This window comes from Sphingomonas phyllosphaerae, assembly GCF_036946485.1.
Lineage (GTDB): Bacteria > Pseudomonadota > Alphaproteobacteria > Sphingomonadales > Sphingomonadaceae > Sphingomonas > Sphingomonas phyllosphaerae_E.
In genome coordinates, this window is the sequence record NZ_JAQIJA010000007.1 from 1 (window position 1) to 57,671 (window position 57,671).

The following is a 57,671-nucleotide window of genomic DNA, read 5'->3' on the forward strand; positions in this document are numbered from 1 at the left end:
CATACCGAACTGGCGCGGCTCGATGCGATCGCCGCGGCGGCACGGCCGCGCGCGGTGCGGGTGTTCATGGTCGAGGACGGCACGCGCGCCGCGGCGATGTGGCGGCGCGTGCCCGAGGCCTATCGCTGGACCCCGCCGGCGGGCGAGGTGCACCGCTACCGCACCGATGCGCTGGCGCGCGCCGCCGGGTTGCCCTTCGCGATCGCGACCGATGCGCACGGCCGGATATGCGCGACCAGCGGCGGGGGGCTGGACGCCGCACGGGCGATGGCGCTGGTGAAGGCGTGCTGACCCTCACGTGCCACGTTGCGAGACGGAAGATGCATTGTTCTCTTTTTGTTCTTTCCTACATCCGTCTAACCTGCTGAGGTAGTGGCAGGAAAGGAGGTCGAGTCATGATGATCGACACGCCCGTGCTGCTGGCGGTGGCCACGATCCTCACCGCGGTGGCGAACGTCATCTGGTCGCTGCGGCGCAAGCCCTGACCGCGTCGTCGTTGCGCACCGGTAACGAGGGCCGGCGGGCAGCGGCGACGGTTGGGGAGCCGCCACCCCTGCGCTTTACCGTTCGCCGAAAATCTCGCGCTGGCGCCGATCGAGTTCCTCGAAATAGCGGCGGCGCGCATAGACTTCGGTGACGATCCCGATCACGCGCCGGTCGTCGTCGACCACCGCGATCTCGTCGGCGATTTCGCTGTCGAACATCTTCAGCAGCACGTCGAGCGGCGTCGCGCGCGCTACCGCAATGTCCTGTAGCGTCAGCAGCGCGGCGAGCGGGGTCTCGGCGGCGATATCACTGGCATGCCCCGCCGCGGTGGCAAGAACGCCTGCATACCGCCCATCGCCGTCCACCGCGACGACCTTGGTGGCGGTGCCGAGCGGCACCGCGGCACGGAACGCCCCGACGGTGAGGTCGGCCGGCACGGCGACGAAATCGCGGCGCATGATCCGCCCGGCGGGCAGATCGCTGGTCCAGCCGATGTCGCGCGGGCTGCGCACCCGCGAGCCGCGCAGATGAAGCCGCCAGGTCGAGAAGGAATAGCCGAACAGCTCGCGCGTGACCGCGCTGGACAGCAATGTCGCGAGCAGCACCACCCCCATCAGCGCGAAATCGTGCGTGATCTCCAGCATCAGGATCGACAGCGTCATCGGCCCGCCGACGATCGACACGCTGAGCGCCGCCATCCCGACCAAGGCGGCGTCCTGCGGGTCGATCGCCAGCCCGGGCACCACGTGATCGAGCGCCGCCGCGAAGATCTGCCCGACGATCGACCCCAGGAACAGCGACGCGAAGAACAGCCCGCCGCGGAACCCGAACGCCAGCGAGACGACCGACGCCGCGATCTTGAGCGCCAGCACGGTGGCGAGGAACGCGATCGTCGGGCGCAGCACGAGGTCGAGGGTGGAGCGCGCCATGCCCCGCCGAGAGCGTCTGCGGCGAGACGAGCGCCAGCGGGATCAGCAGCATGCCGCCGATCACCGGCCGCCATACCGTCCAGCGCCCGAGCCGCGCGGTCGCCTGCTCGACCGCCGCGACCAGCCGCATGATGACGATGCCGAGCAATGCGCAGGCGAGCCCCAGCACCGCAAAGGCGAGGTAATGCGACAGCGGGAAAGCGGGTGTCGCGGTGGTCGCGATCAGATAGGGCGCGATGCCGAGCGCGTGCGACAGCGACACCGCGGCGAGCGACGCCGCCAGCACCGGCGCGATCGTCGCCGGGCTGTAGGTGCCGATCACGATCTCGAACGCATAGAAGGCGCCGGTCAGCGGCGCGCCGAACGCGGCGGCGATCGCGCCGCCCGCCCCCGCCCCGACCAGCGTGCGCAGGTCGTTGCGCCGCAGCCCGAGCCACCTGCCGAGCAGCGACGCCGCGCCGCCGCCCATTTGCGCATAGGCAGCCTCGAGCCCGACCGACGCCCCCGCGCCGTTGGAGAGGATCGTCTGCGCCGACACCGCCAGGCTGTCGGCGGGCGGGATGCGCCCGCCGTGCAGCGCATTGGCCTCGACGACATCGACCGGCGCAGGTACGCGGCGGCGCAGCGCCGCGGTCAGCGCGACGAGCAGCAAGCCGCCGAGCGGCAGTGCGAGCAACCGCCACGGATGGTGGATCGCGCCGAGCGCGCTCAGCCGGTTGACGCTGACGCCGTAGAACAGGCTCTGCAGCCCGTGCGCGAGCAGCTGCTGGACGATCGCGAGCAGCCCGGCGAGCGCGCCCGCGACCGCCGCCAGCGCGATGAACGCCGCCTCGCTCTTGCGCAACCGCCGGCGCTGGCGCGCGAGCAGCACACGGAGCGACGAGGAAGCGAAGGGTGACATGGAATTGCTCAATGCCTCCGGCGGCGCAGCGTCAACGGCCAATCTGTCGGCGGCTTCCCCACGACCCGCAGCTGGTTTCACAAAAGTTATAGATTGGTGTCACTGAACCGTCGCAGATCGGCCCTAACGCGACGGCGCAGCGGCGCTTGCCGCCCATAAAGACATCCTTGGGGGTTCCATGTTCTCGCATCTTCCGCTGCCGGCTGTCCGGCGGCGTCGGCTTCGTTCGTCCTGCGTCCGTCAGCTGCTGACCTGTTCGGCGCTCGCGCTCAGCCTGCCCGCCGTCGCGCAGGAGCGCGCGCCCGACGCAACCGACGCCGCCGACACCGCGGGACAGACGACCAGCGCGGTGCTGACCGGCGACATCGTCGTCAACGGCCGCCGCGACCGCAGCGCGCTGGCCGAGGAGCGGCAGGCACCCGGCGTGGTCGACATCATCACCACCGGCGATGTCGCGATCAACTCGCAGACCAACGTCACCGATCTCGCGCGGCGCCTGCCCGGCGTGTCGGTGGCGCGCGACCAGGGCCGCAACCAGAGCGCGACCGGCGAGGCGCAGTTCGCGACGATCCGCGGCTTCGACACCGGCTTCAACGCGTACACGCTCGACGGCGTGCGGCTGCCGCAGACGTCGGGGACCGGGCGCGCGATCTCGCTCAACCTGTTCTCGCCGTTCGCGATCGGCGGGCTGGTGGTCGACAAGACGCCGGGCGCGGCGCGCGACGCCGATGCGATCGCCGGCATCATCGACCTGCGCACCCCGACCGCGTTCGACTTCAGCACCAATTTCACGCGCGGCCGTGTGCTGGCGCAGGGCGCAGGGCTCGCACTCGACCGCCAGCAGGAAGCGTGGGGCGGCGCGATGGGGATCGACGCGGCGCGGCGCTTCGGGGCCGAGCAGCAGTTCGGCCTCTATCTCGCCGGCTATTACGAGGAACGCGCCAATGCCGCGGAATCGACCGCGGTGCAGAACGACTACAAGACCACGAAGGTCAACGTCGGCACCGCGCGCGCCAACGGCGATGCGCTGTCGGCGGACGGCGTGCAGTGGAACTTCTACAACAACAAGATCAAGCGCTATGGCGCGAGCGGCGCGCTCGACATGCGCACCGACGCGCTCGACCTGTATGCGCGCGTCAATTACGCGACCTATCTCAACACCAACACGATGAACCAGACCGGGCTGCGCAACGAGCTTAACAACGGTCAGACCAGCCCGAACCCGAAGCAGGCGCACAACGGCGGCACCACCACCGCTTACGATGCCGCGGGCGTCTACACGCCCGTCGGCGTCAATCCGGCGAGCTATTTCCGCACCGAGGACGTCGAGCAGGAATTGTTCTCGGGGCAGCTCGGCGCGAAGGCGCATTGGAACGGCTTCACCGCCGCGCTGGAGGGTGCCTATGCCGACGGCCGCTTCGACCAGCCGAGCCGCATCGAGGCGGCGTTCCGCGGCATCGCCTACGGCAATGCCATGGAGAGCGGCACCGCGACCGAGGCGTGGCGCGTCGACCTGTCGAACCCGGTTTCGCCGCGCCCGGTGCTGTCGACGGGCGCGCAGGCCTATGTCGCGTCGCTCGACCGCCCGACGCAGCTCTACGTCCAGCAGGGCTATGACTATCTGAGCGAGCAAAAGAAGACGCTGCGCGCCAGCATCGGGCATGACGGCGATGGCGTGCTGCGCCGCGTCGAAGTGGGCGGGCTGTACGAGGATTCGGATCGCACCGGCCGCTCGCTGGCGCCCGACAACACCCGCTACAAGTTCAAGACCCCGCTGCAGAACGGCAGCGTGACCGGGCCGACGATCAACCAGTATCTCGGCTATGTCCTCAAGGACTTCCTCGATTATTACCCGGTGCGCCCGATCAAGGTGCTGTCGCGCGCGCAGCTCGACAGCCAGGCGCGGCTGCTGGTGCCGACGATCGCGGTGTCGCCGACGACGATCAACCAGGGGCTGCTGAACGGCGACGAGACGCGCAAGGCGCTCTACGCCACCGCGACGCTGGCGGCGGGCAATTTCGAGCTGGTGCCGGGGGTCCGCTACGAGGACAACAGCTACCGCGCGCGCTTCTGGCAGGGGCAAGGCGCGGAGGCGCGCTTCGTCAACGCCGGGCGCAATTACGATCACGTCGATCCCAGCGTGCTGGCGGCATGGCGCCCGAACGAGCGCTTCGTGGTGCGCGGCGCGGTGCGCTCCAGCTATGCGCGCCCGGCGTTCGACCAGCTCGCCGGGCCGACCGTGATCTCGCGCGATGCCGCCAGCAACGCGATCCTGTCGATCACCGAGCCCAACCCGAACCTCAAGCCGGTCGAGGCGTGGAGCTACGACCTCGGCGTCGAATATTACGGCGGCACCGGGCGCTATGCGCAGGTCGCGGTCTATCACAAGGACCTGTCGAACATCCTCGTGCCCACCGGCACGCGTTCGGTCGGCGAGACGGTCGACGGCATCGTCCGCATTCGCCCCGCCAACGGCGGCAGCGGCAAGGCGACCGGCATCGAGGCCTCGGGCCGCTTCACGATCGGCGACCTCGTCACCTCGCCGCTGCTCAGCGGGGTCGGCGTCGGCGGCAACGTGACGTGGCAGAAGACCGAGGCGACCTATCAGATCGCCGCCAACGACCGCCGCAGCTCGCGGCTGCCGCAGGCGCCGAACCTGATCTACAATGCCGAATTGTTCTATGCCGCCGGGCCGATGCGCGCCAACCTGTGGTACAATTACACCGGCAAGGTGCTGGCGACGGTGCAGGACACGCAGCCCGACATCTGGGTCCAGCCGCTCAAGGAGCTGAACTTCGGCCTCGCCGTCGCGGCGACCGATCATCTCGAGATCGGCGTGTCGGCGCGCAACCTGCTCGACAGCGCCAGCTACTGGACGACGGTCGGGCCATCGCAAAAGTACATCTCGAACGACCGCAACGGCGGCTATCTGAAGACCGGCCGCGTCTTCCAGATCAGCCTGACGATGACGCGGTAAGCTAACCGTCATTGCGAGCGTAGCGAAGCAATCCAGGGCGTCCTGGTCCGGCACTGGATTGCTTCGCTGCGCTCGCAATGACGAGCATCGGGGAAACGTATGAAACGCCGCCACACCCTGCTCGCCTTCACCCTCGCGCTCGCCCCCGCGCTCGCGCACGCCGCCCCCCGGGTCGAGCGTGTGGTGATGGTGATGCGCCACGGCGTGCGTGCGCCGATCGACGGCGAGGTTCCCGCCGGTACGCTGACCGCCGCGCCGTGGCCGCGCTGGCCGGTCGCGGCGGAGCAGATCACCCCGCACGGCGCGCAGGCGATGGCGATCCGCGGTCGCGCCGACCGCGCGTGGCTCGCGGCGCAGGGCGTGCTCCCCGCGACCGGCTGCCCGACCCCCGACAGCGTAAAGGTATGGACCAACGTCAGCCAGCGGACGATCGACAGCGGGGCGGGCTTCGTCGCCGGCTTCGCCCCCGGCTGCGGCATCGCGATCGGCCACCGCGCGGCGGGCGCGGTCGATCCGCTGTTCGAGGCGTTGCGTGCGCACACCACGGACTTCCGCGCCGCCGACGCGATCGCGTCGATCGACACCTTCACCGGCGGCATGGACCGGCTGGTGGCGCGGCACGCCGCCGACCTGCGGCTGCTCGACCGCGTGCTGGCGTGCGCGCAGCCGACGTGCAGCCCCGGCGCGCCGCCCGCGCTGCGCGCGACCGCCGACGGCCGCGCGATCGAGCTCGACGGCCCGATCCGCCGCACCTCGGGGATCGCGCAGGTGCTGCTGCTCGAAGCCGCCGAGGGGATGCCGCACCCCGGCTGGGGCCGCGCGACGCCCGGGGTGCTGGAACGGCTCGGCCGCCTGCACGCCGCGCTGTTCGACGTCTTCACCCGCTCCCCCTATATGGCCGCGCATCAGGCCGGGCCGCTCGGCCGCCGCGTGATCGCGTCGCTGACCGCGGCGGACGGCCCCGCGCTCGACCTGCTGGTCGGGCACGACACCAACGTCACCGCGCTGGCGGCGGCGCTCGGCGTCGACCTCGTCGCGCCGGGCTATGCGAAGAACGACACCGCGCCGGCGGGCGCGCTGGTGATGGAGGTGCTGCGCGACGCAGCCGGCGCACGGTTCGTGCGCCTGTCCTACCGGACGCAGACCCCCGCGGAACTGGGACGGCTGGGCAGCCGTGTGACGACGACGCCGATAACGCTCCCGGGATGCGCGCGGCTGTGCCCGGTGGCGCGGTTCACCGCACAGCTGGCGGCGCGGCTCGCCCCGGCAGTGGCGCGCTGACCGCCACCCCCGTCCGTCCTGCCCAGACAAATACCGTATAATATATTTGTAATCTTTCAAACGATGTGGTTGAATGCTCCCAGAAAAAATCTGGGGGTATGACGTGGGGGAATTTCGTTGCGCGCGGCACCTGGTCGGGGCTTCGTTGATCGCATTGGCGTGGCCGGGCGTTGCCGCCGCGCAGGTCGCCGTCGATAGCGTTACCTCCGCGCCGCAGGACGAGACGCCCCCCGTCACCGGCGTCGCCGCCTCGACCGACCGGATCGACGCGAAGCAGAACAAGGCCGATCCCGGCGACGTGATCGTCACCGGCACGCGGATCATCCGCCCCAACATGACGAGCAACGCGCCGATCGCGACGATCGACTCGACCTATCTGAAGGAGCGCGGGCTCGCGCGCGTCGAGGATGCGCTCGCGCAATTGCCGCAGGTCACCCCGATGCTGGGGCTGCAGGGGCAGAGCTGGACGTCGGGGGCGGCGCCGGTCGGGCTGCGCAACCTCGGTGCGGGCCGCACGCTGACATTGCTCAACGGGCAGCGGATGGACAATGACGTCAACATCATCCCCGGCGCGCTGATCGACCGGATCGACATCATGACCGGCGGCGCTTCGGCGGTCTATGGCTCGGACGCGATCGCGGGCGTCGTCAACTTCATCCTCAAGCGCAAGTTCGACGGCATCGCCTTCGACGGCGAGGTCAGCGGGTTCAGCCACAACAACGACAGCGCACTGCTGCGCGACACCGCGCAAAAGGCCGGCTACAGCTATCCGCGCGGGCCGTGGCTGGGCGGCGGCAATTATTTCGCGTCGCTGGCGGCGGGCAAGAACCTGCTCGGCGGCGCGCTCAACATCAGCGCGTTCGCGACCTACAAATTGGCGCTGCCGATCGCGTTCCGCGACATCGACACGGTGAATTGTCCGCTGCTGATGTTCGACCCGAACAACCGCGACGCCGGCAACACCAGCTATGCGTGCGACGGTACGACCTACAACCCGTACAATTACTTCAGCATCAACGGGCAGGACCGCACCAATGCCCGCGACGGGTCGCGCGCCTTCCGCCCGTACGACACCGCCGACGAGGTGCGCATCCAGCGCGTCGATTCGATCCAGCGCCGCAGCGAGACCTATAATGCCGGCGGCTTCGTGACCGCGGAGCTGCCGCTCGGGCTGCGGCTCAACGGCAGCTTCCTCTACAGCCGCATCAACGAGCGCGGCGCCAACTCGGTCGACGGCGGGCTGTGGACGCCGAACGCGCCGGTCAACTGCGACAATCCGTTCCTCAGCGCGGCACAGGCGCAGGAGATCTGCGGCGCCAAGGCCGGCACCACCGCGCTCAGCGATCCGATCGCGCTGTCGCTGTTCCGCCCGGGGATGATCCAGAATTTCCGCAACAGCACCACCGACTGGCGCGGCGCGCTCAACCTGTCGGGGCGGATCGTCGACAACATTCGCTTCGAGCTGAGCTACCAGCAGACCCGCAACATCATGCAGGGGTCGTCCGACCATCTGTGGTTCGCGGATCAGGCCGACCGGCTGGCGAAGGGGCTTCAGGTCCGCAACGTGAACGGCGTGCCGACCTGCCTGTCGACGATCGACGGCAGTGATCCCGCGTGCCAGCCGATCGACGCCTTCTCCTCGAACGCGACGATCAGCGACGCGGTCTATAATTATGTGTCGGGCGACGGCAGCCGCCGCCAGCAGAACGACCTGCAGGTCGTCAACGGCGTCATCTCCGGCACGCTCGAGAAATACGGGCTCAAGAGCCCGTTCGCGACCAGCGGGATCGGCTTCGCGGTCACCGGCGAATATCGCAAATACCGCAACCAGTCGCAGGGCTTCGGCGCGTGGTCGACCTTCACGACCTTCGACGGGCGCACCAGCGTCAAGGAGCTGGGCGGCGAGATCGACATCCCGCTGATCGAGGACAAGCCGTTCTTCAAGGAACTCAGCGTCAACGGCGGCTATCGAATCTCCGATTACGACGTCTATCAGAAGCTGATCCGCAGCTGGAAGGCGGAGGCGAGCTGGGCGCCGGTCGACGGGCTGCGCTTCCGCGGCAGCTACAACCGCGCGGTGCGCGTCGGGGTGCAGCAGCGGCTCGAGGGCGAGAACCGCTATCCCAACAATCTGAAGCTCGATCTGTGCGCCCCGCCGCGCGCCGCGAGCGACGGCAAGGGCGCGACGCGCTACACGTTCGACCAATGTTCGATCGGCATGACGCGCGCGCAATATGACGCGCTGAGCAGCTATACCGGGTGCGATTCACAGGGCTTCTGCCCGACCACGCTGATCAACGGCGGCAATCCGGACCTGCAACCCGAACGCTCGCGCAGCAAGACGCTCGGCGTGGTGCTGCAACCGCGCGGCCTTCCCGGTTTCACCGCCTCGGCCGACTGGTACGACATCAATATCCAGGGCGCGTTCGAATGGACGCGCATCGATATGGCGTTCAACCAGTGCTATGACAACAAGGTCGAATATTTCTGCCAGTTCTACAAGCGTGATCCGCAGACCGGGCAGGTGGTGATCGCCGACGCGCGCTACAACAATTCGGGCTACACCGCGACGCGCGGGATCGATTTCAGCACCAGCTACGCGCTTGACCCCAAGCGGCTCGGCATCGCCGACAATATCGGCACCTTCGGGCTGAACTTCAACGGCACGCTGACCACCAAGTTCGAGAAGCAGTTTGCGCCCGGCAATCCGTCCTGGTCGTGCCTCGGCTATTTCGGCTTCGCCTGTCAGGACCCGATGCCACGCTGGCGGCATGTCGCGGGCGTCAACTGGCAGCTGCCGTGGATCAAGGGCGGAATCGGCTTCACCTGGCGCTATATCGGCGGCACCGAGAATTCGAAGCTGTCGAGCAGCACGGTGCTGAAGGCGGCCGCGGGCCAGACCTATCCGCTCGCCAACCGCATCCCGGCGTACAGCTATTTCGATGTCAACACCAACGTGACGCTGGTGAAGGGGATCGACGTGCGCTTCAACGTCCAGAACCTGTTCGACAAGGACCCGCCGCTGATCGGCAACGATCTGACCTACGGGATCGGCTACGGCTTCAACACCTTCCCGACCTATTACCAGGTCCGCGGCCGGACGGTGCGGGTCGGTATCTCGGCGCGCTTCTAGGCGGGAGCGGCGTCCCTCCCCTTCGTTCGTCGCCCCGGACTTGATCCGGGGCCCCGCTTCGTCCGCGACAGCAGTAAAACCGGGATCCCGGATCAAGTCCGGGATGACGAAAGACGGCGGGTGCGCGGTGAATGTCGATTGGCCCTAGCGCTCACGGATCGACATAGTGCTTCCCGAACCGCGCGGCGAGCGCCTGCGCTTCCTCGGGGAGCAGCGCGGCGGTGGTGCGGATCGCCACCGCGTCGCGCGCGCGGTCGAACAGCGCGACGCAGCGGCGGTCGTTGAAGCGCGAGGTATAGAGGATGCCGTCGGCGCTGCTGCCGGCGTGGATCGCCGCGCCGATCGCCTGCGTGCGGCGATAGTCGCTGCCGTGCAGCTCGGTGAACGACAGCCCGTGCGCGGATACGCCCGCGTCGATCAGCGGATAGAGTCTGAGCGCGCGCCGCGCGACCAGTTCGCTGCGCGCGCGCACCGCGACGTCGCTCGCCAGCACGTCGGTGACGCTCGGCACGCGCACCAGGGTCTCGCCGAACGCGGTCTCCAGATCGAGCGCGAGGTACAGCAGCTTGTACCCGCCCGCCGGATCGTCATAGCGTTGCAGCGGCGTCGCGCCGCTCGGGCCGAAGAACAACGGCGACAGCGTCCTGCGGTGGATACGGTGGAACAGCGCGCCTTCGCGCAGCCGGCGCAGCCGCAGCATCGTCGCGCGCGTCAGGCCGCCCAGCCCGCCGCCAGCGCCGCGAGCCGTGCGCGCGTGTCGGCGTCCGCTCCCGCCGCCAGCAGCGCGAGCACCGAGGCGGGCGCGTCGCCGAACCCGTCGAGCGGCGCGGCGAGCAGTTGCAACTGCCCCCACGGGCTCATGTCGCCGAGCGCGTCGAGGATCGGCTTGAGCCCGGCGAGCGCCGCGCCGTCGCGGAACTGCGCGGCCGGGTAACGGAGCTCGTTGCCATAGGGCACGCCGAGAATCTGCCGTCGTTGCCGCTGCTTGTCGATCGCGGCGGGGGTGACGCCGAGCAGCTCGGCGACCTCGGCGCGGTCGTACATCCCCCCGACGCGCGCGGCCAGCTCGGCGCGGAACCCGGCGGTGCGCGCGCGCGCGGCGCGTTCGGCGGCGAGCCGTTCGGGGGGCGCGGGCGCAAGATCGCGCGGCGCGATCGCCAGTGCCTCGCGCGGGTCCTGCGCGCCGACGATCGCGGCCAGCGTCTCCTCGCTGGCGCTGTCGAGCGCGCGCGCGACCGCGTCGGTCAGCGCCTGCATCGCGCGGCGGCGCAGCGTATCGGGGGCGGCGAGCGGACGGGCGAGCGCGGTCATGGGGTTGTCCTTCCTGTCTTGGATATAGGAGATCCAGACAAAGAGGACAAGATTAGGTGGCAAAATAGCCGGTGCCGAGACGACGCGGGGCACCGACGCGGCGTCCTAAAAGCGCGCGAACGTAGCGCAACGCGTCGTCTTCGGCGGCGAAACTGCGCATCAGCGTGCGTCCCGGTGCGCCGATCCGACCCCATGCGGTCTCGACGGTGATGCGTCCGAACAGGTCACGCGCCGCTTGCAGACGCCAGCGGCGGTAGATTCCGCGCGCCGGGTTGCGCGCGACCAGCTCGATCGCGGTGTAGGGGAGCGTCTCGGGCGTCATCGCGGCCTCCTCGTTGCCGCCCGACGTAGCGCAACGTCGGACCCGCGTCCGACGCATTTTCTGATTCTTCACCGGCCCCGGTGAGTCACGCGCTCGATCAGTATCTCCTCATCATTCCCGTCAAGGCGGAAATACAGAACCCCTGACGTTCGTGGCTCCGGCGAAGCCCTGCGCGTCTGGATTCCCATCTTTACGGGAGTGACAGAGAGTGTGGGTCTGACCACTGCCCTCAGTACGGCGCGCACGCGGGTCGGCGCTGCAAGCCCTGCAACGCCAGCACCAGATGCTTCAGCCGCTCACGTCCAATTGCGGACGTCAGCGAGTTGAGGCAGATTAACTGGGTGAGCGGCCTTCCGATCAAGATGATGCGAGCTTCGCCGTGGCTGCTATTCGCCGCAGCGGCCATCGTGGCGATGTTCTGGATGATTCTGGTACTTGCATCCGGTTTTGAAGTTTGGCGGGAGTCCAATCGGGCTGGTCAAACGCTGCAAGCTGCCCTCCTTCTCTTTCCGGCTGGCTTGCTGTTCGCCATGAGGAAGTCAATTTCTAGTCCATTCGGCACCATTGCTACATTCAGTACAGCGTGGAGCTTGGTAGCTTCCGCTCTGTTGTTCCTTGGCGTTCCGTATTAGCAAGGGCTGACATCGGCCGGAGCATGCGCCGACCTAGGTTGTCGCTGGCCGTAAGGGCAGCTCTCCACCGAACCCGGACATTAACAATCCCGATCCCGATGGGTACGCTCGACGGCACTCTGCCGGCATGAAGCCTCGTTAGCGCATATCTCCGTCTGTTCTATGTGCCGCCCCCGGATCGTCAATTACGACCGACCCGCAACGCCCCCTCCCCCGCTGTGCCACGACCGCCACAGCTCCGTCGTTGTCATTTGTAAGTAACCGAACCTCCGCGGTTTCGTCATGTAACCCCGTCATGCGCGCCCCATCACCGGCCGGCGGCCAACGCCGGCGTCACAGCGCTCAGGGGGAGCCACATGCCCGTCACCCACTCCGGCGTCCGCGCGATCGCGGGCGTCTCGCTCATCGCACTCGCCGTCGCCGCGCAACCCGTCGCGGCGGCCGATACCGCGCCCGACGCCGCCCCCGCCGGCACCGTCGCCGCGGTCGCGGGGCCGAGCGTGTCGGGGCACGTCTATGACGCGACCGGCGCGGCGCTGCCCGGCGCGCGGATCGTCGTCGAGGGCACCGGCGCGCAGGCGACCACCGATCTGCAGGGCGGCTTCACGATCGCCACCCCCGACGCGACCAGCGCGGTGACGCTGCTGATCGACTATCTCGGCCGCCCGCAGGCGACGCAAGGCGTCACCGCCGCGGAACGCGCGCGCGACGTCGAGATCGTGCTCCCCGCGGCGGGCGAGAATGGAGGCGACATTGTCGTGCGCGGCGCGTCGCTGTTCGACAATACCGCGCGCGCGCTCAACCAGCAGCGCACCGCCAACAACACGATCACCGTCATCTCGGCGGACGCGATCGGGCGCTTCCCAGATCCCAACATCGCCGAGGCGCTGCAACGCGCGCCGGGCGTCGGGATCGAGCGCGACCAGGGCGAGGGCCGCTACATCAACGTGCGCGGCGCGCCCAGCGAATGGTCGGCGATCTCGGTCGACGGCATCCAGATCCCGTCGGTCGACCCGACGACGCGCGCGGTCGATCTCGACACCCTGCCGTCGGACATCGTCGCCAATCTCGAGGTGACCAAGTCGCTGCTCCCCTATCAGGACGCGGATTCGATCGCGGGCGCAGTCAACATCACCACGCGCTCGGCGTTCGACCGCAAGGGCTTCGCGCTGACCGGCATGGCGGGCGCGAGCTACAACCAGCTCGGCAAGGGCAGCGACTATCGCGCCTCGGGGTCGGTCGGCGACCGCTTCGGCGCCGATCGCCAGTTCGGGCTGCTGCTATCAGGCAGCTATTCGCGCACCGATCGCCAGCCCGACAATGTCGAGAACAGCTGGACGCCGACCAGCGCCGGGCTGCGCGTCACCGAGACCCTGTTCAAGGACTACGTGACGAAACGCGAGCGGATCGCGGGCACCGCGGCGCTGGAATGGCGGCCGAGCGATGCAACGCGCACCTGGGTGCGCGGCACCTATGCGCGCTTCGCGGACAATGAATATCGCGACCGCATCGGCATTACCTGGAACGCCGATCAGGCCGCGCCGGTCGCGGGGTCGACCGACACCGCCGCGACCTGGAGCAAGACGCGGATCGAAAAGGCGCTGCGCCACCGCAAGCAGGTCAACGAGATCAAGACCGTCACCGGCGGCATCGAGCAGCAACTCGGCGACGGGCAGGTGCGCGCCGATGTCGCGTACAGCGAGACGTCGCAGACCTATCCGCGCCGCGACGAACTGGTGTTCCGCTCGACGCTGCGTCCCACCCTCTCCTACGATTTCGGGCGCGACACCGATCTGCCGAGCTATTCGCTGTTCACCTCGAACGAGCATCTCCAGCTCGACCGCTACGGCTTCCGCGAGAACAGCTATCGCAGCAACACGACCACGAACGACGAGTTCACCGCGCAGATCCGCATGGACATTCCGCAGCCTTTGGGCAGCGGCACCGCGACCTTGTCGACCGGCGGCAAATTCCGCGCGCGCAACATCCGCGCCGACGAGGAGCGGCTGCGCGACCAGCGCGCGTCCGCGGCGCCGACGCAGACGCTCGCCGGCTTGCTGTCCGACGAGGATTCGCGCAACTTCGACTATGCGCTCGGTGACCGCTTCGACACCGGCTTGGTCGACCGCTATTTCGACGCGACCAAAGGCGCGGCGCAGCGCCGCCTGCCGCAATCGGTCAGCGCCGATTACCGCGCGACCGAGAAACTGCTCGCGCTGTTCGGGATGGGCACGTTCGAATTCGGCGACACGACGCTGATCGCCGGCCTGCGCGTCGAGGCGACGTCGTTCCGCAGCGAGGCACCGACCGTGTCGGCCAAGGGCGTGATCGGCAGCGCGCGCGGCGACACCAGCTATACCGATTTCTTCCCGAACCTGACGCTGCGCCAGGCGTTCACGCCGAACCTGATCGGGCGCGTCGCGCTGACCCGCGCGATCAACCGCCCCAACTTCCCGCAGATCGCGCCGCGCGTGCTGGAGACGACCGAGGGCAACACCGTGCGCGTCGAGTTCGGCAACCCGAATTTGCGCCCGACGCTGTCGAACAATGTCGACGCAGGGGTCGAATATTATCTCCGCCCGCTCGGGGTGATCGCGGTCAACGGCTTCTACAAGGACCTGAGCGACTATCGCTACAACGTCACCGGCTTCGGCAGCTACAACGGCGTCGCGGGCGCGGTGCTCAGCCGCCCGGTCAACGCACGCGCGGGCAAGCTCTACGGCGTCGAGGTCAATTGGCAGCAGCAATTGTCGTTCCTGCCCGGCGCGCTCGGCGGGTTCGGGGTGTTCGCCAATTACACCTATACCGCCGGCGACGCGCGCTTCGACACCGCGTTCGGCGGGCGCACGCGCTTCCGCCTGCCCGGCCAGTCGACGCATATGTGGAACGCCAGCCTGTTCTACGAACGCGGACCCGTGAACCTGCGCGTCGCCTATACCAAGCGCAGCGATTACCTCGACGAGATCAACGCCGATCTGCCCGCGCTCGACCTCTATTGGGAGGGCCGCGGGCAGCTCGACGCGACCGGCAGCGTGCAGCTGACCAAGGCGATCAACCTGTTCGTCGAGGGCAAGAACCTCACCAATTCGGCGGGGGGTGCGCTATTACGGCGAGCGGAGCCGCGTCTACGAATATGAGAAGTTCGGTTACACGATCTTCGGCGGCGTGCGGGTGAAGCTGTGACGCGCGCGCTGCCCTTCGCGCTGTTGCTCTCGGCCTGCGCAACGGTGACGCCGGTCGCGGAGGTGGTGCCGACCGTCGCCGCGACCGCCGAGACCGATCCGGTCGACACCGCCGCGGATGCCGCGGACGATCCCGCGATCTGGCGCAACCCGCGCGACCCCGCGAAGAGCCTCGTGATCGGGACCGACAAGCAGGCCGGCATCCACGTCTACGATTTGAAGGGCAAACGCCTGTCGTTCACGCCCGCCGCGCGGCTCAACAACGTCGATCTGCGCGACCTCGGCGCGCGCGTGATCGTCGCGGCGAGCGACCGTGCCGACAAGGCGCACGGGCATGTCGCCTTGTTCACGCTCGACACCGCGCGCGCGACCTTGCTGCCGCTCGGCCGCTATCCGTCGGGCGCCGGCGAGGCCTATGGCATGTGCCTTTGGCAGCGCGCGCGCGACAAGGCGCTGTTCGGCTTCGTGGTGATGAAGGACGGGCGCGTCGATCAGGTCGCGATCGACCTTTCCGCCACGACGCCGCGCGTCACGACGGTGCGGTCGATGAAGCTCGCGACCCAGGCCGAGGGCTGTGTCGCCGACGACCGCACCGGGTTGCTGTACGTCGCGGAAGAGGACGTCGGCCTCTGGCGCTTCGCCGCCGACCCCGCCGCGCCGGTCGCCGGCACGAAGGTCGCGGCGGTCGACGGCCGGACGTTGGTCGCCGATGCCGAGGGGCTGGCGCTCGCGCCGCGCGGACGCAGCGGCGGATTTCTGGTCGTGTCCAGCCAGGGCGACAGCAAATACACGCTCTACCGGCTACCGGACGTCACGTTCGCGGGGTATTTCCGTGTCGGCGGTGGTACCATCGACGGCACCAGCGAGACCGACGGTATCGAACTGGCGCTCGGCGATTTCGGCCCCGACTATCCCGGCGGGCTGTTTGTCGCGCAGGACGGCGACAATGCGCCCGACACGCAGAACTTCAAATATGTCAGCTGGAACAAGGTGTTACGTGCACTCAAGCTGCGGTGAAGCGCGCTTGACAGGCGGTGGATGAAGGCGGAGCGTGGCGGACATGACCGGTCCGCTGCTGCTCCTGCTGGCGCAAGTCGCCACTTCTCCTAACCCTCAGACAAACGACGTGATTGTCGTCGGCCATCGCGCGGAGAAGGAACTGGCGGCGTGCCTCGCGCGGCAGTGCCCGCCCGCGCAGGAGGTCGAGGCATCGCTGCAGGCGTCGGTCGAGCAATTCTCCGACGGCCGCTACGGGGATGCCCGCCAGACGCTGCAACGTGCGATCGCCCGCAACAAGCGCTACGCCGCGACGCTGCCCGGGCCGGTCTCCAGCCTGTATGCGACGCTGGCGACGGTCGCCGAGCATCAGGGCGACACGCAATTGTGGAAGGACGCCGCGCGCAACAACGTCCTCGTGCTGCGCGCGCATCTCGGCGACACGAATGCCGCGACGCTGACCGAACAAATGCACTTCGCCGACGACATGGTCGGGGTCGGGCAGCCGGATGCCGCCGATGGCCTGTACGCCAAGGTCCAGCGGCTCGCGGTCGCGCAGCGGCGCTCCGATCTGGCGGCGAGCGCGGCGTTCCGCCGGGCGTGGCTCGCGCTCGCCCGCCAGCGGGACCGCGAGGCGCAGCGCTTCGCGGACGAGGCGGCGACGCTCGCCGGTCCGGGCGATACGATGATGGCGCAATTGCGCGAGATCGTGCGGACCCGCATCGCGGTGCGCAAGGGCGACGACGGCGCGGTCGATGCGCTGGCGGCGCGGCTGCGGCAACGCGCGGGCGCGGAACCGGTGCTGCTCTACGCCCCGCCGATCGCCGACGTGAACCCGCCGCGCGACGACGTGTGGGCACCGTCGCAGCACGACGATGCGATCCGCTTCGCCGATATCGGTTACTGGATTCGCACCGACGGCCATGTCGACGATGTCGAGATGCTGCGCACCAACGGGCTCGGGCAGTGGAAGCCGGGCATCGTGCGCCACGTCACCGCGCGCCGCTATGCGCCGCTGCGGCTCCCCGAGGGGCAGCCGGGGCTCTACCGGATCGATCGCTTCACGGTGCGCGCGACCGTCGACACGCCGACCGGCACGCGCTTCCGGCGGCGGATGGGCGATCTGTCGGTGCACGTCATCGACCTGACCGGCACCGAGGCGATGAGCGCCGCGCGACGCAGTGCGGAAACAGCGCAGCGGGCGACGCCAGCGCCGACGGTGCAGCCATAGCGATCGCCACGGCAATTCTGCCTGCCGTCATTGCGAGCGTAGCGAAGCAATCCAGAGCGTCCTGGTCCGACTCTGGATTGCTTCGCTTTGCTCGCAATGACGGCGATTTCCTCCGTTCTCAATTGGATAATTGCGTCGGGTTCGAAACGACCAATGAGGGTCCTTCCCCCGACCGCCTCACGCGATGTGCAGCAATTCCATGCCGCTGTAGCGCGCGTGATTGCCCGTCATCCAGCCGGCGCCGGTGTCGTCGCTCCACGCGTCGGCGGCGAGCAGCGCCGGCATGGGGTCCGTGCCGAGCCGGAGCAGCGCGAGCTGCGGGTCGTGGTCGGTCGGGCGCTCGCCGCCGAACTCGGCGTTGAGATGCACCGCGTCGAACGACGCCCCGTCCAGCAGCCCGCCGGTGACGAGCATGTTGTCGAGCGCCTGCGCATTGCCCTGGAACATATAGCTGTAGCGCTCCTCCTCGGGCAGCAGCGCGTTCAGATTGGTGAACTTGCCCCCCTGCGCCTGGTCGGTGAGCTGGGTCTGCGCCTGCTCGAAATAGAAGCCGTTCCAGTCGCCCATGATCGCAATGTTGAGCGACGGGACGGCGGCGAGCTTGTCGTTGACCCATGCCTTCACCCCCGCCGCCTGCGCGGTGCGCGCGGCGTCCCCGGCGTCGAACGGCGGCTGGTTGGCGCCCCATAGCGGCTCGCTGCCGCCGCGCGAGGTCAGGTGGACGTTGATCGTCGTCAGCTGCTCGCCGTGGAAATCCCAAGTCGCGGCCAGCGGCTTTCGGCTGTTGGCATAAGCATCGCCGGTGATCAGCGTCGCGCTGCCGTCGACATAGCCGACGCGGTCGATGTTGTAGAGATAGCCGTTGCGGATGTTGCCGCCCGGCTCGCCGCCGGTCGATCCGGCGACGGTCGGCGCGATCTCGATATAGGCATAGCGCCCGCCGTTCAGCGCGGCGATCGCGTCGATCAGCCCCTGCGCGGTCTTCTGCCCCGACAGGTCGCTGCCGGTGCCCGCGCCGTCGGCATCCTGGATCTCCTGCAACGCGACGATATCGGGGGCGCGGAGGTTGTAGACGATGTTGCTTGCCAGCACGTCAAACTTGCCGTCGCTGGCGTCGAGATTCTCGACGTTATAGGTCGCGATCGACAGATGCGTGGCATCACCCTTGAGCGTGCTCACGTCCTGCGCGAGCGTCTCGTCCTTCGTCACCGATACCGCCTCGGTGACGATCACTTCATAGGTGGCGTTGGCGTAATTGACGACGCCCGTCACGCTCGAGAGCTGGTCGCCGATGCTGTAATGCGGGTCGAAGCCGTCGAACACTGCGCGGTCGGCCTGCAACTGGATCTTCTCGGGGTTGTAGTCGCCCGGCGAAATCGTGATCCCGCCACGCGCGTTCAGCCCGGTCGCGCCCGCCCCGCCGGAAACGACGACATCGGTCTCGCGCCACTGGTCGTCGGTGGTGTTCGACACGACATGCGGCGCGTCGAGCGTGACGCGCATCCCCTCCAGCGCTTCCCAGAAGGCGATGCCGTCAGCGATCTTTTCGGTCGGGATCGTCAGCCCGCCCTGCCCGATCAACACCGCGTCGGGCAGCGCGTCGCCGAAGCTGTCGACGGTGATCGACGTCGGGTTGAGCTGCGTCACGGTCAGCCCGCCGGTGCCGGCGCGATATTCGCTGACGCGGCCCTCGATCGTCAGCGTGTCGCCGACGAACACGTCCTGCGGCGCCGACGAGGTGAAGACGAAGATCGCGTCCGAGGTGCGCGCGTCGCCGTCGCCATAATCCTGGATGTAGAAGCCGTTGCTGTCGATCGCGGTGACGACGCCGGTGGTGAGGACAGTCTGACCCTCGAACGCCGACTTCAGCCCCGTCCCCTGGATCGCGCCGATCGTGCGATAGCCGATGTCGTCGTTGACGATCGTGCCGGTCGCGGTCGCGCGGTCGAGCGTCGCGCCGCCGGTCGCGCCCGACAAGGTGACGGTGAACGTCTCGTTGTTTTCCAGCACGGTATCGCCCGCGACCGGCAAGCGGATCGTCGCGCTGGTCTGGCCGTCGGCGAACTGCACCTTGCCCGAAAAGACCGTGCCGGCCGCGAAGTCAGCCGCGTCCGCGCCGTCCGCGCCGCCGGGCAAGGTGACGCTCCACCCGGCCTCGACCGCGCCGCTGCTGCCGCCGACCCGCGACACGGTGAAGGCGATGTCGTGCGTGCCGCCATTGCCTTCGACGGTGCTGGCATCGGCGATCGACAGCGTCCCCGGCTGTGGCGCGCCCGCGCCCTTGCTGGTGACGCGGATGTCGTCGATCCCGACCCATTCGTCGCTGCCGACCGCATTGGTGGTGATGACGCGGACCTGCAAGGTCGCGACGCCATTCGCCGCCTCGGGCAGCGTCACGTCGATCTTGCTTTCCTGCGTCGCGGTGCCGCCGGTGGTCGCATCGGCGATATAGGCCGAGGGCAGGTCGACCCACGCCGCGGTGTCGTTGAGCCGATACTGGACCGCGACCTGCTGGATCGCATTGTCCGCCGTGCCGTCGATGTCGCGGACCAGCGCGGTGAAATGCACGTCGCTGCGCCCGCTCGCGTCGAGATAGAAGGCCAGGTACGGCGCGTCGGCGGTGCCCGAGCCTTGCAGCGCGACGACCGGATTGGCGATCTCGAACTCGGCGACCCCGCCGTTGGTGATCGCGGTGCTGGTCTGGTTGGCGATCACGTCGACGACGTCGCTGCTGCCGGTGATCGTGCGCGGATCGGTGCCGGTGCGTGTGGTCAGATCGTCACCGCGAAAGCCCATGATGCTGGGGACGCGGCTCCAGTCGTCGTCCGCGGTGATCAGCGACGCGTCGCTCCAGTCCTGGACCAGATCGCCCGCGCCGAGGTTCCAATAGTTCGTGCTCATGCGACGACGACCCCCGTTAACCCGTTTCGTTCATGAGCGGCCTAGTCATTCATCATGACAGTCGGGTTGCAGATCAGCGGCTTGGGCGACATTCGCCGTGTCGCGCGACTGCAACATCGCGCTGATAGACGCCGCGGCGTTTACGAAGGTTAACAGGGGGTTGCGGATCATGAAGCGGATGATGACGGCGGTGGCGCTGGCCATGGCGACGATCGCGGCGATGCCCGCACAGGCGGCGACGGTGGTGCAGGATGCGGGCGGTTCGCGCGGCACCAGCATCTTCAAATACGGCCCGGTCGGCCAGTCGTTCACGATGGTCGGCACGTCACTGGCGTCGTTCGGCTTCCAGTTCCAGACGATCAGCACCGCGCAGACCAATGCCGCGCTGACTCTTTCGCTGCTCGATGGTAGCACGCTGGGCGCGACGGTACTCCGCCAAGTGACCGGCACGCCGGTCGCGGGCGCGGCGCGTCAGAACTTCTGGTATGATTTCGACCTTGGCGGCCTGACGCTGACCGATGGCGCGATCTATACCGCGGTGGTCAGCGCGACGACCGATCGGCTCGGGCTGGTCTATGGCCCGGCGGCGAACGCGAGCGCCGATGGCTATGCCGGCGGGCAGCTGCTGACCAGCAAGCCGGCGTTCGACGCGGCGAGCAATTGCACCAAGGGCATTTGCGACGCGAATTTCCGCTTCACCAGCGGTGGCGCGGTGCCCGAGCCGGCGAGCTGGGCGATGCTGCTGCTCGGCTTCGGTGCGGTCGGCTACACGCTGCGTCGCACGCGCGGGGTGAAGGTGGCGCGGCAGCTGGTGTGAGGTCGAGGGGGCGACCGCGCTCCCTTCAACCGTCGATGCGGAGGAAGCGCGCGGCGTTGTCGTGCAGGATCAGCCGTTTCTGACGTTCGGTCAGGAAGGGCGCCTTGCGAATCCGCTCGATCGCGACCCCGATCGCGTCGGGCCACACCATATTGTCCGAACCGAACATGATCCGCCGCTCCATGCCGCCGTCGATCAGCCGGCGAAGATACGGATAGAATTGCTGATCCGGATACGCCCAGTCGAGCACCGCGATGTCGACGTAGAGCTGTGGATGAGCGAACATCATCGCGATCATGGCGTCGGCGAACGGCCAGCCGGCATGCGCCACGTAAAGGCGCATTTTGGGATGACGGATCAGCACCGCTTCCAGCCGCAGCGGATCGCCCGCCGCGACGCGATAGTCTGGCGTAGCGAAATAGGCGGTGCCGGGCGGTCCCGGTCCCAGATGGAGGCCGACCGGAATGTCGTTCGCCTCGGCGAAGGCGAAATACGGCTCCATGCGGGGATCGTCGGGCGCGATGCCGGCATATTGGACGGTGATCTCGCTGAGCGCCTGCATCTTGCCCTCGGCATGCAGCCGCCGCAGCGTGTCGATCGCGGGGAGCTTCCCGCTGCTCCCGAAACCGACGCTCGGCAGGATGTGGCCGTCGCCATGCTGCCGATAGTCGTCCACGACCGACGCAGCGCCGCCCGCGAGCGCCAGGACCTTGTAGCGCTTGAGCTGCGCGATGCCGCGGTCGCGCAGCGTGGCGGCGTCAAGCGGCGCGGAGAGGACATGCGTACAGCGGGGATGACCGGTGAACCCGTCGAGATAGGCGTCGATCGGCTCGCCCGGATCGCGCGGCGCCCATTCGGGATAGGGCGCGCAGGCCTTGCCGCCCGGCGGACCCTGGTCATCCGGACGATCGGCGTGGAAGTGCATGTCGATCACGTCGAACCGCGCCTGCCCCTGCGCCGGCGGCGTCGCCAACGCGAGCAGGATGACGGCCGCACCTGCCGCGCCCATACGCCCTAAACCAAGGATCATCGACTGCCCCCCACAGTGCCTTCAGATCATGGCACAATGGCGGATCGAGCGGAAGCCACGGGCATCGCGTCAGGGCAGGCTCAGGCGAAGTCGCCGAGCTCCTCCGCGGGTTCCTCGGGCAGGTCGGCGGGCGCGTCGTCGTCGGCGGGGAGATCGTCGGGGTCGGTCATCGTCATGCTCCGGCTGGTCGTCCGGTCAACGCCCTGCCCGCTCGCGCGTTCAGTCGCCGACTGGGCTTTCGCCATGCTTGCGCAGCACGTCGTTGAACGCCTCGGCCATCAGCGCCTGCAGGCTGCGGCCCTGCCGGCGCGCGAGCATGTGCATCGCCAGCGACATGTCGGGCGAGAAGAAGCCCGCGATCTGCTTGCGGCCCTCGCGGCTGACCGGGCGGGTCGAGGCCGGCGCCGGCTCGGGCGGCGGTGCGGGGGCGGCGACCGGTGCCGGCGCGGGGGTCGCCCGCACGCGCGGCGCGGGGGCGACGGCCGGCGTCGGGGTCGCGGTGCCGCGCAGATTGGCGAAACTGGGCTTGCGGCTCATGCGGCGACCTTCTTGCGGAAACGCGGGGCGGGCAGGTCGAGCTGTCGACACACCCATTTGTACAGATCGCGCACGTCCTGCGCGGCGCGGCCGTTCGGCTCGGCTTCCATGACGGTACGTCCCTCGGCGCTGGCATGGCGGAAGGCGGCGCGATCGGGGAGCAGCACCGGGCAGGCCGGCGTGCCGTAGCTTTCGACCAGCTCGCCCGCCTCGGCATAGACGCGCGGCGCATTGGGGCTGCCGGCGCTGAACACCACGAACGCCGGCTTGCGGAGCAATTGCACCAGCTTGGCGCTGGTCTGGATCGCGGCGAGATCGAAGGCGCTCGGGCGGCACGGGATCAGCACCAGATCGGCGACCTCGACCGCGGCGCGCGCCGCGCTGTCGGCGTGCGGCGGGGTGTCGATGACGATCACCTGCGCGCCCTGCTCGCCGGCCTGCTTCACCTTGGCGGCGAGCCGGGGCGGCGGGCTGTCGATCACCTCGGGCGGCGCGTCGTGTCGCCATGCGGCCCATTGGCTGGCGGTGGCCTGCGGGTCGGTATCGATGATGAGCGACACCGCGCCCGCATCCTGCGCCGCGGCGGCGAGGTGCAGCGCGAGCGTCGTCTTCCCCGCCCCGCCCTTCTGGCTGATGATCGCGATCGTCGGCATGGTATCGTCCCTACATGTCGCGGTGTCGACATGGCAACATGAATGCGCGTCGACAGTGACGATTTCGCGACGCGGCTGACGGCGGATTAACCATTCGCCAAGCCCTGCGCGCTACAGCGAGCGTGAGGCGGCTCGCGGTCGGGCGGCGACGATATGGCAGGCGCATGACCCAGGCGGCGACGATCAACGCGACGGTGACCCGCTGGACGCTCTACGACTGGCTCGGAATCGGGCTGGGCGTGGCGATGCCGGTGGTCGCGGCGCTGCTCTATCCGACCTACATCCACCGCGTCGATCCGGGCTGGGCGGAATGGACGCGGCTGCTGGAATTGCCGTTCGTCGTCGCCGAGCTGGTCGCGATCCAGATCGCGGTGCGCGGCGGCTATCGCGATGCCGCGCTGTGGCGCGACTTGCCGCGCGACGTGAAGCTGGCGTTCGGGCTGCTCGCGATCGGGCTGACCGTCAGCAGCGTGTTCCGCTCGCAGCATCCGTTCGACTCGATCCTGCTGTCGCTGATTACGTTGGTCCATCTGCGCTTCTGCGCCGCGATCCACTTCCTCGCGCGCGCCGCGCCGGTGGCCGACATCCGCACGCTGTTCCGCTGGCTGACGCTCGGGCTCGGCGCGCTGACGGTGCTGACGGTGTGGCGGTTCCAGCTGCCCCCGCCCGCGGCGAGCGTCCCGGGCGGGGTGATCGAATGGCCATCCGCGCTACCCGGCTTCATCAGCGTGCGGCATTTCGGGTCGTGGAGCGGCGCGATCGCCGCCGGGCTGCTGCTCGCGCTGCTGTACGGCGAGGAAGAAGATCAACGCCTCGCGGCGCTCGCCTATTTGCTGGCCGCCGGGCTGACCTGCTGGTCGGGGACGCGCGCCGCGCTGCTGGCGATGGCGGTGGTCGCCGTGGTCGCGCTCGTCAGCCTGCGCCGCTGGCCGAGCCGCGCGCGGCTGGTGCGGGTCGCCGCGTTGAGCGTTCTGGCGCTGGCGCTGGCGCTGCTGTTGCTACCCGATGATCCGGTGTTCTTTCTCTACGCTGCCGGTGACGCGCAGAGTGCCGACATGGCGACCGGTGGGCGGCTCGCCTTGTGGCATGCGACGTTCGAACGCTGGCGTGACGCGCCGCTGTTCGGCTGGGGATCGGGATCGGTCTTCTGGGAGGTCTATGTCGGCTGGACGCACACCCAGCCGCACAACGTCGTGCTGCAGTTCCTGATCTCGTGGGGCGTGGTCGGCGCGGCGGGCGGGTTGTGGCTGCTCGGCCGCGCAATCGTCGCGACGCATCGCACCGGCATCGACGATGCACGGCTGCTGCCGCTGACCGGGATGCTCTACGCGCTGCTGTTCATGAGCCTGCTGGAGGGCATGCTCCACTATCCGCGCTTCATCATGATGATCGCGGTCGGCTTTGCAGTGTTGTTCGCGGCACGGGAGCGGGCGACGGCCGGCTGAATCGCGATGCGGCGTCACAATCCTGTCCGACCGATATGCTGTGCCAGCGTGAGACGCTGAATTACGATTAACGGCCGTTCATAAATATATAACCAATCTGGAACCTGTGAGTCACCAAAGAAGGCCAATGGCGCGCCAGCGCCGGTAGCAAGCCGGTCTTTCGAGGGACTCATCGATGACGAACGACGACGAGCGCGGCGCAGGCCGCGTCGCCGACCGCCGCGCCGTGCTGCGCAACGCGGTCGGGCTTTCGCTGCTGCCGCTGGGCGCGGGGATGCTGAGCGGCTGCGGCGCCGACCAGGCCGGCGGGGCGAGCGCCGATGCCGGGCGCGTGCTGGTCGCGGACGCGAATGGTGCGCAGTTCGCGGCGCTGGCGACGACCAGCTTCGCGATCGCGGTGCTGCCCGACACGCAATTCTATTCGCGCTACGCCACCGCGGCCGAGAACAACCAGTTCCTGCGCAAATATGGCAGCGAGCCGTTCAGCGCGCAGACGCAGTGGATCGTCGATAACGCCACCGCCGCGAACATCCCGTTTGTCATCCACCTCGGCGACGTCGTCGACCAGGTCGGCAAGCCCGACCAGTGGAAGGTCGCCGATGCGGCGATGAAGAAGCTGGAAGACGCGAAGATCCCCTATTCGATCCTCGCCGGCAATCACGACGTGCTGCTCGACTACGAGTATCGCGGCGCCTGGGATCAGGCGTCGGGCACCGACGCGCAGCGCGACCCGAAGGCCGAGCCGTATCTGCAATGGTTTCCGGCCAGTCGCGCCGCGCAACAGACGACGTTCCGCGAGCGCGACGGCAGCGGCTTCCACGAATATCACACCTTCACCCAGTTCGGCGTCACCTTCATGGTGCTGTCGCTGTCGTGGCGGATCTCCGACGCCGGGATCGCCTGGGCGCGCGACGTGATCCGCCGCAACCCGACGCTGCCGGTGATCCTGTCGAACCACCAGCTGCTCAACATCGATGCCGACGCGGTCAGCCCGCTCGAGACCGAATATGGCAAGATGCTGTGGGAGAAGCTGATCCGCGACAATGATCAGATCTTCATGACGCTCAACGGCCATCATCACGGCGCGGCGCACCTGACCAAGACCAACGATTTCGGCAACCCGGTCGAGGAGATGGTGGTCGATTACCAGATGGCGTACCAGGGCGGCAACGCGCTGATGCGGCTGTACGAATTCGACTTCACCAACAACAAGATCGACGTGATGTCCTTCTCGCCCTGGGTGGTGCAGAAGCCGTCGAACACGCTCAACCAGTTCGACCGCGCGGTGCTGACCGAGGCGAACGAGCAATTCTCGATCGCGATCAACTTCAAGAAGCGCTTTGCAGGCTTCACCAAGTGGAAGCCGGCGATGGCGTCCAGCGGCGCGCCGATCCTGCCCGCGGTCAAGTCGCGGCTGCTCGCCAATTATACCGATCCGGTCGTCATGCCGCCCGCCCCGCCGCGCGATGTCGACGATTATCCCAAATAGGCCGACACCTATGCGCACTGGCGCCCGGCCGGCGTCGCGGGCGCGATCGTGCAGGTCGGTGACGTGCTGCCCGACGCGACCGGACAGTTTCCGATGGCGCGCGTGCCGCTGGTCGCGCCGGCGCAGGTCGAGGACGTGGTGTGGTCCGACGACAAACATTATCTGTCGTCGGCCGCGGGCAGCGTGCGCTTCCGCAACACCGACAAGGTCACGGTGCGCAACAGCAGCTTCTCGACCGAGGTCGGCGCGGCGATCAACAACCGCAGCTTCTGGGACGGCTATACCGTCGAGGCGTTCATCAAGGTCGACCCCGACTGGACGCGCGAGAACCACCGCTGGGGCAATATCCTCGGCCGGGTCGGCAATCGCGGCAACCTGCCCGGGTTCAAGGGCGGCGACAAACAGGCGTCGTCGGTGCTGTTCGCGATCTCGTCGCTGCGCGAGGTGCAATGGGAGGTCGTCCCCGCCAGCAACGCCAGCTATCCGCAGACCAACTGGTCGGGCGAGATCATGCGCAACACCTGGTATCATGTCGCGATCGTCTGCGACCCGAAGACGCGCGAGACGACCATGTACGTCGACGGCGCACCGGTGCTGCGCAACGTGATCGGCGAGATCGGGATGCGCTCGCAGGGCCTCGACAAGCCGTGGATCCTCGGCGCGTCGTGGTGGGACGGGCTGCGCAAGGACGGCTTTTTCGGCTGGATCTGCGAGGTGCGCATCGTCCCGCGTCCGCTGACCCCCGATCAATGGCTGACCGCGCGCCGCGCGTCCTAGCGCCGCACCCGTCCCCCCCCTCCGTCATCCCGGACGTGATCCGGGATCCCGCTTCTTCTTCGACGCTCGCCAACAGGAAGCGGGGCCCCGGATCACGTCCGGAGCGACGAAGGAGCAGCAGATGATTGTCGACCCGGCTTCTCCCTCTCCCTTCGTAACGGACCCAAACCCATGAAACTCTATCTGATCGCCGCGGGCGCGCTGCTTGTGGCCGGCACCGCCGACGCGCAGCAGTTCAGCGCCTCGCCCGATATCTTCACCGGCAGCGGCTATGCCGCCAGCTACAACGGACCGGGCGGCACCGTGCAGCCGTCGAACAAGGCGCTCGGCTCGATATGGGGCGGCGGCGCGGATTCGTTCGACGCATTCGGCTGGTACAACAAAGGCACCGGCGGGCTGGCGCTGACGCGGCAGGTCGAGCTGCTGAGCGGCAACACCTTCCGCTTCTTCGACACGTTCACCAACAATGGCGGCAGCGTCGCGAACGTATCGGTCAATTTCTTCGGCAATCTCGGTTCGGACGGCGACGAACTGGTCAGCTATGATCAAGACGGCCTGATCGTCTCGTGCCAGGACGATGGTGCGGGCGCGTGCACCGAGGATGCGGTGATCGCGCTCGTCTCGGGCAACAACGGGCTCGGCACCGCCGCGATCACGCCCGACCGCTACAATGCCAGCTATCTGCTGAACGTGCTGCCGGGGCAGAGCGTCAGCCTGCTCAACTTCGCGTTCCTCGCGCGCGACGTGAACGGCCCGACCGCCGACGATGTCGCGCTGGCGACCACGACCGGGCGAGCGCTGCTCGCCGCGCCGCGGCTCGAGGGGCTGAGCACGGAACAGGTCGCGCGGATCGTCAATTTCGCTGCGCCGGTGCCCGAGCCGAAGACCTGGGTGATGCTGCTGCTCGGCTTCGCGACGATCGGCGTGCTGCTGCGCCGCCGGCGCAGGGTCGCGGCGGCTGCGTAAGCTATCTCCTTTCACCCGGCTCGTTCCGTCGGGCTCCCGCTTCTTCTCACCTCGCCGCCAGCAAGAAGCGGGGCCCCGGATCAAGTCCGGGGCGACGGAGCAAGGAATGTTCCGGTTGAACGCTGTGACAATTTCTGACCATCGACCGGCGCAGAGGCCGCGCCTCGCGCTTCGCCCCGCCACAACGCTCGCCGCCGCACTGGGGCTGGCGGCGTGCGGCGGCGGGGCGGGCGTTGCCGCGCCGGGGACCATCGCCCCCTCCTCCCCCGCACCGACGCCTGCCCCCGCCCCGACGCCGACCCCGACCACTAGCGTCTCGGCAGCGCAGCGCGCCGAGGACGACGCATCGGCCGCGGCGGTGCTGGCGAAGGCCAGCGCTGCCTATGAGCGCGGCCTCACCGGCAAAAGCGTGACGATCGCGGTGCTCGACAGTGGCGTGGCGCGCGCATCGGCCGAGTTAACCGGACGTCTCTCCCCCGACAGCACCGGCTTCGCGCAGACGGTCGCGCGCTGCGCGACCTGCGCGCCCGAGACGATCGCGCCCTATCCGATCGACGATCGCGACGGCCATGGCAGCGGGGTCGCTGCGATCGCGCTGGCGGCGCGCGACGGCAGCGGGATGCACGGCGTCGCCCCCGAAGCGACCCTGCTCGCGCTCAAGATCGTCGCGCCCGACTTCGCCGCGAACGGCACGACCCTGCCCGAGGGCCATGCGCCAAACCCGCAGCTGATCGCCCCCGCGCTGCGCTATGCGGTCGACAAGGGCGCGTTCGTCAGCGTGCTGGCGCTGGGCGGCGGCGCGTCGACCACGCTTGCCGCCGATCTCCACGCCGCGATGGACAAGGTGCGTGCGGCCGACCGGCTGGTCGTGCAGGCGGTGCCCAATCACGACGACGGCACGACCAACGACATCGCCCAGGCCTTGGTCGGCAGCGAACGCGGCAATGCACACTGGTTCCTCTATGCGGTCGCGCTCGACGCCGACGGTCGCCCGCGCGACGGCAACGGCGATCCGGGCGCGCTCGCCGACCGGACGCTCGCGGTCGCCGGCAATGGCGTGCGCACGATCGACGCGACCGGCGCGGCGGTGACGGTCAGCGGCAACAGCTTCGCCGCCCCCGCGGTCGCCGGCGCGGCCGCGCTGCTCAAACAATATTGGCCACAGCTCGGCGGCGCGACGATCGCGCGCATCCTGCTCGACACCGCCGACGATCGCGGCGCGACCGGGATCGATCCGGTCTATGGCGCGGGGGTGCTCGATGTCGCGCGCGCGCTGCAGGCACAGGCACCGGCGAGCGCGTTCGCCACGGCGCAGGCGGTGCTGGGACGCTTCTCCACCCTGACGCTGTCGGGACCGTTCGGCGGCGCGCCGCAGCTCGCCGGGCAGATCGGCGCGCTGACCGTCATCGATCGTTATGGCCGCGACTTCGCGCTGCGCGGCGCGGGGCGTGCGCAGCACTGCCGGCGGGTTGCGCGTCGGTGGGCAGGCGGCGGCCTGGCTGCCCGATCCGCCCGCGACCGGCGCATGGGCAGGCGTGCTGCCGCTGCGCCCGGCGGCGCTGGCCTTCGCGCCGGCCGGCGGGCAGCGCGTCACGATCGCCGCGCAGGTCGCGCTCGACGACGGCGACGGGCTGCGCGGCGGGACGTTGCGCAACACGGGAATCACCGGGATCACGACCGCATGGCAGGGCGCGGGCTGGTCGGCGGCGCTGGCGCGCGGGCAGTCGCGCGACGGGCGTGCCGCACTGCGCCGCCTGACGCTGGCCACGCCGTTCGGCCTCGGCAGCGAGGTCGCGCTGCTCGACGAGCGCGGGCAGGTGCTGGGCGCGACGCTCGGCACGGCGGGCGCGCGGACGATGCTGGTGACGCTGACCGCGGCGGGCGCGGTCGCCGGGATCGACTGGCGCGCGCGCGTCACCGCGAGCCGCACCGAGCCGCGCGGCGGATCGGCGCTGCTCCGCCTCGATCGCCCCCTGTCGGGAAGTGCCTTTGCTCTTGAGGGCCGCCGCGCGGTGCGCGGCGGGATCGCGACGCTTGGCGTCTCGTCACCGTTGCGGCTCGACCATGCGTCGGGGCTGGCGCTGGTGCCTTTGTCCTACGACCTGACCGGCGGCGCGCTCCGCGAGACCGTCCAGCGGCTCGATCTGACCCCGCAGACGCGCGAATGGGATATCGAACTCGGCTGGTCCGCTGCCGTGGGCGAGCGCGGCGCGATCCGGCTCGGCATCGCGCATGCGGTCGACGCGGGCCATGTCGCGGGTGCGCACGACACCGCGGGGTTCGTCAGCGTGACCCTGCGCTAGCCGCGACGGACGGTCGCCCCGTCTCGCGCTGCGTCACTGCACCCCAAGCGCGCCGCGGAACCCCCACAGGCTCTTGCCCAGATCGAGCTGGTCGACGCGCGCCTTGGCCAGCATCCCGGCGAAATAGGCGCCGGTGGTGACGCGGATGTCGCCGCGGGCCTGGCGTTCGGCGGTGATGAACATCGCGATCGCCGCGCCGTCGCGCCCCAATTGCTCGACCGCATCGACCCAGGTGCCGGTGCGGATGCCGAGATCGTGGCGGAGCCGGGCCGCGGCGGCGTGGAGATCCGGCCAGCCGGGCCGCGGTGACGCGACGTACATCGCCGCGCTCGGGAACAGCGCGAGCATGTCCGCCGGCCGCGCCTTGAACACACTCCCCGACGGTGACGCCGGGAGTGACGGCGCGGATCGGTCGGGCGCGATCGGCACAGGACTACGCGTCCGATCGCCTGATACAGAATTTGCAGAAAGGGGGCTGGTTTGTATCTGTATGGCGGGTGCGGATTTTGACCCCGAGCCGTCATCTTCTGCAGCAAACATATGAGCGTCGACCGTCGCGCCGAGCTGTCGTTCGAGCAGTGGCAACCGATCGAGCGCCGCCTGATAGGCATCGCTGTCGCGCGCGTGCCGGGCGGCCGCGGCCTGCGCGGCGATCGCATCGATCGCGTCCTGCAACGCCAGCCAGTGCGCGCCGGTCAGCCGCAGATCGGCGGCCTGCGCGAGCACCTGCCCGACCAGCCGCCGCGTCCGGGCGAGCGCGAGCCGCCCTTCCTTGAACAGCCGCGACTGCGCGGTCTGCGCCTCGGCGAGCGCGGCGAGTTCGGCGAAGCGGATCCGCAGCGGCGACAAATCGAGCCCGTACGCCGAGGTGATCGTCCCCGCGGCGTCGCGGCGCCCGGTGCGGCGCCCGTGCGCGCTGTCGTGCGCGGCGACCAGCCCGAGCGCGCGCAGCTGCCGCAGCCGCGCCTTGATCGCGCTTTCGGTAACCCCGGCGCGCTCGGCGAGCGTGTAGTTGCTCGGCCAGGCGAGCGGGGTGCGCCCCTCCTGCCAGTCGTCGGGGCGGGTGAAGCCGATCAGATGCTTGAGCGTCTCGAGCGCGGGCGTCCCCAGCCCCAGCGCCACTTTCGCGCCGTCGAGCACCGGATAGAGCCGGTTGCGCTCGACCGCGCCCGCGGCAGGCGCGCGCGCTTCCAGATCGCGCACCAGCCGGCGCGACCACGCGGTGATCGGCCGCGCCCCCGTGGCCCCGGTAAAGGCCGTCTGGGTACAGGTCATCGTTCGTCCCCCACAAAAAGGGGCCGTCAGCAGGCAAAACCAGAGCGTGGCGCGAAGCGCGCTCCCTTGAACCGGAGTTCGTAAACCGCTAGATGGAAGGTCGTTCGTTAGGACCGGTCAGCGTTTGGCGACGCTGCCATATAGCAATCTCGGGTGCCCGGCCTTCGTGCCGGGCATTCGTTTATGTGCTCACAGCCATTTTCCCCATCGGCGGTGCGATCGCGCATCCGCCTCCTCCCCGTCTTTGTGGCGGGCGGTCCTGATGTAGGAAAGCGCGAATATTCGTGCTTTCGGGCGGGAAACCCGACGAATGCTCGTGCTTTCGGGCGGGAAACCACCGGTGCCGCGGACAGGATCGTCGCCCCTGCCCCTGCAATCGTTCGTGCTTTCGGGCGGAAAACACCCCTGCAACGCTTCATTCCTGCCGCCGATCGCCGCGAATCACTTTGCACGGGGCCGGATCGGGCGGCCGAAGCCCTCAAATCGGGTGACGGAGGCAGTGAAAACGCCGCCGGATGCGCGCTCGTGCTTTGGCGCGGAAAACCGTCGGGGCCGTTCGTGCTTTCGGGCGGGAAACCCCTCCCCTGCCCCGCCGCGCGGCGTCAGTCGGCGTCCGCGGCGTCCGGGGCATCGCGCGCCGGCGCGGGCGGGCCGACGAATTGCAGCTTCTCGTCATGCGTGATCGTGACCATCGTCGTCAGCCGCGGCCGCCCGCCGTTCGGGCCGGGCTCCTTGTGGTCGGTCAGTGCGAGCAGATATTCGGGGATCGACTGGTTGCGCACCACCTCGCGGAGCGTGCGGCGGAAATTCTCCAGCGAGCGCGGCTCGAGCGAGCACCCCACCCTCCCCGCCAGCTCGACCGCGTCGATCTCGAACCGCGCGCCGTCGACGCAAATGAACTTCGCCAGCTCGTACAGGCGCCGCTCGATCGGACCGAGCTTGAAGAAATCGTCGTGATAGGCGGCGATCCGGCGATCGGTGAGGATCGCGCGGTGCAGCCAGTCGCACAGCATCACCTCGATATGCTTCACGCGGCGCTCGCCGTTGGGAAGCTTGATATATTTGATGTCGGCCTTGAGCAGCCACGAGAAAGCGCTGTCCGACCCCTCCCCGCCCGTCTCGATATTGGTGATGATCTGCGTGCCCTGCAGCCGCGACAGCGACGCCTTGAGCGCGCTGTACGAGCGCGCCGAGGCGTTGGTGCCGGTCATCCGGAACAGGTCGTTGGCGGTGAAGCTGAGCGTGCGGTCGACCGTCTCCCCCGCCTCGAGCCGCCCGACCATGATGCTGGCGATATAGAGCAGGATTTCCTTGTCGTAGATCGTCGCGACCCCGGTCTTGCTGGGGTTGATCTCGATCCGCGCCGCCGCACTCTCGAAGGTCATCGGCTCCATCTGCGCGCGCTTGGTGAGCGCGAAGAACGGGAATTCCGCGACGGTGCGCTCGCCCTGGATGTCGCCGAGTAGCGGGCTGTCGAGCCGGAACAGGTCGCCCTGCGGCGGGATGACCTTGGTCATGCGCGCGGCCCCCGCCAGAGGTGTTCGTGCTTTCGGGCGGAAAACCCCTGCCCGGCCGTGCCGGTCGTCGCGGGCCAAGGCGTGCGCATGGCGCGGATTTACCGGGCGGCGGGCGGACGTGTCAAACGCCGATCCTGGCGGCCCACACGCCCGATGTTGGCGAAGGTGCCGCAAAAACGGCATGAGCCGCAGGAGAGTGTGTCGACAGGTGGATGTGTCGACAAAGCTACACGTCGACAACCCGACATGTCGATCAGAACGGCAGGCCAAAGCGCGGGCCTAGCCATGTCATCGCGGCATAGAGCGCGACCGTCAGCGCACACCCCGCTGCCAGCGCCGGCCAGAAGCCGCTGCCATGGCGGAGCAGCGCCGGGATCAGCAGGAACATCGGCAATGACGGCAGCACGTACCAGAAGGTCGCCCCGGCGTGCGCGGCCATGTTCGCGGGGTCGGGCCGTTCGTGCCACAGCCACATCATCCCGAGCACCGACACCAACGGCAGCGACGCGACCAGCGCGCCGACACCGGGATAGCGCTTCGCCAGCGTCGAGGCGGCGGCGATCAGCAGCCCGGACACGCCGGCCTTGAGCAGGAACGGGACCATCACCGCCTTGTAGGGCGGCGCGGGCCGGTGAGGGAAGGGGACATGTCGGCGTGTCTGGCTGTCGACACGTCGGCGAGTGATGTTCCGGGGCGAAGCCGCCAAGCTGAAGTCGCCGGGCAACGGGAAGGGGCGATACGCAGCGGCGTACGGTCGTTCGATTGGCTATGACGACATTCCGACATGTCGACATGGCCATTGATGACGACGTACAGCGATGCAGTCGACGACGGCGGCAAGCGCCTCCGCATGCTTCGCGGCCTGGGGAGGGGGCGCATAGGTCGACATGTCGAGCGATCGACATCGACCATCCTCGATGCCGCCGAAGGCGACCAAGAGACCTATGTCGCGATGTCGACATGCACGATCGTCGACCCGTCTACCCCGTGACGATCGGAGGGAAGGGGCTGGAACGATCGACGTCCAGAGGTCTTTGCGGACGATGAGCGCGACCGGCGGGCGACAGCCTGCCAACTTCTTCATCCCGGACGTGATCCGGGGTCCGGCTTCTTTGGCAGCGGGGGGAGAAGCGCGATCCCGGATCACGTCCGGGATGACGGTTCGAAGTGGGTGCCCGGTGAAGATTTATAAGGTCTCGCCACGTCGACGAGCCGGGGTGTCGACACATACTGCCGGGCAGCGGGAGGGCAGGGGTCTGCAAGGACGACCCGCCGGAGGCCGATCGACCAATCGGCGCCTGTTAAAGCCTGAAGAAGATCGTTCGCGCGGAGGCGCGGAGGCGCGGAGGCGCGGAGGTGGTGCCCACGCGGCGCCCGCACTGCTCCCCTCATGCCGATGCAAGGACGGACCCATGCTGCCGCGAGCGGATACATCTCTGCGCCTCTGCGCCTCTGCGCGAACCATTCTTCTGCCCGGATGTCGGCGGTCGTCCGGCGCTGGCGAGGGATACCGACGCGCGGCGAGGGGCAGGGAAGGGCGTTCCGCCGTTGTGTCTGCGTGTCGAGGTGTAGACAGAGCCATCAGCCACATCGTCCCGGCGGCACGTCGCTACGCGCGCAATGACGATAGCTGAAGGGCGGAGCAATGTCGGGGTGTCGGGGTGTCGACAATGAGCGCTGGACAGCGGGAGGGGAGGGGTCTGCGAGGACGGCCCGCCGAGGACGTCCGACCGGTCGGCGCCTGTGGACGCCCGAAGAAGATGGTTCGCGCAGAGGCGCGGAGGCGCGGAGGTGTTGCCCGCGCGGCTCGCGCACTGCTCCCCTCAAGTCGGCGCGAGGGCGGACCCGCGCTGCCGCGAGTGGACACATCTCTGCGCCGCTGCGCCTCTGCGCGAACCATTCTTCTGCCGTATGACGGTGGTCGTCCGGCGCTGCTGACGAATACCGACGCGCGCCGGAGGGTAGGGTGGCGTTCCGCCACCATGTCGGCATGTCGAGGTGTCGACGCGGGTCACACGCCACATCGTCCCGGCGGTACGTCATTGCGCGCATAGCGAAGCAATCCAGCGCCGGACCAGGGCGCCCTGGATTGCTTCGCTACGCTCGCAATGACGGTTGGCGGATGGGCGGAATATTGTCGAGGTGTCGGGTTGTCGACATCGTCCATTAGCTCACGGAAGGGCAGCGAACCCGTCGGGCGGCTGGACCACCTGCCGGAGGCTGATTGACCGGTCGGTGCCCGTGAAAAATTGAGCAAATATTGTTCGCGCAGAGGCGCAGAGGCGCAGAGGCGCGGAGGTGTTGCGCTCGCCGGTCCCGTGCCGGCCCCGCACGCCATCGTGAGAATCGATGCGCGCTGCCGCGGGCGCACACCTCTCTGCGCCTCCGCGCCTCCGCGTGGACCAAATTTCTCCTGCCCGGCACGCGTCGAAACCACGACGGCACAACGTGTCGTCATGTCGACATCCCGACACCCAACGTCACTTCCGTCTGGTGTAAAGCGTGAAGCCATCCGGCCCGAAGGCGGCGGTGATGATCTCCAGCCCCACGGTCCCGAGCGGGGTGCGCAACGCGTCGCCCTGCAATTGCTGCATCGCGACGTTGAGGTTGTCGGTGCTGGTGCCGCTCGCGAACCGTCCATGGACCTCGCACAGCGTCGTCGCGCACCGCACCCGCAATTGCCCGCGATCGAGATACGGTACCTTGGCGAGCCCGTCGTCGATCGCGCGCTGCATCCGCGCGGCGGCCGCCGGATCGACCGGCTCGGCGCGCAGCCGACGATACAGCGCGTTCGGCTCGAACGCCGGGTCGAGCAACGCGCCGCGCACCGCCTCGTCCTCGGGGACGTGCGCGGGCGCACTGCCTTGGGCCGGCGCGGGTGTCGGCAGGGCAGGGGCGGTTATCGCCGGCGCCGCCGCCCGCGGGGTCGGGGCTGCGCCCGGACGCGCCGCAACCACCTTGACGCCCGCGGCCGGCGCGGGCGGGGCGTCGGTGCCGATCCGCCCGAGCAGCCAGCCCGCCGCCAGCAACGCCGCGCCGCCGATCACCCCCGTAACGACGTTTGGCCGCATCCCCGCTCTCCCCGTCAACAGTCCCGCGGCAAGGCTAGAAGCGCCTGATCCTGCCGCAAGCCACCATCACCGCCGCGGGTCAGCAGCACCGCGGCGGCGCGCCCGTGCCGGTGCCGTAGCGGCGCGCGATCCGGTCGCGGTGGAAGTCGGCGCGGCTCAGCACCGGCTCGCCCGGGTGGTGCGCGGCGCGGTGCGCGCGATAGGCGTCGTAATCGGGGACGCCGACCATCAGCCGCGCGGTCTGCACCGCCCTAGACCAGAACGACATGCGCGCCCTCCGCTTCCTGCGCGGTCGGTTGCGCGCTGGCGAGCGCGCGGCGCGCCACCGCGACACCGTACACGACGATCGCCAGCACCAGCACGACGAAGAACGCGCACACTGCGGCGTCGACACGGTCGTTGAAGACGATCCGCGCCATGTCGGCGGGGGTCCTGGCGGGGGCGAGCAGCCGGCCCTCCGCCAGCGCCTGCGCGAATTTGTCGGCATGCGACAGGAAGCCGATGCGCGGATCGGGGTGGAACAGCTTCTGCCACCCGGCGGTCAGCGTGCAGACCAGCAGCCACAGCGTCGGCGCGATCGTCACCCATGCATAACGCTGCCGCTTCATCCGGAACAGGATCACCGTCGCCAGCGTCAGCGCGATCGCGGCGAGCATCTGGTTGGAGATGCCGAACAGCGGCCACAGCGTGTTGATCCCGCCGAGCGGATCGGTGACGCCCTGATACAGGAACCAGCCCCACGCCCCGACCGCCAGCGCGGTCGCGATCAGGTTCGGCGCGAGCTTCTCGGTGGCGCGCATCGCCGGGATCACACTGCCGAGCAGGTCCTGGATCATGAAGCGCGCGACGCGCGTGCCGGCGTCGACGGTGGTGAGGATGAACAGCGCCTCGAACAGGATCGCGAAATGATACCAGAAGGCCATCAGCGCCGGCCCGCCGATCACGCGGCTGAGGATATGCGCCATCCCGACCGCCAGCGTCGGCGCGCCGCCCGCGCGGCTGAGGATCGTGCCCTCGCCGACATCGCGCGCGATCTGGGTGAGCGCCTCGGGCTGGATGTGGAAGCCCCAATGCGCGATCGCCTGCGCGGCGCTGGTCACGTCGGTGCCGATCAGCGCGGACGGCGCGTTCATCGCGAAATAGACCGCCGGGTCGAGCACGCACGCCGCGATCAGCGCCATCACCGCGACGAAGCTCTCGGTCAGCATCGCGCCATAGCCGATGAAGCGCAGGTCGCCCTCGGTCGCGATCATCTTGGGCGTGGTGCCGCTGGCGATCAGCGCGTGGAACCCCGACACCGCGCCGCACGCGATCGTGATGAACAGGAACGGGAACAGCGCGCCGGCGAACGCCGGGCCGGTGCCGTCGACGAAATGCGTCACCGCCGGCATCTGCAACTCCGGCCGGACGATCAGGATGCCGAGCGCCAAGCCGGCGATCACCCCGATCTTGAGGAAGGTCGACAGATAGTCGCGCGGTGCGAGCAGCAGCCACACCGGCACCACCGAGGCGATGAAGCCGTACGCCATCAGCGCGAGCGCGAGCGTCGGCCCGGTCAGCGTGAACAAGGGCGCGAGGGCAGGGGAGGCGGCGACCTGCTGCCCGCCCATGATCGCCGCCATCAGCAGCACGAAGCCGATCCCCGACATCTCCGCGATCCGCCCCGGGCGCAGGAAGCGGCCGTACAGCCCCATCAACAGCGCGATCGGGATCGTCGCGGCGACGGTGAAGGTGCCCCACGGGCTGTCGGCGAGCGCCTTGACGACGACCAAGGCCAGCACCGCGAGCAGGATGACCATGATCGCGAGCACCCCGACCAGCGCGATCGTGCCGGGGACGCGCCCCATTTCGGTGCGGATCATGTCGCCGAGCGAGCGCGCGTCGCGCCGCGTCGAGCAGAACAGGATCAGCAGGTCCTGCACCGCGCCCGCGAACACCACCCCGACCAGCAGCCAGAGCGTGCCGGGCAGATAGCCCATCTGCGCCGCCAGCACCGGCCCGACCAGCGGCCCGGCGCCGGCGATCGCGGCGAAGTGATGCCCGAACAGCACGTTGCGGTCGGTCGGCACGAAGTCGAGCCCGTCGGCGCGCCGCACCGCCGGGGTCGCGCGCGCCGGATCGACGCGCACGACGCGCGCGGCGATGAACAGCGCGTAGAAGCGATAGGCGACGAGATAGGTGCACAGCGCGGCGGTGACGATCCACAGCGCGTTGACCGGCTCGCCGCGGTGGAGCGCCACCACGCCGAGCGCGCCGGCGCCGAGCAGGGTGATCGCGCCCCAGATCAGCCAGTCGCGCGCGGTCTGCGGGGTGAGCCGTTGCTGCGCCGGCACCGTCGCCGCTGTCATGTCGATCCTCTCGCCTGTGTTCTCGGGCGAGCATCGCATTCCGCCACCGGCAGCGCCAGTGCGGTTTCATGCCGGGCGTCAGGAGAAGGTTTGGTTCACGCGGAGGCGCGGAGGACGCGGAGGTGTCGCGCGTGGGGCACGCGTCATCCTGTCATGCGGGATCGTGAGCGGATCGACAGCGGACCGGCGGGCACGACAGCTCTGCACCTTTGCGTGAACACATATTTTGCCAGCGCTTGATGGGTCGGCCTGCGCCAGCGGGCGAACACCTCGCTCGTTCGTCGCCCCGGACCCGATCCGGGGCCCCGCTTCTTCGGCGGCTGCGGTAAAAGCGGGATCCCGGATCCAGTCCGGGATGACGTGAACGGCGGGTGGCCGGTGAATGGCCACTATCCGCGGGTCGACGTGTCGACTTTGCGACACGTCGACCGGGTACGTCATTTGTCGAGCGTCGCCATGTCGATGACGAAGCGGTACTTCACGTCGCTCTTCTGCATCCGGTCATAGCCCTGCTCGATGTCCTTCATCGCCAGCAGCTCGATATCGGCGGTCAGCCCGTGGTCGCGGCAGAAGTCGAGCATCTCCTGCGTCTCGGCGATCCCGCCGATCAGCGAGCCGGCGATCGCGCGGCGCTTGAAGACCAACGCGCCGACCGAGGGCGAGGGGTGCGGCTCCTCGGGGACGCCGACCAATGTCATCGTGCCGTCGCGCTTGAGCAGCATCAGCAACGGGTCGAGGCTGTGGCTGGCCGCGACGGTGTTGAGGATGAAGTCGAACGTGCCGGTGTGCGCGGCCATCGCCTCCTCGTCCTTCGAGACGATCAGGTCGGTCGCGCCGAGCCGCTTCGCATCGTCGCGCTTGCCGGGCGAGGTCGAGAAGACGTACACTTCCGCGCCCATCGCCGCGGCGATCTTGACGCCCATATGCCCGAGCCCACCGAGCCCGACGATCCCGACCTTGTGGCCCGGCCCGACCTTCCAGTGCTTGAGCGGCGAATAGGTGGTGATGCCCGCGCACAGCAGCGGCGCGACCGCGGCGAGGTCCTGCGCGTCATGGCCGATCCGCAGCACGAAGCCTTCCTTGACGACGATCCGGTCCGAATAGCCGCCGAAGGTATGCCCGCCGAGCACCGGGTCCGGGCCGTTATAGGTGCCGACGAAGCCGGTGGTCTCGCAATATTGCTCCTCGCCCTCGCGGCACGACGCGCACTGCCCGCAGCTGTCGACCATGCAGCCGACCCCGACCACGTCGCCGACCGCGAAGTTGGTGACGTCGCCGCCGACCGCGCTGACGCGCCCGACGATCTCATGTCCGGGGACGCACGGATAGAGCGTGCCGCCCCATTCGCCGCGCGCGGTATGGAGGTCGGAATGGCAGACGCCGCAGAACAGGATGTCGATCGCGACATCGTCGGGTTGGCAGTCGCGGCGCGCGAAGGTGAAGGGGGCGAGCGGCGCGTCGGCGGACGGCGCGGCATAGCCGTGGGCGGTGGTGGTCATGCAAACCCTCGTGGAGATGTAAGTAACACGGTTTCAGCGCCGTAACGACGCGACCGCCGCTGCTCAACGAGCGAGGGGCAGGGGAGTGCCGTGGCGGGCGTGGCGCCGGCGCGCGACCGCCGAAATCGCGACGAGCGCGATGTGCACCCCCTTTACCTTCGCGCGCCGCGTCGCCGGGTCATTCACCAGGCAAATATTTGAGAATCAACCAAAAGGTCTGACAAGCACAATCCTTTGGTCACCAGCGATACGATCGAGGATCTGCAATGAATCGACGACTATTCAGCAACTTACCACAAAATTTTAGTCAAGGATAAAATCTGATAAAATACATTTGTCTGGCAATTGAAATCGTGCGAAGCAGCATAGGTTAGCCGCAACAATGCGGTAGCCTGCTGGGGAGGGGATATATGCGGAAGCTGGAAGCGCGTTGGCTGATCGGTGCATCGATGGCGGCGATCGCCATCGGCGGTTCGAGTGGCGTTGCCGGGGCACAGACAAACGCAGCCTCGACGGAGCAGGGCGGCGGCATCCGCGTCGAACAGGGCAGCAATCCCGATCGACCCACCGGCGCGCTGAACGCGTCGCAGGTCGCGCAACAGGACCAGAACGAGCAGGACATCGTCGTCACCGGCGTTCGTGAATCGCTGCGCTCGGCGCAGGCGCTGAAGCGCAACGCCAGCCAGATCCTCGACTCGGTACAGGCGACCGACATCGGCAAGCTGCCCGACGCCAACACCACCGAAGCGCTGCAACGCATCACCGGTGTGCAGATCCAGCGACGCTATGGCGAGGGCGCGACCGACTTCGATCACCGCACGTCGCCGGCGATCACCGTCCGCGGCCTCACCCAGGTGCAGAACTTCCTCGATGGCCGCGCGGTCTATTCGGCATCGGGCGGCCGCGCCTTCGATCTGGAAGGCATCCCGCCCGAATTGCTCGCCGGGATCGACGTCTACAAGAACGCCCCCGCCAATATCATCGAGGGCGGCGTCGGCGCGGCGGTCAACCTGCGCACGCGGCTGCCGTTCGACCAGCCCGGCCAGACGATCAGCGGCACCGTCCGCGGCAATTACTACGACCGCGTCGACAAGTTCGGCTATTCGGCGTCGGGGCTGTACAGCAACCGCTTCGACACCGGGATCGGCGAGATCGGCATCCTCGCCAATGCGGTCTATTCGACCAGCGCCTATCGCCAGGACGGCATCCTCGCCAACCCGCAGAACCCGATCCCGGCCGGATCGATCGCCGGCGCGCCCGCCAATGCCCGGGCGCCGATGGGGATGCAGGTCTATGACGATCTCGGCGATCGTCGCCGGCTCGGCATCGCCGCCGCGGTCCAGTGGCAGGCGGCGGACAATCTGCTGGTCACCGGCCAGTATCAGCTCGCCAAATACTGGTTCAACCGCCGCGGCGCCTATTATTACACCGTCAACGGCGGCGCGGAGTCCAACCCGCTGCCCGGTTCCACCTTCACGTTCAACAAGGACGGCTATGCGACCTCGGGGTCGCTGCAACAGCAGAATTTCGAGACCGGGCGCTTCGACCAGCAATTGTGGAGCCAGAGCCAGAACTTCACGCTCGGCGCCGACTGGCAGGCGACCGAACGCGCCAAGGTCCATTTCGACGTCCAGTATCTGAAGAGCTATTACAACGCCGATCGCAACGGCCACGTCCTGACGCTGTTCACCGCCACCGGCCAGAACACCGCGACCGGATCGCCGCATCCGTCGATCATCGACTTCGACCTGCGCGGCAGCCGCCCGCGCTGGGACGTGCGCGACAAGGCGCTGCTGACCAACCCCGCCAATTATGCGACGCCGTTCATCGCCGACGCGCTGCAACGCAACACCGCCGATACGCTCGCGCTCGCCTATGACATCGAATATGATCTCGAGGGCGGCTTCCTGCAGAAGCTGCGCGGCGGGGCACGCTATTCGGACAATTCGATCGACCTGCGCGGCACCTGGAACGGCGTCTGCCTCTACGCCACCGGCCCCGATCCGTCCTGCTCGGCGAAGGACGGCACGGCGCTGATCCCGCTGAGCCGCAATCCGCAGCTGGCGATGTCGGCACCGTCACCGCACTTCTTCGATGGCAAGAGCGTGACCGGCGGTCTGCTCTATCCGGCGCTGCCTGGCGGCGGGGGCGTGACCGGCGACGTGTGGAAGCAGACCAAGGCGCTGTACGCGCTGTTCGGCGCCAAGACCAAGGACGCCTTCACCCCCGGCGATCTCAACGCGCAGACCGAAAAGACCTACACCGTCTGGGGCTCGACCGATTATGCGTTCGAGGCGGGCAGCATCCGCTTCGACGGCAATGCGGGCGTGCGGCTGGTCAAGACCGATCTCACCTCGTTCGGGACGCAGTTCAATTCGGACGGCACCACCTCGCCGCTGGCGGTCGACAAGAGCTACACCCGCGCGCTGCCGAGCGTGAACCTGCGCTCGCGGCTGACCGAGGAATTCCAGATGCGCTTCGCCTATTCGAAGGGGCTGGCGCGACCGAATTTCGATCAATTGTCGACCAATCTGACGCTCAACAATGCCAACCAGGTCAATCCGATCACCGGCCGCCCGAGCGCCAGCTCCGGCAACCCGCGGCTCAACCCGATCGAGTCCAACAACTTCGACCTGACCGCCGAATGGTATTTCGCGCCGACCGGATCGGTGACCGGCGGGCTGTTCTACAAGAAGGTCGACGGGTTCCTGGCCAGCGGTACGCTGGTCCAGACCTTCCAGGGCCGCGCCTATGACGTCAGCACCGTGCTCAATTCGGGCAAGGGCACCGTCAAGGGCGCCGAGATCGGCTATCAGCAGTTCCTCGACTTCCTGCCCGGGCTGTTCAGCGGGTTCGGCGTGCAGGCCAATTACACCTATGTCGACTCGAACGTCACCAATCCGTTCGCGGTCGCCGGGTCGGGCATGTCGGCGCAGCTGCCGCTCGAGAAACTGTCGAAGCACAATTACAATTTGATCGGGTTGTACGAGAAGGGGCCGCTGACCGCGCGGCTCGCCTATAACTGGCGGTCGAGCTATCTCGACCAGACGTTCGGGGCGGGCACCAACCAGCCGCAATATGCCAAGCCCTATGCGTCGCTCGACGCCTCGGTGAGCGTCAACCTCAACACCCATGTCGCGATCTCGGCGGATGCGGTGAACCTGACCAACCGCATGAACGTCACCTATATCGGGACGATCGGTCAGCCGCTGCAATATCAGCTCAACGATCGCCGCTTCGGCCTGTCGCTGCGCGCGACCTATTGATGACCCCGGCCGGCCTCTGCTGCTAGGAAGAGGCCGGCATTGTTCGGGGGAGGGCGCCGGTGACGGTTGGGCAGGATCTGGCGTTCGCTCCCGGCGCGACCCTCACCGTGTGGCACGTCGGCCACGAGCGCGAGCCGGTGCTCGTCGTCGACGGGGCGACCGGGCAGGTCGAGGCGCTGCGCACCTTCGCCGCCGGTCAGGCCACCTTCGCGCCGGCCGCCAGCGTCGGCAGTGGCTATCCCGGCCTGCTGGGCACCGCGCCGGTCGCCTATGTCGACGCGATGGTGCGCGCGATCCTGCCACTGATCGCGACGCATTTCACCGGCTGTCCGGTCCGCCCGGCGCGCGCGCGCGGCAATTTCTCGCTGGTCACCACCGCACCGGCCGACCTCACCGCCGAGCAGCGCGTGCCGCATGTCGATACCGCCGACCGGCTGCAATTCGCGACCGTCCATTTCCTGTCGCCGGGCAATGGCGATGGCACCGCCTTCTTCCGCCATCGCGCGACCGGGTTCGAGACGCTCGATGCCGCGCGGCTGCCCGCCTATCAGGCGGCGCGCGCGCACGATCCGGCGCCGCCGCCCCGCTATTGCATCGGTGCCGATGACGGGTTCGAGGCGATCGAGGTCGTCGCTGCCGTGCCCGACCGGCTGCTCCTCTACCGCGCCGCGCTGCTCCATTCGGGGTGGATCACGACGCTGCCCGCGCAGCCGGCCGACCCGCGCCACGGCCGGCTGACCGGCAATCTGTTCCTGCAATGCCGGGTGGACGCATGACCGACAACACACCGCTGCGCAGCATCGCGATCGTGGGCGGCGGCACCGCCGGCTGGATGGCGGCCGCCGCGCTGGCGCGCGTGCTGGGACCGCACGGCCCCGCGATCACGTTGGTCGAATCCGAGGAGATCGGCACGATCGGCGTCGGCGAGGCGACGATCCCGCCGATCCAGACGTTCAACGCGCTGCTCGGCATCGACGAGGCCGAATTCGTCCGCGCGACGCAGGGGACGTTCAAGCTCGGCATCGAATTCGTCGACTGGCTGCGCCCCGGGCATCGCTATTTCCATCCGTTCGGCGTCTACGGCATCGACAAGGGCGCGGTGCCGTTCGAGGCGATGTGGCAGCGGCTGCGCCAGGCGGGGGCGGCGCAGCCGCTGGAGGCCTATTCGATCTGCGCGGCCGCGGCGCGCGCCGGCCGGTTCATGCCACCGCAGCCGGGCAACACGCCGCTCGCGCATATCGGCTATGCCTTTCACTTCGACGCCGCGCTCTACGCGCGCTTCCTCCGCCGCCATGCGGAAGCGGCGGGAGTCGTCCGCCGCCAAGGACGGGTCGTCGAAGTGCTCCGCGGCGACCGCCCCGACCGGATCGCCGCGGTCGTGTTGAAGGACGGCACGCGGATCGACGCGGATTTCTTCGTCGATTGCTCGGGGTTCCGCGGGCTGCTGATCGCCGAAACGCTGGGCGCGACCTTCGAGGATTGGGGCCAGTGGCTCCCCAACGACCGCGCCGTCGCGGTTCCGACCGCCAACAGCGGCCCGCCCGCGCCCTATACGCGCTCCACCGCGCGCGCCGCCGGCTGGCAGTGGCGCATCCCGTTGCAGCACCGCGTCGGCAACGGCCATGTCTATGCCAGCCGGCATCTCTCCGACGACGAGGCGACCGCGACGCTGCTCGCCAACCTCGACGGCGAGCCGCTCGCCGAACCGCGCCAGCTGCGCTTCCGCACCGGGCGGGTCGACCGTTTCTGGATCGGCAATTGCGTCGCGCTCGGGCTGGCGAGCGGGTTCATGGAGCCGCTGGAATCGACCAGCATCCACCTGATCCAGGCCGGGATCGCGCGGCTGCTCGAAATGCTGCCGACCCGTGCCTTCGAGCCGGCCGACACGCGCCGCTACAATCGGTTGATGGCGGCGGAATTCGAGAGCATCCGCGACTTCCTGATCCTGCATTTCCACGCGACCGAGCGACGCGACACCGCCTATTGGCGCGCGCTGGCCACGATGCCGATCCCGGAGACGCTCGCCGAACGACTGGCGATCCATGCGCGGACCGGGCGCGTCTACCGCGAGGCGGACGAATTGTTCACCAAGACGAGCTGGCTGGCGGTGATGGACGGGCAGGGGCTGGTCGCGAACGGCTATGATCCGCTGGCGGCGGCGATGCCGGTCGACGAGCTGCGCACCCGGCTGCAACGGATCGCCGCCGTCACGCACGCCGCGGTCGGGCATATGCCGGCCCATGCCGACTTCATCGCGCGGCATTGCGCGGCGGCCGCACCGGCGCCCGCCCGACCGTAGCAGCAACGGCTCGGGTGATCGCGCCAGCCGCCGCGGGGCGATCAGCCGGCGGTGGCGCCGCGCTGCGCCGCCGCTGCCGCGGTATCGTGCAGGATCGCCGCGGTGTCGGCGGAGAGGCGGCGGACCGCGGCGGCGATCTCGTCGAGCGTCGCGCCCGCCGCGGCCTGATAGTCCGGCCAGCGCGCCGCATTGTCGCCGTTGCTCCAGTGCAGCACATAGGCGCGCAGCGCGGCGTTCACCTCGTCGACCGCGACGATCACCGCCACGATCCGCGCGTCATCCTGTCCGGTGCCGACGCTGGCACCCAGTTTCGATTTGATGAACCAGCGATAATTGTAGAACGCCTTGGCCAGTCGCCAGCGGTGGCCGGCAAGCACCGAAACATTGGTCGGTGCCGCGGGCGATCGCAGCAACGCCTGCTTGTCGGCGATGATGCCGAGGATCACCGCCGTGCTGCTGGACAAACGCTCCGTCTTGGACTGTTTCATCGCCCTCTCCCCGTGGCGACACGCTAGCCGGGCTTGCTTAGCGACTTGCAAACGGCGCCGGGACTATTTCGATGACCAAGATCAAGTCTTCGGGTGCCGGAGCAGTCCCCCGCGACGCTGGATCAGCCGCGGTCCACCAGCGGCGGCGTGTCGCTGCGCTCCAGTTCGACGATCTCGAACGCATGATCGCGCCAACCGCGCTGCCGGGCGGCCTCGGCGAGCGGGGCGCGCTTGCGCTTCGCCTCGGCAAGCGAGGCGGTGTGGCCCCAGAACACCTCGGTGCGGCCGTTGGCGAGCGTGGCGACGACGCGCCAGTAATGGGTGAACGGCTGCGCGGTCGGCCCGATCGTCTTCACATAGCCGTCGGGCAGCCGCGCGGTCAGATAAAGGCGGCGTTTCGCCAACTTACAGGCCGAACGCGGCGGGGGCTCAATGCCCGTAGGTCTTGATGCCGCGGCGGCGCAGCTTCGCACGGCGACGCTTGCGCGCGATCACGATGCCGGTCGGCACCGCGACGATCACCAGCACGCCGATGATCGCATAGGCAACCAGTTCGCGGGAAAGCTCGATCATGCGCGTTGCTGTGGCACGGAAGAACGCCGCTGTCACGCCGTTCGGGCTTGCCCGCGATCAGGCCGGGTCGACCGGCTGGTTCCACGGATCGATGGCACGCGCGCGGATCCAGCGCGTCGCCAGCCATTTCGCCCCGCTGCGCACCGGCAGCCCGGCGTGGCGGCTCGCCGCGTCGGGGCGGCCGTCGGGCAGGGTGTTGAAGAACAGCAGCGCATCGCCGCCGCGCGGCGTGACCGTCACGCCGGGCACGGGAAAATGCGTCTCGCCGCCCGCGAACCCGCCGTTCAGATAGACGAGCATCGTCGCGACGCGCTGGTTGTCGGCACCCTGGATGGTGTCGAGATGCGGGCGATATTCCTGTCCGGGCGCGTAGCGGAGCACGGTCAGCGCCTCGCCCTGCTCGATCGCGGTGCCGCTGGCCGCCGCGATCCGCGCATTGATCGCGCGCACCACGAGGTCTTCGTGGACCGGACCGATCGCGGCGCCGTCCGAGGTGCGGATCGGGTGCGCGACCCGCCGGCCGGTCGCGGGGTCGATGATCCGCGCCGGCTCGAGCATCGCACCCGCGACACCGGCGACATGCGCGCATTCCGCCGCGGTGAGGAAGCCGGGGAAGTGCGCGAGCCGCGGGGTGGTCGCGAGCGGCGTGCCGTGCAGCACGGTCGACGGCCGGCCAGCGGCGTCGAGCGCCATCGCCGCGACCAGCGCCAGCTGCGCGGCCGCGACCGGATCGCCCGACGCCGCGGTGCGGAGCAGCGCCAGCGCCGCCGGCCAGTCGGGGACGCCGCCGCTGCCGTTCGCGGTCAGCGCGACCTCCATCAGCGCGGCGTCGACATGCCCGATCGCGACCGCGCGGCGCAGCCACGCGCGCGCGCGCGGCAGGTCGCGCGCCACCGGCGTTCCGCGCAGATGCCAGACCGCCAGCAGCATCGCCGCCGCGGCATCGCCGGCCGCCGCGCCCTCGGCGAGCGATGTCACCGCCGCGTCGATCTGCCCCGTCGCTGCCAGCCGCTCGGCCCGATCGACCCGCCCGTCGGTCACACGCTCTCTCCCCAAACGAAAAGGGGCCGGACAGCGTCCGACCCCTTTCCCTTACCATGATGCGGCCGGATCAGAAGCGGGCGGTGATGCCCGCGTAGAAGAAGCGTCCACGGTTGTCGTAGATGCCCGAGCCGAGCCCGATGCCGGTCAGGCCATAGGGCGGGTTGACGTCACCGACGTTGTTGACACCACCGTAGAAGTCGACCTTGTCGTTGACCTCGATGTTGAAGTTGATGTCGTTGTAGGTGACCGCCGGATACTTCTTGATCGGCGCATAATCGGTGTTCTGCGGCGGCTGGCCGTTGACGCCGTTATAGTCTTCCCAGGTGTTCAGGTACATGCCGTCGATCCAGCGCAGCGTGTGCCCGATGCGGACCGGTCCGAACGTCAGGTTCGAGAAGATGTTGAACCGGTCGGACGGCAGGCCCAGCTCGTCGGTCTGGACGTTCTTGAACGTCGGCCGCGACGGATCGGTGAAGCGGTCGAGCTGGATCATGTGGTTCCACACGCCGCGCAAATTGGCACGCACGAACCCGAAATCGCGGTTGTAGACGATCTCGGTATCGATGCCGCGCGTGCGGAGCTGCGCATAATTCTGCGGCACGTCGCGGAACGTGCCCTGCAGGATCTGGTACGGCACCTCGCCGGCCGGACCGCCATCGGCCCCGGCACGCTGGAACAGCGCGCAGAACTGGTTGTCGAGCGTCGGCGAGTCATAGCAGGCGTCGAGCGCCTGCTGGACGGTCGGCCCGGTGATGACGTCCTTCACCTTGATGTCGTAATAATCGACCGACACCGACAGGCCCGGCAGGAAGGTCGGCTGGAACACGCCGCCCAGCGTCAGCGAGTTCGACGTCTCCGCCTTCAGGTCCGGGTTGCCGCCGCTGCGGATCTCGATCGACGAGGTATAGGCGAAGTCGTAGCTGGTCGGGATGCCCGCCGCGGCGCAATTGGCCGCGCGCGTCGCCGAGCCGGTGCCGATGTTGCGCGCCGAGCACGGATCGTTCGGGGCCGGGCTGAAATTCTGCCCGAGCGGCGCATAGGTCTCGCCGAGATACGGCGCACGCACCGCGCGCGAATAGCCGCCGCGCAGCAGCAGGTCCTGCACCGGACGCCATTCGACACGGCCGTCCCACGCATAGACGGTGCCCGCGCCGCCCTTGTAGTCGGCGACACGGCCCGCGCCGCTCAGCCGCAGTTCCTTGAACAGGAACACGTCCTTCAACAGCGGGATCGACAGCTCGCCATAGGCTTCCTTCACCTCGAAGGCGGGCGCGTTGAAGCTGGGGATCGCGTTGTAGAAATTGTAGCCGGCCTGGGTGAGCGGATCGAGATCGTAGCTCAGCGTCTCGCGGCGGTATTCGGCGCCGACCGAGAAGCCGACCGGGCCGCCGGGCAGCTCGAACAGCTGGCTGAGATCGCCCGCGACGAAGCCGTTGACGACGAACTGCGTCGCCTTGCCGGTCGCGGTGGTCGGCGAGACCACATAATCGCGCGCGGCCTGGCTGGCCGACCCCTGGCCGAACGGGTTGAGCGGGACGCAGGCGGCCACGTCCGCCGCGAGCCGCGCCGGATCGCCACCGACGTCATCGCCGGCATAGGCGCCGTTGACCTGCGAGCGGCAGACGATCTGCCCGGCGGCGTTCACGGTCGTGTCCTGCGCCAGCAGGAAGCGCTGCGTGTTCACGTTGCCGGTGATGACGCTGTTTTCCTTGTGCTGGCCGTAATTGGCCGACACTTCGTAGTTCCAGTCGTCGTTGAACGTGCCGCGCACGCCCACCACCGCGCGGAACGTGTCACGCTGCAGCCGCTCGTCGCGCGTGCCGAAATCGACCCAGTTGCGCCGCGACGAGAAGCGATAGGTGCCGGCATTGACCTGCGCGATGGCCGCGGCCTGGTTGGCGGCGGCCTGTGCGGCGGTGTTGGTGGCGGTCTTGAACGCCGCGCCGGTGTTCGGGTTCACGCCCGAGTTGATCGCCGCGATCAGCTGCTGCGCGATCGTGCCGCGCGCGGCGGCTGACAGATACGGATTGTCGAGGCGGATACCCTCGCGGTTGACGTTGCTGCTACCCGCGTTCGAGTAGGAGCGATCGGTGAAGCCGGAAATCGTCGCGGCGTCGCCCAGCGTCGTGCCCTGCGAGAAGAACGGGCCGCTCTGCGACCCGAACGCCTCGGTGCGGACGTACTTGGCCTCGATGAACGGCTCGAACGCCGGCGTGACCTCGAAATGGCCGAGGACGTTGACGACGTAGCGGGTCGTGTCGGGCGACAGGACGAGCAGCTTGCCGTCACGCCCGGTCGCGCCGTTGCCGCCGACGAAATTGCCGTTCGGGCCGAGCCCGACGCGCTCGCCGGTCTGCCGCACCAGGCTGCCGTCCGGCTGGAACAGATAGGCGCAGGTGAAGGCCGAGCCGACCGCGTCCGAGCCGCAGCCCGGCGCGCTGTTGGCGTAGCGGAAGCCGAGCTGGCCGCCGAGCCCGATCGTGGTGCTGCGGATGTCGCGATAGAATTTGCGATCGAACACGCCGTCCGACGGCGCGCTGGCTGGATCGGTGTCGACGACGACGAAGCCGTCGTTCTGGCGCAGGTTGCGGCGACCCGCGGCGTAATAATCCTGCTGGTGCGCGAATTCGGCGTTGATCGCGATGTTGCCGCGACCCTCGGCGAAATTCTTGCCGGCGAGCAGCGAGACGATCTGGTTGCCCGCGTCGCCCTTGTCGCTGATGCCGCCCTGCGCACGGATCTGCGCGCCTTCATAGTCGCGCTTGAGTACGAAGTTGACGACGCCCGCGATCGCGTCCGACCCGTACACCGACGACACGCCGCCGGTCAGGATGTCGACGCGCTCGATCAGGTCGGTCGGCATCGTGTTGATGTCGACGGCATTGCCGTTGTTGATGATGTCGGCGGTGACGTGACGGCGGCCGTTGACCAGCACCAGCGTCCGCGCGCGATCGAGGTTGCGCAGCTCGAGGAAGTTGAGCCCGCGCGTGCCGAGCCCCGAGGTCGAGTTCTGCGACCCCAGCGACGGGCGCAGCTGCGGCAGCTGGTTCAGCGCGTCACCGATCGAGATCCGCCCGGTCTGCAGGATTTCCTGCGGGGTGACGGTGGTGATCGGGATCGCCGAATCCTCGTTCGGCCGGCGGATGCGCGAACCGGTGACGACGACGTCGCCGCCGACGTCCGCTTCCGTCGTGTCGGGCTGGCCGCCGAGCGCGCCGGTCTCGGTCTGCGCGCTGGCGACGGCCGGAATGGCGGCAAAGGCGCCGATGATCGCCGTGGCGCAAAGGAAACGCGACAGTTTCATGGATTCTAACCCCTTTTTCATATGGGGTTCATGAAAACTGTTGATTCGCCCAGTGACAAGCCGTGAGCGCGTTTCTGCCGAACTGTAATAAATGTTTCTTAGGCGACAGTCACATAAAAGTCACGGTTGCGAACGGTCCGATCCGGACCCAGATGGCCGGATCTGCCAGATAATTACAATCCGCATTTAGCTCGGGTCATCGGATTGCCGCTATGGGCTTGTAGAAGCAGGAAAGTTGCAGAACAGGCAGTTTGCAACATCCGGAAAGCGTGGCGCAACATCGTGGCGTCACGGTGAAATATTTCACCGCTCGTTACGCCTTCGTTATCTTATCGCAACTTCGCGATCGACAGCCCGTCCTCCTTGGCGCGGTCCTTCACCGATTCCTCGCTGCGCGTCAGCGCCTTGGCGATCGCCTTCAGCGCCATGCCCTTTTTGGCGAGCTGGTGGAGCTTCTGGATCTCGTCGGGACGCCACGGCTGGCGGTGGCGTTCGAAGCGTTCGGCCATGACTTACCTCAACTGGCGGGGATCGAGCACGACGTAGCGGATGCGCGTGCGGTTCCATGTATAGCTGATGTGGACGCGCCCGTCGCGCGACTGGATCACCGCCGGATAGGCGTAACCGTCCTTGATCGGCCGGCTTTCCAGCGTCAGCACCGCGCGCCAGTGCACCCCGTCGTCGGACAAGGCGACGTTCAGCGGCCAGCGCGGGCCGTCGCCGGGGGTGGCGGGATCGTGCGCGGCATGGTTGTAGACGAGCAGCTGCCGCCCGTCGGCGAGCGTCACCGCGTCGGTGCCGGCATTGGGGTTGGGCAGGGCGAGCGCGGCGAGCGGCGACCATGTCCGCCCGCCGTCGCGCGAGCGGCTGGTCGCGACCACGCCCTGTCGCGTCCGCGCGACCAGCGCGAGCGTGCCGTCCCCGAGCGTCAGCACGCTCGGCTGGATCGCCTCCAGCCCGACCGGCGAGGCGATCTCTGGCCCGGCGGTCCACGTCCGCCCGCGATCGGCGGAGCGTTCCATGCGCAGGAACCAGCGGTTCTTTTCCGGCGTGCCGACCTCGCGGCTCGAAGGCGCCAGCCACGTCCCGTCGGCGAGCACGACCGGCTTGTTCTTGATCGGGCCGAGCACGCCATCGGGCAGCCGCACCGGCGCGCTCCAGTGCCGTCCGCCGTCGCTGGAGGTGATGACCATCCCCCACCAGTCGCGCGGATTGGGGCCGACCTTGTAGAAGAGGTGCAGCGGCTCGCCGGGCGGCTGGAACAGCACCGGGTTCCACGTCGGGTAGCGCGCGTCGCGCGCGACTGCGACCGGGCGTTCCCAGCCCTTTGCCGCGCGCCGCGCGAACCAGATCGCGACATCGGGGCGGCCTTCGCCCGACCCGCCGAACCACGCCGCGGCGATCGTCGCATCGGGGAGCGCGACGATCGTCGAGGCATGCGCCTGCGGATAGGGCGGGGCGGGGTCGATGACCTCGGAGGTTAGGATCGCGGAGGGCGCGGCGGCGGTGAGCGCGAGCAGCACGGGCGCGGCGAGCAATAGCCGGCGGGAAGGAGAGGGCAGGGGCATCGCGCGCGGGCTTAGCGTGGTGCGGCAGGGGACCCAAACGTCTTCGAAGGCCGGACCAACCGATCTCCGTCGCCCCGGACGTGATCCGGGGCCCCGCTTCTTCTTCTAGCGGGCCGGCGAAAGAAGCGTCATCCCGGATCAGGTCCGGGATGACGGGAGGCTTACGCCGCCGCCAGCCAGCGCTGCGCCTCGGCGGGGTCGAGGAAGGTGCGGCAATTGGCGCCGACCAGATAGCGCTCGGTCTGCAGCTTCGCGAGATTGTTCGCGACCACCGCCGCGATCGGCAGCGAGGTGACCTTGAGCGCGCGCGGCATCATCGCGGCGAGCGCGTCGACGACCTGCGTCGGCTGGATCGCGGCGGCGCGCAGGTCGGCGAGCACCACGAACGGCCCGTGCCGCAGCCGGATCGCGGTGCCGCGTGCGAGCAATTCGGTGATGAAGGCGGCGGTGACGCTCGCGGTCCAGAAGCCCTCGGTCACGATGTGCAGCGTGCGGTTCGCCGCGTCATAGTCGATGGTGTACATGCGGGCGGCCGGCCTTTCCGTCAGACCGCGCAACTTAGCATGCGATTGTCGACGAAGGATTAATCATGCGCGGGGCGAGCGGCCCGCCCGCGCGCCCTTTAGCGGGCTAAAGCTACCGTTCGTCGCGCGGCGAGAATCGATACCCTATCGAAACGATCGGATATCGGAGGAGCGTCATGATCCTTGTTCGTTGGCTGGCCCTGCCGGGCCCCGTTCTCGCCCAGCCCGCCGTCGCGCAGGTCGCGACCGACAGCGGGAGCGCCACCGACAAGCCGCCGACCGACATCGTCGTCAACGGCCATGCCGAGCACGAACGGGCGGCGGGCGGCGCGCTCGGGTCGCGCGCGATCATCGACACGCCGTTCTCGGTCACCGCGGTCGGCGCGGAGGAGATCGCCGACCGGCAGGTGAAATCGCTCGCGCGCGTCTTCAGCCAGGACGCGTCGGTCGTCGCCAACGGCGATACCTATAGCTTCAACAGCTATTCGCAGACGGTGCGCGGCATCCCGCTCGACGACTATAATTCCTATCGGATCAACGGCGACCCCTTCTACTTGACGACGGTCGAACTGCCGCTGGAATCGTTCGAGACGGTGCAGCTGCTCAAGGGCGCGTCGGGCTTTCTGTACGGGTTCAACGCCCCCGGCGGGTTGATCGACTATCGCACCAAGCGTTCGACGCCCGACGCCTTCGCCAGCGCGGACGTCGGCTTCTCGTCGGACACGATCGTGTCGCAGCATGTCGACCTCGGCGGGCCGACCGGCGCGGGGGTCGGCTATCGCCTCAATGCGACGCACGAGCAGGGCGAGACGTACAGCGGGTCGCACGTGCTGCGGTATTCGGCGTCACTGGGGCTCGACGCACATCTGACCGACACGCTGCTGTGGACCGGCGACGTGATCTATCAGGACCGGCGCATCCGCGGCGGCACGCAGGATTTCTACATCACCGACCCGGACGCCTATGGCGCGACCCACCTGCCGCGGCCGGTGAGCGGGCGCACCAATCTGTCCGCCTATCCCGACCTGTTCTTCAACAGCCACGTCTTCTACGGCGCGACCGGGCTGCGCTGGTCGGCGTCGCCGAACTGGACGGTGCGCGCCGATTACAGCAACAGCCTCGACTGGCGGAGCTACAAGTCGGAGTGGATGTCGCTGACCAGTCCGGCCGGCGATTACCGGCCGCTGCTGTCGACCAACCCGCGTTCGTGGTCGCGCTACAATCAGGTCCAGCTCGACGTCGAGGGACGGTTCGCAACCGGCGCGGTGCAGCATCAGCTGACGTTCGGCGGCAATTGGCAGGGGCTCAACAAATATCTGCCGCTTCAGCGCGTCAGCACATTGGTCGGCAACGAGAACCTCTACGCGCCGGTGGTGCCGATCGCCTATCCGACCGCGTTCACCGGCGGCGTCTACCACAATTACCAGTCGACGCAGCGCGGCGGCTTCGCCAGCGACACGCTGACGCTGGGCAAGGTGTCGCTGATCGCCGGCGCACGGATCACGCGCTTCAGCGAGGATCAGCTCGGCAAGACCGGTACGCGCAGGAATTACACCAAGACGCCGGTCACCCCGGTCGCGGCGCTGCTCTATCATCCGTGGCCGGCCGCGACGCTGTACGTCAGCTATGTGCAGGCGCTGGAGAGCGGGACCACGGTGCCCGACACCTATGCCAATGCGCACGAGACGCTGCCGCCGGTGCGGTCGGAGCAGCTCGAGGCCGGCGTCAAGCTCGAACGCGCGCGCTGGTCGCTGTCGGCCGCCGCCTACCGGATCGCGCGCGGCGCGCAATATCCCAATGCCGCCAACGTCTATGTCTCGGACGGCGAGCAGCGGTACGAGGGGATCGAGGCCGAGGGCCGCATCGCCTTGCCGTTCGGGCTGAGCATCAAGGACAGTGTCGCGATCGAGCGCGCCGTCTATCGCAAGACCGACCCGCTGTTGCAGGGCAAGGCGGTGGAGGGCGTGCCGGGGCTGAAGGACACTGTCCAGCTGACCGAGCAGCCCATTGCGCTGCCCGCGCTCAGGGCGACGCTGGAGGCGCAGCATGGCACCAGCCTGTGGGGCAATGACGTCAACACGTTCCGCGTGCCGGCGGTGACGCTGGTCAATGCACGGGTGAGCTATGTGGTCGATGCCGGCGGTACGCCGGTGACGCTGCGCGCCGAGGTCGACAATCTCGCCGACCGCGCGAGCTGGGGCTTTCTCGGCTCGGGCTATGTCTTCGTCCAGCCGCCGCGAACCGTGCTGCTCAACGCGAGCGTGCGGATCTAGGCGGATCGATAGCCATTACCGCCTCAAGCCGTCATCCCGGACTTGGTCCGGAATCCCGCTTCTTCTTCCCTTGTCGCCAAGAAGAAGCGGGGCCCCGGATCAAGTCCGGGGCGACGGTTAAGGGGGCTCCCCCCTCACGCCAGCGTAAACACCCCCGTCAGCCCCTCGGCTTCGGCGGACGGCGCGACCCACAGCCGGAACGCGCCGGGTTCGGTGGTCGGCTTGAGGTCGCGGCCGGTGAAGCTCAGGTCGGCGCGGGTGAGCGTGAACTCCACCGTCCGGCGCTCACCCGGCGCAAGCGGGACGCGCGTGAACGCCTTCATCACGCGCACCGGCTGCGTCACGCTCGCCACCACGTCATGGACGTAGAGCTGCACGACCTCGGTCGCCGCGACGCGGCCGGTGTTGGCGATCGTCGCGCGGACTGTCAGCGGGGCGGCGTCGGTCAGCGTCTTCGCGCTCAGCCGCAGGTCCGAATAAGCGATCTCGCCATAGGTGAGGCCGTGGCCGAACGGGAACAAGGCGCTGTTCGGCACCTCGCGGAAGTGCGTCTTGTAGGGCTGGAGCGCGCCGGGCGGGTTGGGGCGGCCGGTGCTGCGATGCGCATAATAATAAGGCACCTGCCCGCTGGCGCGCGGCAAGGACACAGGCAGCCGCGCCGAGGGCGACGCCGCGCCGAACAACACGTCGGCGATCGCCGGGCCGTCCTGCGAGCCGAGGAACCACGTCACCAGCAGCGCGGGCGCCTTGGCCACCGCGCCCGACAGCGCGAGCGCGCGGCCGGTGCGCAGCAGCACGACGTACGGCTTGCCCGTCGCGGCGATCGCCTCGGCGAGCGCCTGTTGTTCGGGCGGCACGACGATCGCGGTGCGCGACTGCGCCTCGCCCGACATGTTCTGCGTCTCGCCGATCGCGAGCACCACCACGTCGGCCGCGCGCGCCGCGGCGACCGCGCGCGCCACGTCGCTGCCGTCGTCGACGGTCGCGTCCGGCGCGATCGCGCGCACCGCGGTCTCGAGGTCGACCGCCTCGCGATCGGTGCCATAGACGTTCCACGGGCCGATCAGATCATGGCCGCCTCCCGCGAACGGACCGATCAGCGCGATCTTCCGGCCCGAACGGGGGAGGGGGAGCAGTCCGTTCTCGTTGCGCAGCATGACGATGCTGCGCGCGCCCGCCTCGCGCGCGAGCGCCAGCGTCGCGGGCGTGCGCAGCCGCGCCTTTTCGCGCGCCGGATCGATGCGGCGGAACGGGTCGTCGAACAGCCCGAGCGCGACCTTGAGCGCGAGCACGCGGCGCACCGCCTCGTCGAGCCGCGCCAGCGGCACCTCGCCCTTCTCGACCAGATCCGGAAGGTATTTCAGATACAAGCCGCTCTGCATCGACATGTCGACCCCGGCGAGGAAGGCGAGCCGCGCGGCGTCGCGGCCGTCCTCGGCGAGGCCGTGCGCGATCAGCTCCTCGTCGCCGGTGTAATCGGAGACGACCAGCCCGCCGAATCCCCATTCCTTGCGCAGGATCGTGTCGAGCAGCCACGGATTGGCGGTCGCGGGCACGCCGGACAGATCGTTGAACGACGCCATCACCGTCGGCGCGCCGGCCGCGAACGCCGCCTGGAACGGCGGGAAGTAGATGTCGCGGAGTGTACGTTCCGACATGTCGACACTGTTGTAATCGAGCCCGGCCTCGCCCGCGCCGTATGCGACGAAATGCTTGGCGCAGGCCGCGACCGCGTCGGACGACGCGATGCCGCTGCCCTGAAAGCCTTCGACGCGCGCCGCCGCGATCAGCCGGCCGAGCAGCACGTCCTCGCCCGCGCCCTCGACCCCGCGCCCCCAGCGCGCGTCGCGCGCGATGTCGACCATCGGCGCGAAGGTCCAGTCGATGCCGGACGCCGACGCCTCGACCGCCGCGGCGCGCGCGGTTCGGCGGACGAGATCGGGGTCGAAGCTGGCCGCCTCGGCGAGCGGCACCGGGAAGACGGTGCGCAGGCCATGGATGACGTCGGCGGCGAACAGCAACGGGATCTTGAGCCGCGAGCGGCGCACCGCCTCGGTCTGCATCCGCCGCGCCATCTCCGCGCCATTGCCGTTGAACACGCCGGTCAGCTCGCCGCGGCGGACCATCTTCAATTGCGCGTCGAAGCTGGACGCCGCGCCGGCCGGGTTGAGCGAGATCGCCGCGCCGCCCGCCCAGGCGGCGGCGAGCAGGTTGAGCTGCCCGGCCTTTTCAGTGAGCGTCATCCGCGCGATCAGCGCCTCGACCGCGGCGGGGAGGGGGCGCGCGGCAACGGTGGCCAGCAAGGCACGCGCCGGGCTCGCCG

Annotated in this window: 42 protein-coding genes and 1 pseudogene (1 of these 43 running past the window's edge); 18 read left to right on the top strand and 25 right to left on the bottom strand. The window is 68.8% G+C overall.

What is annotated here, in order from left to right:
- A partial coding sequence (locus PGN16_RS19405) for a hypothetical protein (RefSeq protein WP_335311000.1) occupies positions 1–291 on the top strand: 291 nt, incomplete at its 5' end.
- Between the two features lie 269 nt (positions 292–560).
- Here the strand turns inward: PGN16_RS19405 and PGN16_RS19410 are convergent.
- Positions 561–2,316, bottom strand: a pseudogene (locus PGN16_RS19410) (chloride channel protein).
- A 178-nt stretch (positions 2,317–2,494) separates the two neighbouring features.
- Between PGN16_RS19410 and PGN16_RS19415 the strand changes: the two are divergent.
- The 3 genes from PGN16_RS19415 to PGN16_RS19425 all read left to right on the top strand — a co-directional run bounded on the left by PGN16_RS19415 (position 2,495) and on the right by PGN16_RS19425 (position 9,707).
- A complete protein-coding gene (locus PGN16_RS19415) occupies positions 2,495–5,293 on the top strand; it encodes a TonB-dependent receptor (RefSeq protein ID WP_335311001.1) in 2,799 nt (932 codons plus the stop codon).
- Between the two features lie 99 nt (positions 5,294–5,392).
- Complete coding sequence (locus PGN16_RS19420) at positions 5,393–6,574, top strand: histidine-type phosphatase (protein ID WP_335311002.1); 1,182 nt, start codon at positions 5,393–5,395, stop codon at positions 6,572–6,574.
- Between the two features lie 145 nt (positions 6,575–6,719).
- A complete protein-coding gene (locus PGN16_RS19425) occupies positions 6,720–9,707 on the top strand; it encodes a TonB-dependent receptor domain-containing protein (protein WP_335311003.1) in 2,988 nt (995 codons plus the stop codon).
- A gap of 151 nt (positions 9,708–9,858) precedes the next feature.
- On the opposite strand, the gene PGN16_RS19430 is transcribed toward PGN16_RS19425, so the two are convergent.
- The 3 genes from PGN16_RS19430 to PGN16_RS19440 are packed head-to-tail and all read right to left on the bottom strand — an operon-like array spanning position 9,859 to position 11,340.
- A complete protein-coding gene (locus PGN16_RS19430; protein WP_335311004.1) occupies positions 9,859–10,407 on the bottom strand; it encodes an RES family NAD+ phosphorylase in 549 nt (182 codons plus the stop codon).
- A gap of 11 nt (positions 10,408–10,418) precedes the next feature.
- The gene (locus tag PGN16_RS19435) at positions 10,419–11,018 is read right to left on the bottom strand and encodes a hypothetical protein (protein ID WP_335311005.1); all 600 of its coding nucleotides are present in this window, start codon (positions 11,016–11,018) and stop codon (positions 10,419–10,421) included.
- A 52-nt stretch (positions 11,019–11,070) separates the two neighbouring features.
- Complete coding sequence (locus PGN16_RS19440; protein ID WP_335311006.1) at positions 11,071–11,340, bottom strand: WGR domain-containing protein; 270 nt, start codon at positions 11,338–11,340, stop codon at positions 11,071–11,073.
- Positions 11,341–11,681: 341 nt separating this feature from the next.
- Between PGN16_RS19440 and PGN16_RS19445 the strand changes: the two genes are divergently transcribed.
- The 4 genes from PGN16_RS19445 (at position 11,682) to PGN16_RS19460 (ending at position 17,381) form a co-directional block, all read left to right on the top strand.
- Complete coding sequence (locus PGN16_RS19445) at positions 11,682–11,972, top strand: hypothetical protein (protein WP_335311007.1); 291 nt, start codon at positions 11,682–11,684, stop codon at positions 11,970–11,972.
- A gap of 356 nt (positions 11,973–12,328) precedes the next feature.
- Complete coding sequence (locus PGN16_RS19450) at positions 12,329–15,109, top strand: TonB-dependent receptor (RefSeq protein ID WP_335311008.1); 2,781 nt, start codon at positions 12,329–12,331, stop codon at positions 15,107–15,109.
- A gap of 42 nt (positions 15,110–15,151) precedes the next feature.
- Positions 15,152–16,171 carry a phytase gene (locus PGN16_RS19455; RefSeq protein ID WP_335311009.1) on the top strand — a complete coding sequence of 340 codons (1,020 nt, stop codon included), beginning with the start codon at positions 15,152–15,154 and terminating at the stop codon, positions 16,169–16,171.
- Between the two features lie 43 nt (positions 16,172–16,214).
- Complete coding sequence (locus PGN16_RS19460) at positions 16,215–17,381, top strand: hypothetical protein (RefSeq protein ID WP_335311010.1); 1,167 nt, start codon at positions 16,215–16,217, stop codon at positions 17,379–17,381.
- A 177-nt stretch (positions 17,382–17,558) separates the two neighbouring features.
- On the opposite strand, the gene PGN16_RS19465 is transcribed toward PGN16_RS19460, so the two are convergent.
- Both PGN16_RS19465 and PGN16_RS19470 read right to left on the bottom strand, forming a co-directional pair.
- A complete protein-coding gene (locus PGN16_RS19465; protein ID WP_335311011.1) occupies positions 17,559–20,282 on the bottom strand; it encodes a Calx-beta domain-containing protein in 2,724 nt (907 codons plus the stop codon).
- Between the two features lie 45 nt (positions 20,283–20,327).
- Positions 20,328–20,486, bottom strand: coding sequence for a hypothetical protein (locus tag PGN16_RS19470; RefSeq protein ID WP_335311012.1), 159 nt, complete (start codon positions 20,484–20,486; stop codon positions 20,328–20,330).
- Between PGN16_RS19470 and PGN16_RS19475 the strand changes: the two genes are divergently transcribed.
- Positions 20,485–21,099, top strand: coding sequence for a PEPxxWA-CTERM sorting domain-containing protein (locus PGN16_RS19475; protein ID WP_335311013.1), 615 nt, complete (start codon positions 20,485–20,487; stop codon positions 21,097–21,099). The two genes, PGN16_RS19470 and PGN16_RS19475, sit on opposite strands and share 2 nt — an antisense overlap.
- A gap of 25 nt (positions 21,100–21,124) precedes the next feature.
- Here the strand turns inward: PGN16_RS19475 and PGN16_RS19480 are convergent, their stop codons facing one another.
- From PGN16_RS19480 to parA, 3 genes are all read right to left on the bottom strand, one after another.
- Positions 21,125–22,129, bottom strand: a complete 1,005-nt coding sequence (locus PGN16_RS19480) for an amidohydrolase family protein (protein WP_335311014.1) — start codon at positions 22,127–22,129, stop codon at positions 21,125–21,127.
- 219 nt (positions 22,130–22,348) lie between these two features.
- Positions 22,349–22,666, bottom strand: a complete 318-nt coding sequence (locus tag PGN16_RS19485) for a ribbon-helix-helix domain-containing protein (protein ID WP_335311015.1) — start codon at positions 22,664–22,666, stop codon at positions 22,349–22,351.
- Positions 22,663–23,319, bottom strand: coding sequence for a ParA family partition ATPase (parA, locus tag PGN16_RS19490; protein WP_335311016.1), 657 nt, complete (start codon positions 23,317–23,319; stop codon positions 22,663–22,665). Before parA ends, PGN16_RS19485 begins: the two co-directional genes overlap by 4 nt.
- A gap of 164 nt (positions 23,320–23,483) precedes the next feature.
- Between parA and PGN16_RS19495 the strand changes: the two genes are divergently transcribed.
- The 5 genes from PGN16_RS19495 (at position 23,484) to PGN16_RS19515 (ending at position 29,995) form a co-directional block, all read left to right on the top strand.
- The gene (locus tag PGN16_RS19495) at positions 23,484–24,764 is read left to right on the top strand and encodes an O-antigen ligase family protein (RefSeq protein WP_335311017.1); all 1,281 of its coding nucleotides are present in this window, start codon (positions 23,484–23,486) and stop codon (positions 24,762–24,764) included.
- A gap of 175 nt (positions 24,765–24,939) precedes the next feature.
- On the top strand, positions 24,940–26,253 hold the full coding sequence (locus tag PGN16_RS19500) for a metallophosphoesterase (RefSeq protein ID WP_335311018.1): 1,314 nt from the start codon (positions 24,940–24,942) through the stop codon (positions 26,251–26,253).
- Between the two features lie 48 nt (positions 26,254–26,301).
- Positions 26,302–27,030 carry a LamG-like jellyroll fold domain-containing protein gene (locus PGN16_RS19505; RefSeq protein ID WP_335311019.1) on the top strand — a complete coding sequence of 243 codons (729 nt, stop codon included), beginning with the start codon at positions 26,302–26,304 and terminating at the stop codon, positions 27,028–27,030.
- A 171-nt stretch (positions 27,031–27,201) separates the two neighbouring features.
- Positions 27,202–27,996: a PEPxxWA-CTERM sorting domain-containing protein gene (locus tag PGN16_RS19510; protein ID WP_335311020.1), complete on the top strand. Its 795-nt coding sequence runs from the start codon at positions 27,202–27,204 to the stop codon at positions 27,994–27,996.
- Positions 27,997–28,120: 124 nt separating this feature from the next.
- Positions 28,121–29,995: a S8 family serine peptidase gene (locus tag PGN16_RS19515; protein WP_335311108.1), complete on the top strand. Its 1,875-nt coding sequence runs from the start codon at positions 28,121–28,123 to the stop codon at positions 29,993–29,995.
- 337 nt (positions 29,996–30,332) lie between these two features.
- On the opposite strand, the gene repC is transcribed toward PGN16_RS19515, so the two are convergent.
- The 7 genes from repC to PGN16_RS19550 all read right to left on the bottom strand — a co-directional run bounded on the left by repC (position 30,333) and on the right by PGN16_RS19550 (position 40,009).
- Entirely contained in the window at positions 30,333–31,574 is a 1,242-nt protein-coding gene (gene repC / locus PGN16_RS19520; protein WP_335311021.1) for a plasmid replication protein RepC, read from the bottom strand.
- A gap of 602 nt (positions 31,575–32,176) precedes the next feature.
- Positions 32,177–33,091: a replication initiator protein A gene (locus PGN16_RS19525; RefSeq protein WP_335311022.1), complete on the bottom strand. Its 915-nt coding sequence runs from the start codon at positions 33,089–33,091 to the stop codon at positions 32,177–32,179.
- A 253-nt stretch (positions 33,092–33,344) separates the two neighbouring features.
- Positions 33,345–33,695, bottom strand: a complete 351-nt coding sequence (locus PGN16_RS19530; protein WP_335311023.1) for a DUF3147 family protein — start codon at positions 33,693–33,695, stop codon at positions 33,345–33,347.
- A gap of 1,876 nt (positions 33,696–35,571) precedes the next feature.
- Positions 35,572–36,162 (bottom strand): hypothetical protein, encoded by a 591-nt coding sequence (locus PGN16_RS19535; protein WP_335311024.1) that lies wholly within the window; start codon positions 36,160–36,162, stop codon positions 35,572–35,574.
- Between the two features lie 79 nt (positions 36,163–36,241).
- Positions 36,242–36,430, bottom strand: coding sequence for a YbdD/YjiX family protein (locus PGN16_RS19540; protein ID WP_335311025.1), 189 nt, complete (start codon positions 36,428–36,430; stop codon positions 36,242–36,244).
- Positions 36,414–38,510 (bottom strand): carbon starvation CstA family protein, encoded by a 2,097-nt coding sequence (locus PGN16_RS19545; RefSeq protein ID WP_335311026.1) that lies wholly within the window; start codon positions 38,508–38,510, stop codon positions 36,414–36,416. Before PGN16_RS19545 ends, PGN16_RS19540 begins: the two co-directional genes overlap by 17 nt.
- Positions 38,511–38,947: 437 nt before the next feature.
- Positions 38,948–40,009, bottom strand: a complete 1,062-nt coding sequence (locus PGN16_RS19550) for an NAD(P)-dependent alcohol dehydrogenase (RefSeq protein WP_335311027.1) — start codon at positions 40,007–40,009, stop codon at positions 38,948–38,950.
- 410 nt (positions 40,010–40,419) lie between these two features.
- Here PGN16_RS19550 and PGN16_RS19555 point away from each other — a divergent pair, with 410 nt between their 5' ends.
- The 3 genes from PGN16_RS19555 to PGN16_RS19565 are packed head-to-tail and all read left to right on the top strand — an operon-like array spanning position 40,420 to position 45,574.
- On the top strand, positions 40,420–43,275 hold the full coding sequence (locus tag PGN16_RS19555; RefSeq protein ID WP_335311028.1) for a TonB-dependent receptor: 2,856 nt from the start codon (positions 40,420–40,422) through the stop codon (positions 43,273–43,275).
- A gap of 59 nt (positions 43,276–43,334) precedes the next feature.
- The gene (locus tag PGN16_RS19560; protein ID WP_335311029.1) at positions 43,335–44,051 is read left to right on the top strand and encodes a DUF6445 family protein; all 717 of its coding nucleotides are present in this window, start codon (positions 43,335–43,337) and stop codon (positions 44,049–44,051) included.
- Entirely contained in the window at positions 44,048–45,574 is a 1,527-nt protein-coding gene (locus tag PGN16_RS19565) for a tryptophan halogenase family protein (RefSeq protein WP_335311030.1), read from the top strand. Before PGN16_RS19560 ends, PGN16_RS19565 begins: the two co-directional genes overlap by 4 nt.
- 41 nt (positions 45,575–45,615) lie before the next feature.
- Here PGN16_RS19565 and PGN16_RS19570 read toward each other — a convergent pair whose 3' ends face one another.
- The 8 genes from PGN16_RS19570 to PGN16_RS19605 all read right to left on the bottom strand — a co-directional run bounded on the left by PGN16_RS19570 (position 45,616) and on the right by PGN16_RS19605 (position 53,075).
- A complete protein-coding gene (locus PGN16_RS19570) occupies positions 45,616–46,062 on the bottom strand; it encodes a hypothetical protein (RefSeq protein WP_335311031.1) in 447 nt (148 codons plus the stop codon).
- A 122-nt stretch (positions 46,063–46,184) separates the two neighbouring features.
- On the bottom strand, positions 46,185–46,466 hold the full coding sequence (locus tag PGN16_RS19575) for a hypothetical protein (protein WP_335311033.1): 282 nt from the start codon (positions 46,464–46,466) through the stop codon (positions 46,185–46,187).
- A gap of 25 nt (positions 46,467–46,491) precedes the next feature.
- Positions 46,492–46,635 carry a hypothetical protein gene (locus tag PGN16_RS19580; RefSeq protein ID WP_335311034.1) on the bottom strand — a complete coding sequence of 48 codons (144 nt, stop codon included), beginning with the start codon at positions 46,633–46,635 and terminating at the stop codon, positions 46,492–46,494.
- Positions 46,636–46,692: 57 nt separating this feature from the next.
- On the bottom strand, positions 46,693–47,676 hold the full coding sequence (locus tag PGN16_RS19585; RefSeq protein ID WP_335311035.1) for a 2OG-Fe(II) oxygenase: 984 nt from the start codon (positions 47,674–47,676) through the stop codon (positions 46,693–46,695).
- A 70-nt stretch (positions 47,677–47,746) separates the two neighbouring features.
- Positions 47,747–50,983: a TonB-dependent receptor domain-containing protein gene (locus PGN16_RS19590; protein WP_335311036.1), complete on the bottom strand. Its 3,237-nt coding sequence runs from the start codon at positions 50,981–50,983 to the stop codon at positions 47,747–47,749.
- A 329-nt stretch (positions 50,984–51,312) separates the two neighbouring features.
- The gene (locus PGN16_RS19595; RefSeq protein WP_028964939.1) at positions 51,313–51,492 is read right to left on the bottom strand and encodes a hypothetical protein; all 180 of its coding nucleotides are present in this window, start codon (positions 51,490–51,492) and stop codon (positions 51,313–51,315) included.
- Positions 51,493–51,495: 3 nt separating this feature from the next.
- The gene (locus PGN16_RS19600; RefSeq protein ID WP_335311037.1) at positions 51,496–52,506 is read right to left on the bottom strand and encodes a sialidase family protein; all 1,011 of its coding nucleotides are present in this window, start codon (positions 52,504–52,506) and stop codon (positions 51,496–51,498) included.
- Positions 52,507–52,712: 206 nt separating this feature from the next.
- Complete coding sequence (locus PGN16_RS19605) at positions 52,713–53,075, bottom strand: hypothetical protein (protein WP_335311038.1); 363 nt, start codon at positions 53,073–53,075, stop codon at positions 52,713–52,715.
- A gap of 176 nt (positions 53,076–53,251) precedes the next feature.
- On the opposite strand from PGN16_RS19605, the gene PGN16_RS19610 reads away from it, so the two are divergent.
- The gene (locus PGN16_RS19610; protein ID WP_335311039.1) at positions 53,252–55,348 is read left to right on the top strand and encodes a TonB-dependent siderophore receptor; all 2,097 of its coding nucleotides are present in this window, start codon (positions 53,252–53,254) and stop codon (positions 55,346–55,348) included.
- Positions 55,349–55,482: 134 nt separating this feature from the next.
- Here PGN16_RS19610 and PGN16_RS19615 read toward each other — a convergent pair whose 3' ends face one another.
- On the bottom strand, positions 55,483–57,671 hold the 3' portion of the coding sequence (locus PGN16_RS19615; protein WP_335311040.1) for a glycoside hydrolase family 3 N-terminal domain-containing protein. Its footprint extends 70 nt past the window's final position; 2,189 of the gene's 2,259 nt are visible here — the last part of the coding sequence; its start codon lies off the right edge, out of view — the gene reads right to left on this strand; it ends in the stop codon at positions 55,483–55,485.

Bases quoted from the DNA above. Each gene is read 5' to 3' on its own strand.
- PGN16_RS19475 (WP_335311013.1), top strand. From the start codon at position 20,485: ATGGCGACGATCGCGGCGATGCCCGCACAGGCGGCGACGGTGGTGCAG.
- PGN16_RS19610 (WP_335311039.1), top strand. From the start codon at position 53,252: ATGATCCTTGTTCGTTGGCTGGCCCTGCCGGGCCCCGTTCTCGCCCAG.
- PGN16_RS19605 (WP_335311038.1), bottom strand. From the start codon at position 53,075: ATGTACACCATCGACTATGACGCGGCGAACCGCACGCTGCACATCGTG.
- PGN16_RS19420 (WP_335311002.1), top strand. From the start codon at position 5,393: ATGAAACGCCGCCACACCCTGCTCGCCTTCACCCTCGCGCTCGCCCCC.
- PGN16_RS19580 (WP_335311034.1), bottom strand. From the start codon at position 46,635: ATGATCGAGCTTTCCCGCGAACTGGTTGCCTATGCGATCATCGGCGTG.
- PGN16_RS19530 (WP_335311023.1), bottom strand. From the start codon at position 33,695: ATGGTCCCGTTCCTGCTCAAGGCCGGCGTGTCCGGGCTGCTGATCGCC.
- PGN16_RS19510 (WP_335311020.1), top strand. From the start codon at position 27,202: ATGAAACTCTATCTGATCGCCGCGGGCGCGCTGCTTGTGGCCGGCACC.
- PGN16_RS19565 (WP_335311030.1), top strand. From the start codon at position 44,048: ATGACCGACAACACACCGCTGCGCAGCATCGCGATCGTGGGCGGCGGC.
- PGN16_RS19595 (WP_028964939.1), bottom strand. From the start codon at position 51,492: ATGGCCGAACGCTTCGAACGCCACCGCCAGCCGTGGCGTCCCGACGAG.
- PGN16_RS19480 (WP_335311014.1), bottom strand. From the start codon at position 22,129: ATGATCCTTGGTTTAGGGCGTATGGGCGCGGCAGGTGCGGCCGTCATC.
- PGN16_RS19550 (WP_335311027.1), bottom strand. From the start codon at position 40,009: ATGACCACCACCGCCCACGGCTATGCCGCGCCGTCCGCCGACGCGCCG.
- PGN16_RS19525 (WP_335311022.1), bottom strand. From the start codon at position 33,091: ATGACCAAGGTCATCCCGCCGCAGGGCGACCTGTTCCGGCTCGACAGC.
- PGN16_RS19545 (WP_335311026.1), bottom strand. From the start codon at position 38,510: ATGACAGCGGCGACGGTGCCGGCGCAGCAACGGCTCACCCCGCAGACC.
- PGN16_RS19485 (WP_335311015.1), bottom strand. From the start codon at position 22,666: ATGAGCCGCAAGCCCAGTTTCGCCAATCTGCGCGGCACCGCGACCCCG.
- PGN16_RS19430 (WP_335311004.1), bottom strand. From the start codon at position 10,407: ATGCTGCGGCTGCGCCGGCTGCGCGAAGGCGCGCTGTTCCACCGTATC.
- PGN16_RS19590 (WP_335311036.1), bottom strand. From the start codon at position 50,983: ATGAAACTGTCGCGTTTCCTTTGCGCCACGGCGATCATCGGCGCCTTT.
- PGN16_RS19435 (WP_335311005.1), bottom strand. From the start codon at position 11,018: ATGACCGCGCTCGCCCGTCCGCTCGCCGCCCCCGATACGCTGCGCCGC.
- PGN16_RS19570 (WP_335311031.1), bottom strand. From the start codon at position 46,062: ATGAAACAGTCCAAGACGGAGCGTTTGTCCAGCAGCACGGCGGTGATC.
- PGN16_RS19535 (WP_335311024.1), bottom strand. From the start codon at position 36,162: ATGCGGCCAAACGTCGTTACGGGGGTGATCGGCGGCGCGGCGTTGCTG.
- PGN16_RS19500 (WP_335311018.1), top strand. From the start codon at position 24,940: ATGACGAACGACGACGAGCGCGGCGCAGGCCGCGTCGCCGACCGCCGC.
- PGN16_RS19460 (WP_335311010.1), top strand. From the start codon at position 16,215: ATGACCGGTCCGCTGCTGCTCCTGCTGGCGCAAGTCGCCACTTCTCCT.
- PGN16_RS19555 (WP_335311028.1), top strand. From the start codon at position 40,420: ATGCGGAAGCTGGAAGCGCGTTGGCTGATCGGTGCATCGATGGCGGCG.
- PGN16_RS19440 (WP_335311006.1), bottom strand. From the start codon at position 11,340: ATGACGCCCGAGACGCTCCCCTACACCGCGATCGAGCTGGTCGCGCGC.
- PGN16_RS19470 (WP_335311012.1), bottom strand. From the start codon at position 20,486: ATGGCCAGCGCCACCGCCGTCATCATCCGCTTCATGATCCGCAACCCC.
- parA (WP_335311016.1), bottom strand. From the start codon at position 23,319: ATGCCGACGATCGCGATCATCAGCCAGAAGGGCGGGGCGGGGAAGACG.
- PGN16_RS19540 (WP_335311025.1), bottom strand. From the start codon at position 36,430: ATGTCGTTCTGGTCTAGGGCGGTGCAGACCGCGCGGCTGATGGTCGGC.
- repC (WP_335311021.1), bottom strand. From the start codon at position 31,574: ATGACCTGTACCCAGACGGCCTTTACCGGGGCCACGGGGGCGCGGCCG.
- PGN16_RS19465 (WP_335311011.1), bottom strand. From the start codon at position 20,282: ATGAGCACGAACTATTGGAACCTCGGCGCGGGCGATCTGGTCCAGGAC.
- PGN16_RS19495 (WP_335311017.1), top strand. From the start codon at position 23,484: ATGACCCAGGCGGCGACGATCAACGCGACGGTGACCCGCTGGACGCTC.
- PGN16_RS19415 (WP_335311001.1), top strand. From the start codon at position 2,495: ATGTTCTCGCATCTTCCGCTGCCGGCTGTCCGGCGGCGTCGGCTTCGT.
- PGN16_RS19450 (WP_335311008.1), top strand. From the start codon at position 12,329: ATGCCCGTCACCCACTCCGGCGTCCGCGCGATCGCGGGCGTCTCGCTC.